Here is a 55,675-nt window from a genome sequence, read left to right on the forward strand (position 1 = left end):
GGTGGTTATTGGTTGATGTTTTCACAGGAAAAATATAATACTTTTCGAATCAATATGAAAATAATAGAAAAATTTCCATTAAACTTTTTTTAAAAGCCTATAAAACATTTCATTGGACTTGATCAAAATTTTTAATTTTAGTGTTATTAATAACGTATAATAACAAAAAATTTTTATAAGGGGTGTTATTTTATGAGTAAGAAAAAATTAACAGCGCTTGGTGCTACCAGGAGAGATCTTTTAAAAGGTACAGGAGCTTTATTGTTAGGGCTTACAGCTGGCAAATTATTATTACCAGAGAGTTCAGCACAGGCCAAAGCTATAACTGAAAAATGGCCGTGGCCTTATGAAAAACTCGATCCCGTTGAAACAGCAGAATTGGCCTATCGTGGATGGTATAAACTCTTTTGTGGTGGTTCGGTAGTATGCAGCATTTTTTCTCAATTACGTAAAAAAGTAGGGGGACCTTATAATCTAATCCCTATAGAAGCTTTCATCTTCGCCGAAGGTGGGGTGGCTGGCTGGGGAACTATTTGTGGTTCTCTTTTAGGAGCCAATGTAGTTACTAATTTTATTTTAGGCCCAAGAATTGCTGGAACTCATCTCGGAGCACTTATGGGAAGTGAAATAATGGAATGGTATTGTGAAGCAGCAATGCCTGTATATGTTCCCAAGAACCCCAAAGTTGATCCTAAAAAAATACCCCATACCGTTAGCGACTCGCCACTATGCCATATTTCTGTTGGTAAATGGATGAAAAAAGCCAATAAATCACTAAAGAGTCCAGAAAGAAGAGACCGTTGTGCTAGAGTAACTGCCAGTGTTGCTTATCATCTTGTAGTATTGCTTAACAAATGGAAAGACGGTAAATATGAACCTGATGCTGAATTTCCTTCTGGTGAATATGGAATTCCTGCTCAGCACAACTGCGAGGCATGCCACGGAGACGATGTTCCTGAAGCGCCAGAATCTTAAACCAGAATTTTAAATTTATTAGAACATATAAAGAGGTAGTTTTGGGTTTATTCCTGAAACTACCTCTTTTCAAATAAAACAGCCCAAAAACCTGCTTTGCTATCTAAACCCTCACGAGGTTTTTCATTTAAAGGTTCATTAGAAGGAAATTGAAAAAGGGTGGAAAAACCTTTTATCATCGAAAATCCATATCTTTCAAAAAGGTTTAAAACCCCTAAGTCCCGGATAAAAAAGAGAGGAAAGGGCACCGAACCTGGGGTATAAAGAGTTTCGGAAAACAAACCAATTCACCCAGGAGGTGCCCATGAGCATTATAACACCAAAAGTGGAAATTGACTTCACCGACGAGCTTCTCACCCCTAAAGGGGGACTCACCTTCCTGGCTCGCTTCGCCGCCTCCCACCGTCTTCCTCAAATCCTTACAGAGAAAATCAAGCTCAAAGTCCGCAACCGTGGTCCCTCCGATGTTCACTACCTTCTTTCCCTCATCTACTCCATTGCCCTTGGTGAGGGGAACCTGTGCGATGTAGACCTTCTCAAAGAGGACCTGGCCCCCAAAGGACTCTGGCGAGGCTTGAGGAAGTCCCTGACAGTAGAAGGGTCTCGGAATATCTCTGCCGTTTTGATGAAGAAGCACTTACCAAGCTTCTCCAGATAGCCGAAGACCTGGCCTCAAAACTCATTGGCTCTATGGTAGAACATGAACTTTTCCACCGTGGCTGGCTTCCCGTCTTTGTGGACGGCACCGCTATTGAGGTCTATGGAAGATATTTTGAGGAGGCCAAAGCACTTTACAATGGCCAAAAGGGCTTCTGGCTTCACGGCGCCTTTGTAGGGAACTTATGGGTGAAACAGAGGCTTTATCCCGGGGATGTTCATCCTTCCGAGGGTTTTGGAGAACTCATCGAGGGGGTGATCAAGCTCTTGCCAGAAGGGGAAAAGGGCTATTTTTTGATGGATGCGGCTTATTACAACAAGGAAGTAGTAGCTTTGCTGAAAGAAGCTGGTCAAGATTACTCCATCAGTGTGACGCACGGGGTGCACAAGAGGCCGCTTTTGGAGCTGGCCCGGAGCCTTCCTGAGGAGGCCTGGGAGAAGATTACAGACGACGGCAGGGAAGAAGCGGCCTTCATTTATTATCAGCCCACAGGGTGGCCTGAGGAGGAGACCTATGTGGTAGTGAGGCAGAAGAGGGATGGGAAGCAGGGAAGACTTTTTCCCAGCTATGTTTTTATTTTGGTGAGCAACGAGGCCTTGGGGCTGAAGGAGCTGGTAAGGAGGCACAGGCAGAAGCAGGGGCAGGAGAACCCGCTGAAAGGGCCGTTAAGGGATTTGGGACTTCATCATCCACCGTGTCAGAGTTTCGTAGCTAACCGGGCCTATTACACGCTGGGGCAGATAGTGCATCTTTTGCTGGTGGGGATGCAGTACCGGTTGTTGCCCGAAGAGGCCAGAAAGAGTCGTGCTGGAAGGATAATCAAGCACTTTTTGAGGGTAGCAGCGAAAGTAGTAAGACATGCCCGGAGACTCAAAGTCTTATTTACGAAGCAGATAGAACACCTTGAGTGGATACATTTTGCCGCGTGCGGGTTAGAAGCGGCAGATTGGTAAGGCCTGAAGGAAGAGGAGGAAGGTTTTAGGTTTGGACGATTTAAGATCGGGAAGGAAGGATTGCGTCCAAAAACAGCCGGGAATCGATACCGGCGCCCCTTCTTTTTGGTCACTAATGTCTAAAGTATAGGAAATTTCCCTTCTCAAGGTCTGGAACCGGAAGGCCTTTAGTATGGATTCGTTATTTCTCACCTCTGCTTTCCCCTTATCCGGGAATTTAGGAAGTAAACCTCATCCGGGGTATTCTTTTCCAAACTGAAATGTGGCCTCTCTGCGTTGTATGCCTTAAGCCACCTTTCGCCTCTTTTACCTCCCTACCACCTCTAAACTCCTCTAATTATACACTCTCATATTTCAACGACCTCCATAACCTCTCTACTATCCGATTGTCTTGCCAAACCCGGGAAAGATTTTTGGACACCTATATGGACACCTGGAGGAGGGGGTCTGGAAAGCTTTGATTTTGGGGTGACCGGTGGGATTTGAACCCACGACCTCCGGGGCCACAACCCGGCGCTCTGACCACCTGAGCTACGGTCACCTCCGCCATACAATTTAACTTATTTTTAGCCTGATTCAAGAGAGCATAAAAAATGGCTGGGGGACTAGGATTCGAACCTAGACCGGCGGGTCCAGAGCCCGCTGTCCTGCCGATTAGACGATCCCCCAGCGTTTAATCAAATGATTATCAAAACTGGGCTTTGTGTCAAGAGAAGAAAAACTATTCAACATATTTTTTAGTTATTGGCATTTACTGCCGAAAAATAGATTAGCAAGAAAAATATTTCCAAAGGAGGTTTAAGTGTCTGGCAAAGAAGTTTTAGAACAACTTCTGGCTATTAACCGGTCTTGTCGGGAGGCTTTAGCCCAAAACGATTTTCAAAAATTACAGGCCATTCTTGATATTAAGAAAGATCTCATGAAACTCCTGAAAAGCAGCCAGTTTTCTAAAGATGACATTTCAGAAATTGAACAAGTTTTACGAGACGAAGAAGAATTGGCAAGATTAGTCCTTTTGAAAAAGAGGTCTTTAGTTGAATTTATGAATGTTTCAAATTTTAACTAGGGGGTAGCCATGCAGGTATCAAATCTTTCTAATCAAAGTTTGGAGCTTTTAGGGCCTTCTCAGAAGTTGGAAGAGAGTTCTTCTCGATCTCCCACCAACAACGTTTTGAAAGAAAAATTAGAAAATAAAACATCTGAAGACCAAAAAAAGCCTGAAAATTATGAAGAGATGGTAAAAACTATCCAAAAAGAACTTGAACAGCTAAATGTAAGACTGGTATTCAGTGTAGATAAAGATACCGATGAATTAGTGGTTAAAGTAATAGATCCTCAAACAGAAGAGGTTATTAGACAAATTCCACCTCAAGAATTATTAGAAATTAGAAAGAAACTTGATGAGTTGGTGGGTATCCTTTTTGACGCACGGGTTTGAAAGTGGAAGCAACTGAAGATGTCATAAGGATTCTTGTAGCCGAAGATGAAAAGGTTTTTCGGATTCTACTTTTTGAGGAGCTGCAAGGCCCAAATCGTATTATAAAAGTAGCTTCAAACGGTATTGAAGCCCTGGAGTTCCTCAAAAGGGAGGATTTTGATCTCCTAATTACCGATTTGAAAATGCCCGGTTTAGAAGGAATTGAACTATTGAAAGAAGCCAAAAAGATAAACCCTCGCATTTTAGTGATAGTAATTACTGGATATGCTTCTTTAGATTCGGCTATTCAGGCTTTAAAAGAAGGTGCTTACGATTACATCCGTAAACCTTTTAGCCTTGAGGAGTTAAAAGTGAGCGTAAATAACGCTTGTACTCTGATATTGCTTGAGCGTGAAAATAAGAGACTTCTTGAAGATTTAAGACAAGTTTATCAGCGGTTTAAGGAAAGCCTTGAAGAACGCACTTCTTCTCCAAACTCTTTGCTGGATGAACTGGAAAGGTTAGCGAGGCTTCACCAGGAAGGTTTTTTGGACGAAGAAGAGTTTGAAGCTATAAAAAAAGTTTTAATTCAAAGGTCAAATTATGAATAAGCCCCGCTATTTAGTTGTAGATGATGAAAACCTCCTGCGAGAAAATTTGGCCTTACTTCTTTCTTCTCAAGAAGATTGTGAAGTCTTTCAAGCAAGAAATGCTTACGAAGCCCTTGATATACTGAAAAAATACCCCATTGACCTGGCCCTTATAGATATAAATATGCCAGGCCTTTCAGGCCTTGAATTGCTCCGGATAATCCGTAAAGACGGTTACCAAATACCTGTCATATTAATGACAGGTTATCCATCTCTAGACCTTACTGTTGAAGCTTTAAGAGAAGGGGCAAATGATTTTCTTATAAAACCTTTTACCTCACAGCAACTTTTGGAGATTATTGCCCGTTTCAAACAAAAAAATAAAACTTCCAAGTCAGAATATGATGATATTCTGGAATTGCTTAAACGAAAAACCCAAGAACAAACGCTACTTTTCACTATTAGTGATCGTCTTATTAAATGTGATAGCCTGTCAACTCTTTACGATGAAATTATAAAATTACAACAGGAGTTTATCCCTTCAGAAGAAATTGTCTTTTATTTATTTGACCAGGAGAAAGGTGTTCTTATTCCCACAAGTTGGGCTGGCTTTAAGGAGAGACCTTCAGAGATTTTGATTGAAGAAGCTAATCCTGTGAGTAAAAGTGTTCGTGAAAGGCTCCCTTATTTAATTCCTCAAAAAGATAATGAAAAAGCCACTCTTATTGTGCCCTTCCTCATCAGAGGAGAAATTTTTGGGGCTTTTGTTTTATGTCGTCAAGAAAATTTTTCTAGAGAAGAGCTTTTTTTGGCTAATCTTATAGGAGAAAGAAGTGCCCCTTTAGTAGAAAATTTTATTTTATATGAAAGCATAGTCCTTAATTTACATGATGCCCTAAGGGCATTGGTTAAGGTCCTTGAGGCAAAAGATCCTTATACCAAAGAACATTCAGAGCGGGTCACTCGTTACGCAGTTCTTTTAGCTAGAGAGTTAGGGCTTTCTGATGATGAGATAGAATGTCTCAGGGTAGCAGGCCATCTCCATGATATAGGCAAAGTAGGAATACCTGATGCCATATTACTCAAACCTGGTCGCTTAACTTCAGATGAGTTTGAAATTATAAAAGCCCATCCCCTTATAGGGGCTGAGATAGTAGGGCATATTGGGCTTCTTGCTGAAGAGGCTAAAATTATAAAATATCACCATGAACGCTGGGATGGAAAAGGGTATCCCACTGGTTTGGCAGGTCGGGATATACCTCTTCTTTCAAGAGTTTTAGCGGTAGCCGATGCCTTTGATGCCATGACTAGCAAACGCCCTTACCGTCCGGCTATGAGCTTTATTGATGCCATTCAAGAAATTAAAAAAGGTAAAGGGAGTCAGTTTGACCCTGAAATAGTACAAATTTTTGTTTCCATATTTCAGGATTTAACCAGGGGTGAAGAAGATGAATCAAGAGTTGTTTCGTCAGTTGTTACCTAAGGCAGCTTGTGGCCATTTGGTTCAGGGCTTGATTCATAACTTTAGCGGGCCTTTGCAGATTATTTCCATGCAGCTTGAGATGTTAAAATTTTATCTGGCCAGACAGCCTGAAAATGAAATTTCAAAGACTTTGCTGGAAAAATTTTCTCAAATGGAAGACCAGATTAAAAGGCTTAAGGACCTCCTAGACGCCGCTAATATCATAACTCAAGAAACGCCATCTCCTCTTAATCTAAATGAAATTCTTGAAAAGATGCTTATTTTTTGGGAAGCAGACTTGAAATTTAAGCATGATATTACCAAAATTGCTGATTTTGCAGAAGAAATTTCCGTTGTAGCTCCGCCAGCAAAGATTTATCGGGGCTTTTGTGCCCTTTTTTGGGCTTTAGTTCCCTTTGCGGTTAAGAATAAAACTGCCTTTAAAATTAGGACTTTTAATCAAAATACACCTGTAGTTGAAATTGAACTTGATGGCGCTGAAAATCTCCCTGAAGATGATATGTTCTTTACTTTTGCCAAGGAAATTCTTTCACCCTTTTTTGTTTTTGACTCTTCAGGGAACAAGTTGAAGCTTGTTTTTAACCCTTCATAATGTCCTCTGAGGTTCTACTCTGGTCTCTGGCTTTATGGTTGGTTCCCCAAATGGGGCCGCGGCGTTTTTTTAAGCTTTTGGGCCAAGCTGGAGAGCTGGAAGGGGTATTCTCTCTTTCTAAAGCTCAGGTAAGAAAAATTGGTCTTGACCTTCCTTCCAAAGACGAAGCCCTTGTTAGGGCCCAAAAAGAGCTTGAACGTGTCCAGAAGCTAGGAGGAAAAATAGTAAGTATTTTTGACGAGGAATATCCTTCGCTTTTAAAGGAAATACCCGACCCGCCTCCTATCCTTTATGTTCAAGGAAATATGCCAGATAAAGCAGGACTAGCCGTAGTAGGGGCAAGAAAAGCTACTTCCTATGGCCGGGAAGTCTGCCGCAGGTGGGTTTCTATTTTTACCGAAGCGAGACTTCCCATTGTAAGCGGGCTGGCTTTAGGCATAGACACCTGTGCTCATGAAGCCGCGGTTAGAAAAGGTGCTCCTACTTATGCTATTTTGGGTTGTGGACTTGATGTAAATTATCCTGCCAGTAATACCTGGCTCCGCCAAGAAATAGTGGCCAAAGGCGGGGGGTTGATTACCGAGTTTCCTTTGGGTACCAAACCAAAGCCAGGCAATTTCCCCATTAGAAATCGCCTGATAAGTGGCTTAAGCGCCGCGGTGCTGGTGGTGGAAGCTGACTTGAAAAGTGGCTCTTTAATTACCGCGAGACTGGCGGGTGAACAGGGGCGGGAAGTGCTTGCTGTTCCAGGGCCTATCTATTCTCCAATGAGCCGGGGAACTCACGCTTTAATTCGTGAGGGTGCTCTTCTGGTGGACCATCCTGAACAAGTATTAGAGATTTTTGACCTTTCTTCTTTAAATGAAAGACAGGAGTTGACACTTACTCAAGAAGAGGCCAAAGTTTTAAGTTGTTTCGAGGGAGAACCCCTTGAATTTGATGAGTTAATTTTAAAAACGGGCTTGGAAGTCGATAAACTGTTACAGATTCTTACTAACCTAGAGTTAGAAGGATTGATAGCCAAGCAACCCGGAAACACATATTTGAAGGTGTCGTTATGAAAAAGGGTTTAATAATCGTTGAATCTCCCACTAAAGTGCGGACTATAAAAAAAATTGTAGGCAAAAATTTTGAAGTTGCGGCCTCAGTTGGGCATATCAAAGATCTACCTAAAAGCCGCTTGGGTGTAAAAGTAGAAAACGGCTTTGAGCCGGAATACGTAACCATTCGTGGTAAAAAAGAAGTTATCAAAAAACTAAAAAGTGCTGCTAAAAAGGCCGAAGAGATTTATCTTGGGCCAGACCCAGACCGTGAAGGTGAGGCCATTGCCTGGCATATTGCTGAAGAGCTAAAAAGCCTTAAAAAACCTATAAAGCGTCTTTTGCTTTACGAACTTACGGAAAAAGGTATAAAAGAGGCCCTTGCCCGCCCAGGTGAGCTTGATCCTAACAAGTTTGAATCGCAAAAGGCCCGGCGTATCCTTGACCGCCTGGTAGGCTATAATCTTTCTCCCCTCCTCTGGGAAAAGGTAAAGCGGGGGCTCTCCGCAGGAAGAGTCCAGTCTGTGGCCTTACGCCTCATTTGCGAGCGTGAGCGTGAAAGAGAAGCCTTTGAGCCTGAAGAATACTGGACTATAGAGCTCATTTTTGAAACCGAAGAAGGCCCTCTTCGGGCTAAACTCAAGCGCTATAAAGGTAAATCGGTAAAACCCAAAAGTGAGGCCGAAGCCAAAGCCATAGTGGAGGACCTTTTAAAACAAGACTTTTTGGTTTCAAAGGTTGAAAAGAAGGAAGTAAAGCGCAAACCCCCAGCGCCTTTTATTACCAGCACCCTTCAACAAGAGGCCTGGAGACGTTTTAGGTTTTCTGCTAAAAAGACCATGCTCCTTGCCCAGCGTCTTTACGAAGGTGTGGAGCTTGGAGAAGAAGGCGCGGTAGGTCTTATTACATACATGAGGACAGATTCTGTTCGTATAGCCAAAGAAGCCCAGGAAGAGGCTCGGGCTTTTATCAAGCAAAACTTTGGCCCTGACTTTTTGCCGAAAAAGCCCCATAGCTTTAAAAGCCGTAAAAGTGCCCAGGAGGCTCATGAAGCTATAAGGCCCACTTCTCTTATGAGAACGCCTGAAAGTCTTAAGCCTTATCTTTCCCGTGAGGAGCTTGCCCTTTATGACTTAATTTTCAGGCGATTTGTGGCCTCTCAAATGGCCGAAGCCCGTTTTGAGCGTACAGAGATTTACATTGCCGGCGGGGACTATGAGCTTCTGGCAAGCGGCCAGCGGTTGGTACACCCGGGATTCCTTGTTCTTTACCGCACCGATGAGGAAGAAGAAGCCAATTTGCCTAAAGTTGAAGAAGGAAATCAGCTCAAGTTAAAAGAAGTTGATCCGAAGCAACACTTTACCCAGCCGCCACCGCGCTATACCGAGGCAAGCCTTATCAGGACATTAGAAGAAAAAGGCATTGGACGGCCTTCCACTTATGCCCAGATTGTCTCCACCATAAAAGACCGTGGCTATGTGGAGCAGGAAAAGGGCTATCTTAAGCCTACTGAGCTAGGGCTCCTGGTGAATGATCTTCTGGTGGCCCATTTTCCTGACATTATTGAAACTGGCTTTACCGCCCGTCTTGAAGAAGCCCTTGATGAGATAGAAGAAGGGAAGAGAGAACGTGTAGAGCTATTACGTTCTTTTTACAAGACCTTTGAAGAGGTTTTAAAAAGGGCCGAAAAAGAAATGGCCTCTCTTAAAGCAGGGGTTCCTTCTGGTATAAAATGCCCTGCCTGTGGCGAAGAAATGATTATTCGCGTAGGGCGGGCAGGGGCTTTTCTTGCCTGTAGCCGTTATCCAGAATGTAAAGAGACAAGAGACTATACGCGCGACGAAAAAGGAATTATCAAGATTGTAGAGAAAAATCGTGAGACCGGTGAAGTCTGCGAAAAGTGTGGTCGGCCTATGGTGATAAAAAGGGGCCGCTTTGGTGAATTTATGGCCTGTTCAGGTTACCCGGAATGTAAAAATACCAAGCCCATAAGCACAGGTATTCCCTGCCCGGAAGAGGGCTGCAAAGGGACGCTAATAAAAAGGCGGGCTCGTACCGGAAAGATTTATTATCGCTGCAGCGAAAAGGAATGTGAATTTATCCTTTGGCAGGAGCCTATAAAAGAAGAATGCCCTGAATGCGGAGCCCCTTTTATGGTGCGCAAAAAAGAACGCCGCAATGAATATAAACTTTGTCCAAAATGCAAATATAAAGAGGTTTTAGATGAGTGATAAGACAGAGCCGGAACTTAACTGTTGTTATTGTGGTGGGCCGGCTATCATCGTTGGTAATTGAGCCCGAGCGCGGGTGAGGTGCCTCGCCTGTGGTATAGAAAGGCCAGCCAAAGAATACGCTGATGAGATAGAAGCCTTTAAAGAAAGGCTTTGCGAAATAGCGGCAGAAGAAGGGGCCAAAAAGGTAGATTAAATATTATCTTTCAGATATGATTAAAAAGTAGTTTTAGGGAGTTTAACGGTGAAAAAGCTTTTCTCGTTTTTCCTTATATTCTGGTTTTTGTTAGCTTCTCTGGCCTGGGCAGGTGATGGCTTTACCCAGGAAGACCGGGAAAGGCTCATACGTCTTGAGACCACCCTTAAGGTTTTTATGGAACAAACAAACAAACGTTTTGAAGATTTACGGGCAGATATGAATGCCCATTTTGAACAGATAGACAAACGTTTTGAGCAGACAGACAAGCGTTTTGAGGAACTTCGTAAAGATATGAATGCCCGTTTTGAGCAGATAGACAAGCGTTTTGAGCAAATAGACAAACGTATTGAGGAACTCCGCCAAGACATGAATGCTCGTTTTGAGCAAATGATGACCTTTTTATGGATACTTACGGGGATTTTTACTACACTGGTAGCCGTTGTTATTGGCTTTGCTTACTGGGATAGAAGGACAATAATAAGAAAGGCCAGAGAAGAAACCATAGAGCATTTAGAAAGAGAGGGTAAGCTCAAGGACTTGCTGGATGCATTAAGGGAGCTGGCCAAGAAGAATCCCGAATTAGCTAAAGTTTTACGCGATTATAAGTTACTTTAGTGTTTAAGCCCAAGCCTAAAATTAAAGCTCCCCCTTCAGTTGTTCTGGCTTTTACCAGGCCTGATTGTGAACTTTTAAAAAAAGAACTTTCTCTTAAACGAGTTTCTTCTTTTTTCCTTACAAATTTTTGGCGTAAGGGAGACCTTGCTCTTTGCGGTCCAGTGTTAGGGGCTCCTCAGGCGGCCATTGTGCTTGAGTATTTAAAAGCGGCTGGAGCTCAAAAAATATTGGCTTATGGTTGGGCTGGGGCCCTGAGTTCTCAAGTTCCTTTAGGTTCTTTATTCTTGCCTGAAGAGGCCTTATCCCTTGAAGGCACTTCCCGTTTTTATGGAGATTATTTTTTGCCCTCAAGAGATTTGTTCTGGTGGCTTTATCATGAACTTACCCTTCAGGGGCTTGCCTTTCAGGAAGGCAAAGTAGTTTCAACTGATGCCCTTTTTAGAGAGACCAAAGAATTTTGCCAGGAATACGCCATGAAGGCTCAGGTGGTTGACATGGAGACTTCAACTATTTTTAGTGTGGGCAGAGCTCTAGGGCTTTCGGTTGTTTCTTTGCTTCTGGTTTCAGACCAGGTTTGGCCTTCTTATCGTAAGCTTTCATTGAAGCAGTTGCTCAGTGTTACCCAAAACTTAATCCCTATTTTTAGGAAGTTTTTTTGCTGATTTCTTTTGACTTGCGAAAATTTCACTGTCAGGATAGGTTCAAGATACTGATGCATAGGAGGCAATTATGTTTGGACTGGGATTGCCAGAACTTATAATTATTTTTCTTATAATTGTTGTTCTTTTTGGAGCTAGTCGTCTTCCTCAAATTGGAGAAGGCCTGGGGAAAGGGATTAAAAACTTTCGTAAGGCTATGAGCGAAGAAGAACAGGAAAAACTAGAAAAGGAAGAAAGAGAAAAAAATGTTTAAAAATAAATTTATAAATTTTCTTGCTTCTTTAAAGCTGGCTATTTTTATTCTTTTAACTCTGGCCGCCACTTCTATTATTGGTACAGTTCTTCCTCAAGGGCAGCCTATAGCTTTTTATTTTCAGCGTTACGGAGAGGCAGCTGGCCAGATTATAAAGTTCTTACAGCTTTATGATGTCTATCATTCCTGGTGGTTTGTAGTCCTCCTGGTGATATTCAGTATAAATTTGATACTTTGTTCTCTTAAACGCCTGCCCTTTTCTTTAGAGCTTTATCGTCGGGATCCCCTTGCCGTTGACCCGAAGAAATTAACTAGAATGCCTGCGGCCAAAGAAGTTTCCCTAAAAGAAGATTATTCCTTAGCTAAAGGCAAAATAAAAGAAATAATCACCAAGAAACTTGGTAGCGTTAAAGAAGTTGAGTTTGAAGATGGCATATTGTTTTTAAAAGATAAATTTCGTTTTAGTTACTTTTCTGTCTATTTAGTCCATTTTTCTATATTGGTGGTGATAATTGGTGCCATTATAGGTGCTATCTGGGGTTTTAGAGGGAATATGACCCTTCTTGAAGGAGAAAGTTCCAACCAGGTTATTTTGTTTGGCCTTGAACGCCGAACACAGCCTCTTGATTTTTCAGTTCGCTGCGACAAGTTTGAAATAGAATTCTATCCCAATGGTATGCCTAAAGAGTATCGTTCAGAGGTCACCATCCTTGAAAATGGTAAAGAAGTTTTAAAGGCGCCGATAGAAGTGAATGCCCCTCTAACCTATAAAGGAATAACCTTTTACCAGGCCAGTTATAACACCTTTGCCGAAGTAACTCTAAGGGTCTTAAAAGGTCCTAGACAAAAAGTTTTAATTATAAAACCATTTAGTCAGTCTGAGTGGGCTGAGGAGGCCCTAAGAATAGGGCTTTTAGGTGTTCAAGAAGCTCATGGTTTAATAGCGGTTCAGCTCTGGGTTAGTGAAAAGGAATCGCCTCCAGTTTCCTTCTGGGTGCTTGAGCGCCATCCCAGACGCATAGAACTCCCCAGTGGTCAGGCTATTATAATTGAATTAAGTGATATAAAACCTGTTTACGCTACTGGTTTACAGGTTAAAAAAGACCCAGGCGTTTGGATTGTCTGGGCGGGTTTTTTGGGCATTATTTTAGGGATATTTGCGGCCTTTTTCTTTGCTCATCAGCGGTACTGGGTAGCTGTTATACCTGATAAAAACTCAACTAAAGTAATTTTAGCTGGCTTTTCGCCCAAAGCGCGTCATAAAGTGGCTGAAACTATAGAAGAGTTGGCTAAAGAAGTCGGCAATCTTAACAACGCTTCTTGACAAAGAAATTGAAGATTGTTAGAAATTTCAACAAAAGGAAAGGCGCGTAGCTCAGTGGGAGAGCGCTTGCTTGACGCGCAAGAGGTCGGCGGTTCGATCCCGCCCGCGCCTACCACGCTAAGAAAGGCATCTTTTGGGGTTATCCCAAAGATGCCTTTTCTTTATGTTTTAGAAGGGGCAGCAAAGTGGACATAAAAGTAGTTTTGCCAGACGGCGCAGAAAAATTGATAGGAAAAGGTACAAAGGTAAAAGAAGTTCTTAAAGATTTTCTCAAAAAAGACACATTGGGAGCCAGGTTCAACGAAAAAATAGTTGATCTGGAGACCCCGATCTCAGAAGAGGGCACTTTTGGAAAACTCCTTACCCCTGAAGACCCTGAGTCTCTTGAACTTTTGCGCCACACAGCTGCCCATGTTATGGCCCAGGCGGTAAAAGAACTTTTCCCTGAAGTCAAACTTGGTATTGGTCCTACCATAGAAAATGGTTTTTATTATGACTTTGACTACGAGCGCTCTTTCACCCCTGATGACCTAAAACAAATAGAAAAACGCATGAAAAAAATTATTAAAAAGCGTTATCCCCTGGTGCGGGAAGAAATTTCTAAAGAGGAAGCCAGAAAGCTTTTTACCGAATTAAACGAGCCATACAAGCTGGAATTAATAGAAGAAATACCTGGAGATACTGTAAGTATTTATCGGCAGGGCGATTTTGTTGACCTTTGTGCAGGCCCTCATCTTCCGCATACTGGCTGGGTCAAGGCCTTTAAGCTTCTTTCCGTGGCAGGTGCCTATTGGCGTGGTGACGAAAATAATCCTATGCTCTGGCGCATTTATGGCACTGCCTTCTTTAACAGGGAAGAGCTTGAGGCCTATCTTAAAAAGCTTGAAGAAGCCAAAAGGCGTGACCACCGTCGCCTAGGCAAAGAACTTGAGCTCTTTAGCATTGAAGAAGAAGTAGGTCCTGGGCTTATCCTTTGGCACCCTAAAGGGGCTTTGGTACGCAAAATTATTGAAGACTTCTGGAAAGAAGAGCATTTGAAGAGGGGCTACGAGTTGGTAGTAACACCGCATATTGCCAGGCGGCATCTTTGGCAAATTTCAGGCCACCTTGATTTTTATGCGGAAAACATGTTTGCCCCCATGAAGATAGACGAAGTTGAATACCAGCTTAAGCCCATGAATTGCCCCTTTCACATTTTGATTTATAAAAGCCGCCGCCGCAGTTATCGGGAGCTTCCCATAAGATGGTGTGAGCTTGGCACCGTTTATCGCTACGAAAGAAGCGGTGTGCTTCACGGGCTTATGCGGGTGAGAGGCTTTACCCAGGACGATGCCCACATCTTTTGCCGTGAAGATCAGCTTGAAGAAGAAATATTTAAGTGCCTTGATTTAACGGTTTATTTCTTGAGTACTTTTGGTTTTAAAGAGTATCAGATTTTTCTTTCCACCAGGCCGGAAAAGTATGTGGGAGACGAAGCCATCTGGGAAAAGGCCGAAGGGGCCCTGCGTAAAGCCCTTGAAGACAAAGGCCTTGCTTATGAGATAGACCCGGGTGAGGGAGTTTTTTATGGTCCAAAAATAGACATCAAAATCAAAGACATCCTTGGCCGTTTCTGGCAATGTTCAACCATTCAGGTGGACTTTAATATTCCTGAGCGTTTTAATTTGACTTATATCGGTGAAGATAACCAGCGCCATCGGCCTATTATGATTCACCGGGCGCTTCTCGGTTCTCTTGAACGCTTTTTCGGGGTGCTTATTGAGCATTATGCCGGGGCTTTTCCCGTATGGCTGGCCCCTGTCCAGGCTATTATCATAACAGTGGCAGACCGCCATATTCCCTTTGCAGAGCGGATCTTTGAAAGGCTTAAAGGGGCAGGCATTAGAGTTAAGCCCGACTTTCGTAATGAAAAACTTGGCTTCAAGATTCGCGAGGCTCAGCTGCAAAAGATTCCTTATATGATTATCATAGGCGATAAAGAACTTGAGAATGAGGCCTTGACTATCAGGACCAGAAAAGGTGAAAATTTACCTTTAATGAGTGTGGAAGACTTTATAGCTAGAATAGAAGAAGAAGTCTCTGCTAAAACTTTTAATTAGGAGAAAAGGTGGCCAAAGTAGATAAGAAGAAATACAGGGTTAACGAAAGAATTAGAGCTCCAAAAGTTAGACTTATTGACGCTGACGGCAAACAGGTAGGTATCGTGTCCCGGGAGGAGGCCTTAAGGCTTGCTGAAGAACAGGGGTTAGACCTGGTGGAAATTGCCCCGCAGGCTGATCCTCCTGTCTGCCGTATTATGGACTACGGCCAGTTTCTTTATCAGCAGGCCAAAAAGGCCAAAGAGGCCAAAAAGAAACAGGCCGTGGTAGAGGTGAAAGAAATAAAAGTCAGACCTAAAACTGATACCCATGACCTGGAAACCAAAATAAGGCACATAAAACGCTTTTTAAAAGACAAAAATAAGGTTAAAATTCGGGTTTTCTTCAGGGGGCGTGAGATAACTAAACCTGAACTTGGCATGGAAGTGCTTAAGAAGATTCTTGAGGCGGTGGAAAACGAAGCCCAGGTGGAGATGAAACCGCGTATGGAAGGCCGCCAGATGATAATGATTTTAGGCCCTAAAAAGAATTAAAACATAAGATAAATATCCAAGGAAGGTGAAAACATGGGAAAGGTTAAAATGAAGACCAATCGTTCGGCAGCTAAGCGCTTTAAGGTTACCGGAAAGGGGAAGGTGCTACACTTTAAGGCTGGGAAAAGCCATCTTTTGCGTAAGAAAACCCGTAAGCGTAAGCGGCACCTTAAAAAGCCTACTATTCTTTCGCCAGCCAACCTTTCAGCGGTAAAGCGCTTAATTCCTTACAAGTTCTAAAGGAGGAGACCTAAAATGCCTAGAGCCAAAGGTGGACCGAAGACCAGGAGAAGACACAAAAAATATATAAAAATGGCCAAGGGTTACTGGGGCCAGCGGAAAAATTGTTTTCGTCGGGTGCGTGAGACGGTAGAACGGGCCTTGGTTTATGCCTATCGTGACCGTCGTCAGCGCAAACGCGATTTCAGGAGACTCTGGCAGGTTAGAATAAACGCTGCGGCGCGGCTTCACGGTATGAATTACAGCCGTTTTATGGGCGGCCTTAAGAAGGCGGGCGTTGAGCTTGACCGCAAGGTTCTGGCTAACCTGGCCGTTACTGAGCCAGAGGATTTCAAAAAGCTAGTTGAGCTTGCGGCTTCTAAGTGGCAATAACCATGGATGAAAAAGAGCTAAAGAGCTTACGCGATAAGGCTTTAGCTGAAATTAAAAGTGCAAAAGATGAAAGGGCCCTTGAGGCCGCGAGGGTTAAGTTTCTGGGGCGCAAAGGGGAGCTGACCCAGGTCTTGAAATCTATTGCGAAGCTCCCCCCGGAGCTTAAACCGGTTATAGGTAAGCTTGCCAACCAGATTAAGAAAGAACTTGAAGAGGCCTTAAAAGAGGCCCAAGAAGCCCTAAAAGCCCGTAAAGAAAAGGTCCTTCCAGGGGTTGATTTGACTCTTCCTGGAAGGCCTTATCTCCTTGGTAAGCTTCATCCCATAACTCAGGTAATGGAAGAACTTTGTGAGATATTTTTACGCATGGGCTTTTCCATTGCTACTGGGCCTGAAGTTGAGCTTGATTATTATAACTTTGAGGCCTTAAACATCCCTGAAGACCATCCGGCGCGAGACATGCAGGCCACTTTTTATCTGGAAAATGGCCTTCTTTTACGCACGCATACTTCTCCCATTCAAATCCGCACCATGGAGAGGGAAAAACCGCCTTTGCGGATAATTGCTCCCGGGAAGGTCTATCGCTGTGACTCCGATGTTACCCATACGCCTATGTTCCACCAGATAGAAGGCCTTATGGTGGATAAAGACGTCTCTTTTGCGGATTTGAAAGGCATATTGACGATTTTTGCTCAAGAGACTTTCGGTGAGGAGACACGCGTTAGATTTCGGCCGAGTTATTTTCCCTTTACTGAGCCCAGCGTGGAGATGGACATTAGCTGTGTTATTTGTGGGGGTGACGGCTGTCGGGTATGCGGGCAAACAGGCTGGCTTGAGATTCTCGGGGCGGGAATGGTTCACCCCAATGTTTTCCGGGCGGTGGGTTATGACCCTGATGAATGGGTGGGCTTTGCCTTTGGCCTGGGAGTGGAACGCATTGCCATGCTCAAATTTGGCATAAACGACATCCGTCTTTTCTACGAAAATCACCTCCGTTTTCTGGAGCAGTTCTGATGCTACATCCTGTTTTTCTACCCTTTAGTGAAGAACAACTATTATTACATTTCGCTGATGTTAACATAAATGGTAAATGTCAGAAGAATATTAAGCACCTGGAATACTATAAACGCAGTATCAAAAGATATGACGAATTTTTAAAGAAAGATATTGATAGAAAGGGAAAGCCGTTAAATGAAATAAAACTTCCCTGTCAGATAGAAAAAGATGAAAGGTTTTGGATTGCAAATTGCATGATGAATATTTTTTACAGTAATACAAGAAGTCAAGAGCTTATAAGTCTTTTCAGTAAAGCTTATGGGGAAATACCTCCCTTTAAAGAAGAAAATACCTGGGAAGAATGTTTTGAGGGTGAGCTTTACCTGTTTTTTGAAGTTAATTTACCCTCTCCCCCGGCCTACAAAAAGTGGCTTAAAGAAAACTTAGAACAAAGACAAATTATTACTTATATTCTTGATAGTGCGGTAGGCAAAAAAAATCTTGAAGGGGCGACTAATATAGATGCTATGATTTTAAATGCTAATAATGGTTTTGCTGTCATTATTGAAGCAAAAGTATTATCTGATATATCTTGTCAGACTACTTTTGATGCTTTACGTAACCAGATTGCTAGAATTATTGATGTTATGTTAGAAAAAAATGATAATCTATGTTGTCCCTTAAACAAAAGAAATCCTAAAAAGACATTATTTTTACTTATTACCCCCAAAATTTTCAAAAATAATCCTACTAGCCGTTTATACGGCTACAAATTAACTGAGTACAAAAACAGATTAGATACTTTGTTAAATGAGTTTCCATATAGAGATAGCCAAGAGATAAAAAAACTACCTGATAAACTTGGCTGGCTTACCTGGGAAGACTTTAATGAAGTAAACCAAAATTGTTGTCCTTGGCTAAATTAGCATTTTATGCTTCTCTTTAGAAAGAATTGTTTTTTTAAGAGATTTGTGCAAGAGATTTCTATAAAAGAATTAACTCATTGGAGCAGTTCTGATGCTGGTACCATATAACTGGCTCAAAGAATGGGTAAAGGTATCTCTTTCTCCGAAAGAACTGGCTGAGCGCCTTACGTTGACTGGCCTTGAGGTTGAAGGTGTTTATAACGCCTATGAAGACCTTGAGGATGTAAAAATAGTAAAGATTGTAGCGGTAAAGCCTCATCCTCAGGCGGATAAGCTTGCCGTCTGTCAGGTTTCTGATGGTGCGCAGGAATATCAGGTGGTTTGTGGGGCGCCCAATGTAAGGGTAGGGCTTAAGACGGCTTTTGCCCCGCCAGGAGTTATACTTTTTACTGGTAATAAGGTTTCACCAGCAGAAATTAGAGGTGTGTCTTCTCAAGGCGTGCTTTGTTCAGCTTACGAATTAGGTATAAGTGGTGACCATTCCGGGATAATAGAGCTGGCGGAAGATGCTCCCCTGGGCCAGTCAGTGGTAAAGTTTTTAGGTTTAGATGAACCGATACTTGAAGTAGCTGTCACTCCTAACAGGGGAGATTGTCTTTCCATCCTGGGTCTTGCGCGCGAAGTGGCTGCTCTTTGTGAGACCACTTTTAAAAAGCCTGAACTTCCCAGGCTTCCTTTAGGAGAGGAAATTTTTTTAGAAACAAATGTTATCATAGAGGTTCCTGAGCTTTGCTATCGCTATGCAGGCCGCCTTATTAAAAATGTAGAAGTTAAAGAAAGCCCTTTTGAGATCCAGAAAAAGCTCTGGCTCTGTGGCCTGCGCCCTATCAACAATGTGGTTGATGTTACCAACTACGTTCTTCTTGAGCGTGGCCAGCCCCTTCACGCCTTTGACTTTGACCTGCTTGAAGGCCGAAGAATAATCGTGCGTCTGGCCCGCGAGGGAGAAAAAATTCTTACTCTTGATGGCGTAGAGCGCAAGCTTGACTCTAAGACCATGGTGATAGCCGATGCGGTAAGGCCGGTTGCCATTGCTGGTATTATGGGAGGCGAAGAAACAGCAGTTACGGAAAAGACGAAAAACGTTTTCCTTGAGGCTGCCTGGTTTAATCCCTCAAGCATAAGGCTTACCAGCCAGCGCTTAAGGCTTTCTTCTGATAGCTCTTATCGTTTTGAAAGAGGCATTGACCCTGAAGGTGTTATTCCTGGGCTTGAACAGGCCGCCCAGATGATAAAAGAATTTACCGGAGGAGAGATAATCTCTGGGCGGATAGACGAATATCCCAAACCTTATGTACCTAGAGAAATCAGTCTTTCTCAAAAGAAGCTAAGCCTTTACTTAAAAATAGACCTTGAGCCCGAAAAAGTAACTCATATCCTTGAAAGAGTGCAGGTTAAGGTTGAAAAGGGTATAGACGGCTTTATTTGCACACCACCTTCCTATCGGCATGATATAGCGCTTCCTGAAGACCTTATTGAAGAAGTGGCAAGACTTTACGGTTATGACCGTCTGCCGGTAAGTGTGCCCAAAGCTGAAATTGCCGGGAAGCCCCCCAGTAAATTTGAAAAGGTGGCTGCCAAGACCCGCTATTTTATGACAGCTTTAGGGCTTTATGAAGTGATAAACTATAGTTTTATTTCGCCAAAATTTTTAGAACTTCTTGGCTTTTCTTCTGAAGACCCACGGGCTAATCCCCTGAAGTTGGCCAATCCCCTTTCAGAAGAGCAGTCTGTGATGAGAACCACTCTGGTTCCAGGCCTCTTGCAAACAGCCCAAACAAATATTTTTAGGGAGCACCCTACGGTAAAAGTGTTTGAGCTTGGGCGGGTATTTTTCCCTAAAGAAGGCTCTTCTTTACCAGATGAAAAGTATCGCCTGGCGGGAGTGCTAACAGGAGAAGCATCACCTCTTTCCTGCTTTCGCTCTGAGAGGAAGTTTGACATTTTTGATGTGAAAGGGATTCTTGAAACTTTCTTTAATGAGCTGGGGCTAAAGGGAGTGTCTTTTAAGCCAGGGAGTGAAGAACCTTTTCTTTGGCCAGCCCTTAGTCTTACGGTTAAACTCTCCGATAAGAACATCGGCTTTTTAGGGGCCTTGCGTCCTGGCATTCTTGAGAAGCTAGATATCTCTCAAGAGATTTTTCTCTTTGAGCTTGACTTTGATGTGCTTATTGAGAAGGCCTCTTTTGAGAAAAAGTTTGTCCCTCTACCCAAGTTTCCCGCTACCAGCCGGGACCTGGCCTTACTTTTGCCTGACGGAGTCCCGGTAGCCGAGATTCTTGCTTTTGTGGCTGATAAGGAGATCCCCTATCTTGAAAAGGTCTCCGTGATAGACGTTTACAAGGGTAAAGGCATTCCTGAGGGGAAAAAGAGCCTCACCCTTCGTTTTGTTTACAGGGCCTCATCGCGCACCCTTACCGATGAGGAAGTAAACGAAATTCAGGAAAAAGTCACTCAAGATATTTTAAAACAGTTTCAGGCAACTCTAAGATGACAGTTACCAAGAAAGACCTGGCTTTATACCTGCACGAAAACCTTGGTTTTTCTGTTCGCAGTATGGGGCAGGTGGTGGATAAATTATTTGAAGAAATGAAACTTGCCCTTGAACGCGGAGAAAAAGTAAAAATAGTAAAATTTGGCCAGTTTACGCCTTACAAACGGCCTACGCGTAAGGGAGTAAACCCTAAAGACGGAGCACCCATACTGATTGAAGGGAAAAAGACGGTAGTTTTTTACCCCAGCAGCACCCTTAAAAAACTCATAAATGAAGAATGAAAAGGCAGTTAAAGGTAAGCGTTACTATACCATTGGCGAGGTAGCCCGCCTTTTAGACCTTGAGCCCCATGTCTTGCGCTTCTGGGAAAAAGAATTCAAACGCTATATAAAACCTTTTCGTTTAGCTGGCCGCAGGCTTTACCCTCCAGAGCAGGTAGAGGTTTTTAAGAAAATAAAAACTTTGCTTTACGATGAAGGTTATACTATCGCGGGAGCTAAAAAAAGGCTTTCTTCTAAAAAAGACTCTAACGAAGAGCTCAGGAAAGTTTTAGCTGAAGTTAGAAATGAGTTGATTTGTTTATATAAACTTTTAGACAAATCCTGACCTTACGCTTGTCCTTTTTAAAAAGGTGTTTATTTTCTTCAAAAAATAGAAAGGAGTCCGGAAATGAAAGTCATATTTGCTATTGGGAGACCTATTCGCTTGTCTGCCGGTTTTTTGGAGCCAGAGGAAAAAGGCGAACTTCTTATGAAAGAAGAAGTTGACCTTGATGAAGGGGTTTCAGGAAAAAGCCTTTTTGATTTTAACGATTATTTTGAAGAATTTGGTATTGACTTTGATTCTTTAGAAGATTTTGAGGGAAAAGGTATTCTGGGGTTAGATATTGATATCTTGAAAAGACAGGCTGTTTATCTCCCTTTCAGGCTCCCTAAAAAAGGAGATTTATTGTTATTTAAGCGTTTTTTGATAAGTGACGAAGAATTTGGAGCCAAATTTATTTTCCCTTACGAGGACGTGGAAACTTCTAGATTGATTCCTCTGGTTTTTGATTTTGGAGATTTCTGCGGAGCAGAGAGCTTATTGGTGGGTTTTTTCTATGTTAAAGATGGGGAAAACCTCGATAGCGTACGTGAGTTTTTAAATGTAGAACTTAAAAAAGTTCCTAGAGGTAAAGAGCCTTTGTTTTTAAAAGAGTTAGAAGCAGCTTTAACTGAAGGGAGGATTCCATTTGGCTCAAAGATTCCGGGTAGCTTATCTTTTCACCCCGCGGTTCCTCTTGAAGCAGAATTTGAAGAACACTATGAAGCCTTGATTGTGGAAAACAGAAGAGAAGAGATTGAATGCTATTCTCTTGAAATTAAGACTGAAAGAGAAATCATAGAAGTTTAATTGTTTTTTATGAGACCTTTTGCAAATTCTAAAACATCATATTGAGAACGCCACGGCGAACGTGACGGCTCGCAAGAGAGTTTGCTTCGCTTAACCTGAGATTGCTTCGGCCTTTGACGGGGCCTTGCAATGACAGGGTAAAAGAAGAGGCTCGCATGATAAGCTCATTTGTCACTGCGAGGAGATCCCTCGTTTCACATTTCGTTAAAAATTAAAAAATTTTAAAAAAAGCCGAAAATTAATTCTTTAAGGAGCTAATTATATTAAATTAATATAGATTTTTCTTGACTATAAAATATTTCTGGATATATCCTACCAAAAAAGTATAAAGGGAGGGAGAAAATGAAAATTTGGCTTTTCTGTTTTGTTCTTTTATGGACTTTTCCGATTTGGGCGTCAGAAGAGGAACTTCGCTTTCCATCTAAGCCTATAGACGACTTACAAACTTTTATTAAAACTTACAGTTCTGAACGATGTGCTGACTGTCACGAAGATGTTTATAAGCAGTGGAAAGAATCTTATCATTCGCGTTCAATGGTTTCTTCTATCAAAGGTATAACAAATTTTTTTCTGGTAGGTGTCCCCAAAGAGTGGGAAAAAGAGCTTACAAAAAAAGAGATTTTGAAATGTCTGGATTGTCATTTGCCTCAGATTAAGTATGCCACCGAGAGGCTGGCAATAGAAATAGCTGAACTTATGATTACAGCTAGAAAGGCCAAAGGGGCTGAAAAAGAAAAGGCCATAGCTACCTTATCCAAACTGAATCTTTCGTGTTACGGATGTCATAATATTAAAGTAGCCAGTTCTGCTCCAGGGATTACAGGAGAAATAGACCCTAATGTTATTTATACCGCTAACGAAGATGTAGAGGCTGAACATGAAACTGATTATCATCCAGCGCTTAAACGGTCAGTTTTTTGTATGCAGTGTCACGGTGTTTACCATGCCCCTGATGGTGAAAGTATTTATTGTAATACCCTTTCCAGAAGCTATGCTGACAACTATTTAGGCCAGGGTGGTCGTAAAAGTTGTCAAGAGTGTCATATGTATCAAAAGAATCGTGGGCACCGCATGCCAGGTGGTCATGACTTGGAAATCGTAAAAGAGGGTATAGAGCTTCAAGCAGAGATACAGGGTTTCCGCTACGGTGTTGGTAAATGGGTGCCAGCTGTTAACGTAGAGGCCTTCTTAACCAACAAAGCCGGCCATCGTGTTCCTGATGGCTGACTCTGGTCTGGCAAGGTGGTCCTGGAAGTGATCGCCAAAGATATGGATTCTGGCAAAGTTCTTCACCAGGAAAAACGTAACTATTTTGAAATAGGCTTAGATTTAGACGGCTTTATGAGATATGGTGCCTGGCAAATAAAAGAAATCATAGACTTGACTCTTCAACCCCTAAAAACTCAACATGAAAGATTCTTCTTTACACTGGATAAAGGTGTTAACAAAGCAGAGATAGAGGTAAATGTTTATTATTATATCAGTGGAAAAAAGGGAGACCTTATCCATCAAGCAAAGAAAGTGATTGTTTTCCCAGAGTTAGAATAAATGAAAGGCGGCAGGCTTTGAGCCTGCCGCTTTGTTTACTGGCGCAAACGTTCGGCAATTAGCTGGGCTACCCGTTCTCCTGAAAGGAGCATTCCCCCAAAGATAGGCCCCATGCGATAGGCACCAAAGGTTGCGTTAGCGGCCATCCCTGCCACAAAAACGCCAGGATAAACTTCTCGCGTATAATCAACCGTTAGGTTCTCAGCCACCTCTGCCCACATGGATTTTTCTCCCATGACTTTGCCTGTCTCCGTATTTAACTTGGCCCCAAGTTTTTTCTGCATTACCTGGAGGACGGCAGTTTCGTGCCCGGTGGCCTCTACCACGTATTTGGCTTTTACTGCCAGAGGGTCAACGTGGAGGCCGGCAATCTCTGTAGCGCTCCAGTTAAGCACCAGACCAACTACCCGATTATCTCTTACCATTACATCTTCAACCATGATGAGGTTGAAGATTTTGGCTCCGGCCTGAACGCTCTTGGCGGCCAGGATACAGGCCACTTCCACCGCATCGGCAGTATAATATTCACCACCGTTCCAGGGTTCCGTTCGCACGCCTATTTCTTTCAAAAGACGGGCTCCTTCTTCCTGTACTACGATTTCGTTGAACATCATGCCACCGCCCCAGATGCCACCGCCGATGCTTAAGCGCCTTTCAAAAACCGCCACCTTAAACCCCTCGCTAGCCAGCTTGTAAGCAGCCATAAGCCCAGAGGGGCCAGCTCCGACAACCGCAACGTCCATTTCTAAATAGTCAGTAAGTTTCTTGAAATAACGTTCAATAATTGCTCGGCTGATTTTGATTTCATCAAGAGCCATCTATGTTCCTCCTATTCTATAGTTTTTAAGTAGGATTACTTTAATAAAAAAATGGCGTCTATCAAGAAAATACTTCCACAATTTTTAGATTTAAATCTACTGCTGGGGCAGAATGAGTGAGTCTTCCAATTGAAATTATATCTACTCCGGTTTCAGCGATTTGGCGAACATTTTCGAGCCTTACTCCCCCTGAAGCCTCAAGTATAACTGAAGGATTTAGGCTGCGGGCCAATTTTACTGCTTCTTTAAGGGTTTTGAGATCCATATTATCAAGAAGCAGGGCCTGGGCCCCGGCTCCAATGGCTTCTTTAATTTCATTTAGATTGCTCACTTCCACTTCTATAAGGTAAACATGAGGCAAATATTCTTTGGCCCGTTTTATGGCCTCTTTTACTGAACCGCAGGCCTTTATATGGTTGTCTTTTATTAAAACCCCGTCCGAAAGGCCAAAGCGGTGGTTTCGGCCACCGCCACAGAGAACTGCATACTTTTCAAGGACTCTAAAGCCAGGAAGAGTTTTTCTGGTGTCCACAATTTTTACCGGAAGCCCTTTTACTTTTTCCACAAATTTTTGGGTATAAGTGGCAATACCCGAGAGATGCTGGATAAAATTGAGGCAAACTCGTTCTCCTTTAAGGATAGAGGTAATTTTACCCCGGACTTCAGCAACAATTTCACCCTTTTTAACTTTTTCTCCATCCCGTTTTAAGGGAATAAAGACAAGGCCTGGGTCAACTTCTTCAAATACGAGCCTAGCCACAGGGAGGCCACAAATTATTAGCTCTTCTTTAGCCCGCACCCATCCTTTTCCCCTCTTACGTGGAGGAATAAGGGTGTCAGTGGTGACATCACCGTGCCCAAGGTCTTCTATAAGGGCATTTTTTATAAAATCTCTATAAAGCAAAGGATGAGGTGGCACAGGAAACATTTTACCCCCGTCAAATTTATGACAGAAAAAAATTGACACTACTTACCTTTCAAAGTTATTTTGTTTGAGAAGTTATGCAAGTCCAAAGAGGGGTTTTTTATGAGGGAATCTATTTTAGTGGTTGATGATAACCAGTTAGAAGCAGATCTTTTAGCAGAGTTTTTACAGCAGGAAGGCTTTCAAGTAGATGTAGCCTATAATGGTGAAGAGGGTATTGCTCGTTTAGGAGAGGTTTTTTATGACGTGGTGATTACTGACCTTGCCATGCCTAAAATAACAGGCCTTGAAGTGCTTGAATATATTGTAGAGCATTCCCCTGAAACTATCTGCATTATCCTTACTGGCCAGGGAAGTATTAAAAGTGCCGTAGAGGCCATTAAAAAGGGAGCTTATGAATATCTCACCAAACCTGTTGCTTTTGACGAACTTTCTTTGACCTTAGAAAAGGCCCTTGAGACCAGGCGTCTCAGGCGTGAAAATGAATACTTGCGGCGCAAACTCTGGCAGGAAAGTGGCTATGGGGAAATTATAGGAAAGAGCAAATCCATGCGCCAGGTTTTTGCTCTTATTGAAAAAGTAGCGGATACTGACGCCACGGTTTTAGTTCTTGGAGAATCTGGTACGGGTAAAGAACTGGTAGCCAGAGCCATTCACGCTGCCAGTAGCCGGCGAGAAGGGCCTTTTATACCAGTAAACTGCGGGGCTATTCCTGAAGAGTTGCTTGAGTCTGAGCTATTTGGCCACGAAAAAGGGGCTTTCACTGGTGCCATAAAGACTCGCATTGGCCGTTTTGAGCTGGCCCATGGTGGGACTATTTTTCTTGATGAGATTGCTGAAATGAGCCCTAAACTCCAGGTGAAACTTTTGCGCGTGCTCCAGGAAAGGGCCTTTGAAAGGGTGGGAGGTACCCGTTCTATAAAAGTGGACATAAGAGTTATAGCGGCCACTAATAAAGACCTACAAAAGGAAGTAAGAGAAGGCCGTTTCAGAGAAGACCTATACTATCGTCTAAACGTAATACCTATAGAACTTCCTCCTTTAAGGGAAAGAAAAGAAGATATTCCTCTTTTAATAGAGCATTTTTTAGCGCGCTTTAATCGGCAAAAAAAGCGCAATATCAGAGGCCTTTCCAAGGAAGCTATGGAATGCCTGATGAAATATCACTGGCCAGGAAACGTGCGAGAGCTTGAAAACGTTATTGAAAGAATGGTTATTCTTGCCAACGGAGAACAGTTAACCTTAGAAGATGTCCCCGAATATATCCTTGAACAGTCACAGTTTAGTTGTAGTTCCAATGTTCAAGATTTTGACATCCCTGAAGAAGGTATTCACCTGCCTGAACTGGTGGCAGAATTTGAGAAAAAACTTATTATAAAGGCCCTTGAAAAAACAGGCTGGGTCAAAAATAGGGCAGCTAAACTTCTTCATATCAACCGCACCACTTTGATTGAAAAGATGAAAAAGCAAAAAATTACCCGCCCCACCGCACACTAGTGTCAAATTTTTGGCAAGGTATCTTAGGGTATATCTAGATTTTTGCCCTTCTAGTAAGGCTCCTGGCTTCTTCTTTTTATAAAACTTTTCGGCACAAGCTTTGCAAAAGTTTAAAGCGATGAGATTTTTGCTTTTATGCGTATGCTGGGGATTCTTTATCACTCAGGCCATAGCGGCCCAGGAGGCCCTTTTGTGGTATCAGCAGGCCAAAACTTTATATCAGGAAGGCAATAGCCAGGGGGCCCTTGCCCTTCTAGAAGAGCTTGAGCGCCGTTTCCCTAAAGAACGAGTTGTTATAGCCAGGGGCAGGATTCTTGCGGCAGAAATTTATGCATCTCAGGGAAAATATCAGAAAGTTATAGAGCTTCTCACACCTCTGCTTAAAGAGACAGATCTAACTCCAAGGGCCTACCTTTTGCTGGCCAGGAGCGCAGAGGCCCTAGGATTAAACAGTGAAGCACTGCTTTATGTACGCCTTCTTAAGACCAAATTCCCTGAGGCCCAAGAGATTTGCGGTGGCGACATCGTAGCGGCCAAGGTCTTTTACAAACGAAAACTTTATGACAGGGCTGAACGCCTGGCTGAAAGAGTTTTAACCACTGAGAATTGTTCTATTGATACCAAAGCCGAGGCTTCATTTTTGTTGTTCAGGCTTAATAAGCCTGATAAGGTGGTGACTTTTTTAGAAAAAAACCCCAGGGCTAAGGCCTTTTTACCTGAAGTTTTAAAAGAACTTGCCCTATATCATTTGAAACAAGGTAAATTTAAACAAGCGGAAGAGGAAATCTATGATTATCTAAATTTTTCTGGTCGCGAAAAAGAGGCCCCCCCGCTCCTTTGGGCCCTGGCTGAGGCCTTATTTAAACAAAAGAAATACAAAGAAGCGCGGCGTATTTACGAATTGATTTTGACTTCCTGGCCCTCGGCCAAGCAAGCCCTTTTTGCTAAATTCAGGCTTTATGAGATGCGCTATCTCTTTGAAGAGAAAATAGGCCATGTTAACCCCCAAACCAGAAATATTCTATTGAATGTAATTTTGGTCCTTAAAAGGGATTATCCAGAGGCCCCTTTAACTGAAGAAGCTCATGCCTTAGAAATAAAGCTCCTTTTAGAAGCAAAGAAAATTTCTCAGGCTTTAGAAAGCGCCTGGGCGTTTCTTAAAAAATATCCCGAATCTCCCTATTTATCCCGGGTGTTTCCTGTTTTATGTAAGGCCTCTTCTCTTTTTGAACAAAATCTCCTGGGGAAAAAGGACTATCAGGGCCTTATTTTATTTTTTAACGAACATAAACAGGAGCTTGAAAAGGCCAGCTGTGGTTTGAGCTTTTACTGGGCTGCTCAGGCTTATCTTTCCCTTAATTTAGAAACCGAAGCCCGTTTGACCTTATTAAAGGGAGTATTACTGTCTCTTCCCGATGTCTGGGAAAAGGATTTTAAACTCACCCTGGTGGATTTGCTCTTAAAAGATGAAGAATACGAGCTTTCCCTTAAATTTTTAAAAGAGCTCGGGGAAAAGTATAAAGAAATCAACCAAAATCCCTACTATCTCTATCTCTTGGGGCGGCTTAATAAAGAGACCGGCAAACTGATTGAAGCTTTAGAGTTTTTAAAAAGGGCCTATAAGCTTGCCGTCACCCCTGAAATAAAAGCAAAAATCCAGAAAGACTATCTTGAAAATCTTATCATTCTCGGGCGTTATGAAAAGGCCTTTAGCCTTTTGCAGGAAGCTTCAAAAGTTGACCTTGAGCTTGCCAAGGCCCTTGTTACCCGAACTCTAAAAGAAGAAAAGTATTTGATTGCGCAAAAAGTCCTTTCTTTTCTCCGTAAAAAATTTCCTGAAGATAGAGAACTTTTGTGGCTTGAAGGGCTTCTCTGGGAGCGCTTAGGTGAGCCAGAAAAGGCTTTTGGTATCTGGCAAAAACTGGCCAAAGGGAATGATGTTTATGCTCAGCTGGCCTCATCCCTGCTTAAGGAAGAAAAACTTATAGAAGAAGCGCGAAAAGAGATTTACTGATGCCTGAGGCGGTTTTGCTACTGGATAAAAAAGAAGAAGATTTAAGGCCTCTTAGCGAGCGGCTGATGGAAAGGGGGCTTATTCCCTATTGGGCCTATACACCCGATGAGGCTTTTTATATCCTGGAAGAAAAAGATATTGCTGCAGTGGTGATAAACCTTGAAAACGAAGATTTTGGCCGTTTAAAGATATTGAAAGAATTAACTTCTTTGGCTCCGTTGGTTCCAGTTATTCTTCTGGCCTCTGAAGCCAACCTTGAAGAAGCCGTGCAGGCTATCAAGCAAGGAGCAGCTGATTATCGGCTTCTTTCAACGGACCCCGACCTTTTAACTGAGATTGTCTTAAAAATAAGACGCGCTTATGAAATCCCTGAAGGAAGTTTTATTACTGCTAATCAGCGGCTCAAGTTGCTTTTGGCTCGTTTAAAAGAAGTGGCCAAAAGTAAGGCCACCGTGCTTATCACGGGTGAGTCGGGTACTGGCAAAGAGGTTCTCGCAAGGTTTATTCACGAAAATAGCGATAGAGCCAGAGGGCCTTTCATTGCCATTAATTGTGCTGCTTTACCGGAACATCTCCTGGAATCAGAACTATTCGGCTATGAAAAAGGGGCTTTCTCCGGGGCCTTTACCAGAAAACTTGGCAAGTTTGAGCTGGCAAACGGCGGGACCATCCTTCTTGACGAAGTAACAGAGATGCCTCTTGCGCTTCAGGCCAAGCTTTTGCGGGTGCTCCAGGAAGGGGAGGTGGATCGTCTTGGTGGAGCTTACCCTGTAAAAATAGACGTGAGGGTTATAGCCACCACTAACCGTGATGTGCAGGCCTTAATCAACCAGGGCCGATTTAGAGAAGACCTTTATTTTCGCCTTAACGTTATACCGGTAGAAATTCCCCCTTTGCGTGAACGTCCTGAAGACGTAAGGCTTCTTGCCCAGAAATTTTGCGAAGAATTTGCCAAAAAGTATAACCGTCCGGTTAAGGGTTTTGCCGAAGGGGTCATTGAAAAATTAGGTCAGTATTCCTGGCCTGGCAACGTGCGAGAGCTTAGGAACCTAGTTGAACGGGCGGTGCTTCTGGCCCAGGGGCCATGGATAACGATTCAAGATGTATTTCCTCAACCCTTGGGGAGCAAAAAAGAAGGTTTGCCTTTAAAGCCGCTACGAGAGGTAGAACGGGAAATGATTATGAAGGCCTTACGTGCCGCTAATGGAAACCGGACAAGGGCGGCAGAGATGCTCGGTATAAGCGTGCGCACCCTTCGCAATAAACTCCAAATTTATCGTGAAGCAGGGCTTATTTAGGAGGCACTATGATTGGGGTAAAACTTTTCGGTAAGACCTGGCAGGTGGTTTCAGAGGCCCTAAAATTAAGGCTTACGCGGCATGAGGTCATTTCAGCCAATATTGCCAACGTGGATACCCCTGGTTACAGGCGTAAGGACGTTCCTTTTGAAAAGGTTATGGCTGCTTACCTTAAAGGTTCGCCACCCTTAAAAGTTACCAACCCCAGGCATATTAAACCGGGTCTTGCTCCTGACGGTGGTGTCCCCTTGATAGAAGAAGAGCCTCCAGTTGAAGGCACGCCCAATAACGTGTCACTTGAGCAGGAAATGGCCAAGCTTTCAGAGAACAATCTTATGTATCAGGCCACTGTTCAGGCTTTGATGAAAGAAATTGAGCTTTTGCGAGAAGCCATAACCGAAGGAGGTAAGAGATAATGAAGTTATTAACCGCTTTGCGTCTGGCTTCAAGTGGCCTTTCGGTTCAGAGCTTACGTTTAAATGTTTCAGCCATGAATCTTGCCAATGCTGAGGTCACTCGCACCCTTACCGGAGAACCCTATAGAGCCCAAAACGTGGTGCTAACAGCTGCGAATCTACCTGAAAAAATCAGTGGAAGCCTGGATGAGATAGACCTTAAGCTAGCTATTCCAAAGGTTACAGCCATTGTGGAAGACCAGAGTCCTTTTAGAGAAGTGTATGACCCCTCTCACCCTGATGCCGACGAAAAAGGGATAGTACGTTATCCCAACGTAGATGTATTGACTGAGATGATAGAACTCCTTTCAGCTTCAAGGGCTTATGAAGCCAATCTCTCGGTGGTTTCGGTTACTAAATCCATGGCCTTAAAAACCCTTGAGGTACTCAAATAGGGGAGGGCGCTATGAAAATTAACGGCTTGGGAAACCCTTACGGCCTGAAAAATTTACCTGTCCAAAAGGAGCCTGCTACCAAGGGGAATTTCATGGAACTCCTTAAGCAGGAGGTAGCCTCAGTTGATGCCGCGCAAAAGGTGGCGGCGGAAAATCTCAGGGCCTTTGCCGCTGGAGAAAACCCTGACCTTATGGCCTTAACCCTTTCTCTTACCAAGGCAGACCTATCTTTTCGGTTCTTGCTCCAGGTGCGCAACAAAGTGCTTCAGGCCTATGAAGAAGTTATGCGAATGCAACTTTAACGGAGGATAAAAATGGCTTTTCCTGCCCCGAGAGAAGTTTTAAATCAGCTTAAGGAACTCTGGCAGGGACTTTCCCGTGAGCAACGTCTGGCCGCCATAGGGACGGTGTTACTGGTAACCCTTGGCCTGTTAGGTATGATTTATTACGCCAATCGCACTGATTGGGGCCTTCTCTACAGAGGTCTTCCTGAGGACCGGGCGGCCCAGGTTATAGAGTTTCTTAAACAGGAGAAGATTCCCTATAAGGTAGAAGGAAACGGGGCCATAAAAGTGCCTAAAGACAAAGTGCCAGAGGTCCGCATGGCCCTTGCCAGTCATGGGATATTGACTCCGGATGTAACGGGCTTTGAAATATTTGACAAGAATCAACTGGGAGCTACGGATTTTCTGCAAAGAGTAAATTACCAGAGGGCCCTTGAGGGCGAACTTGCCCGCACTATCATGAGCCTTTCCGAAGTGGAGGTTGCCAGAGTCCATCTGGCTTTACCTAAAGAAAGTGTTTTTATTGAAGACGAAAAACCTCCTAAGGCCTCAGTTTTCCTGAAATTGAAAAACGGCCAGCACTTGAACAAACGAGAAGTAGAGGGAATTGTTAATCTGGTAGCCAGCGCAGTGCCAGGCCTTACCCCTGAACACATCACCGTGGTGGATACCAAAGGTCGGGTACTTTATAGACCGGAGTCTCCTGAGGAGCGCCTTGACGCTGATCAGATTGCCTACCGCAAAAAGCTGGAAGAGATCTATCAGGAAAAAATAGAATCTCTTCTGGCGCAGGCCCTGGGGCCAGGGCACGCCATTGCCCAGGTCTCTGTGGATGTGGACTTTACCAAAGAGGTCAGAAAAGAAGAAACTTACGATCCTGAAGGTATCGCCATAAGAAGTGAATTAAGTGAAGAAAGTCAGAAAGAGGGCGGAAGTGAAGGAGGAATACCGGGGGTTAAAGGAGCACTGGCTAACAAAGTAGAAGGAAATACGCAGAGTTTTTCGCAAACCCAGCGAGAACTTAAAAAAAGCCTTACCAGGAATTACGAAGTAAGTAAGGTGGTGCGTCAGCAAGAGTTTGTTCCTGGGAGTATTAAAAAGATATCAGTGGCTGTTTTGCTTGACGAAGCTGTCCTGAAAAAGGGATCTCCCAAAGGTGAGGCCCAGGCTGCTACCAGTTTGACAGAAGAACGCCTGGCCCAGGTAGAGAAACTGGTTAAAGGGGCCATTGGCTATGACCCTGACCGGGGAGACAAGGTAGAAGTGAGCGTCCTTCCCTTTGAGGGACTGGAAGAAATAAAACCAGAGTCTGCCTGGCTTTCTTACGCAGATAAATTTGCCAGACCTTTGATTGAATTCCTTGTTATACTTCTTTTCTTGCTCCTGGTTATACGGCCGGTGCTCAAGACTTTTCTCAAGCGTCTTGAACCCGAGCCAGAGCCTCTACCAGAAGAAGCCTTACCAGAAGGTGAAGAAGAAGCCCTGCCCGAAGAGGAACCCACTCCTCTGCCTCAGGAGATTGCCCTTAACATTATTCACAATCAGCCCGAGCGGGCAGCGGTGCTGGTCAAACGCTGGCTAGCAGAAGAATCAGAGGAAGAACGGCAAAAAGTCTTAAAGGAGGCTGAAGCCAATGCCCACTAAAATAGACCCTGACAATTTAACCGGTCCACAAAAGGCGGCTATTTTTCTCCTAACCATGGGAGAGGAGTTTACCGCCGAGGTCTATAAATATCTTTCAGAAGAAGAGATAAAGCGCATAGGTATAGAAATGGCAAGACTTGATTATATTCCTTCTGAGGCGGTTAAGAGGGTGCTTGATGAGGCCAACATGGAAAGCCGCGAATTACTGGCCGACCTTACCGTTTCTCCAGACGAGTTTTTACAGCAAAGTTTAGTTAAGGCTTACGGTGAAAAGGGCAAAGAGATATACGAAGAGATCCGCCAGGAGCTTGGGCCAAAAGTTTTTGAAAAGCTCCGTCGGCTGGACCCAAGAACTATTGCCAACTTTTTACGCAATGAGCATCCCCAGACTATAGCCATTATTTTGGTTCATCTTGATGCTGATTTAGCCGGCCAGGTGCTGGCTTATCTTCCAGAAAAACTGCGCAGTGAAGTGGTTTTCCGTATTGCCGAGCTTGATAAAGTTGATCCGGAAATCATTCAGGAGATAAGTACAGCACTAGAAGAAGAACTTGAAGCTGTAGGCGGTACTTTTAGCAAAAAACTTGGTGGGGTAGAAAGGGCTGCCGAAATTCTTTCCCACGTAAGTCGTGACCTTGAAGAGGAAATCCTTTCAGAAGTGGAAGAAGAAAATCCCAACCTGGCTGAAGAGGTACGCAAATATCTCTTTACCTTTGAAGACCTCCTCAAGGTGGATGATACTGCTATCCAGGCCATACTAAAAGAAATTTCTACCGAGGACTTAAAGTTGGCCTTAAAGACGGCCTCAGAAGAACTGCGTGAAAAATTCTTTAGCAATATGAGTGCCCGGGCAGCCCAGCTCCTTAAAGAGGACCTTGAAATTATGGGGCCAGTTAGAGTGGCTGATGTAGAGGCTGCTCAGCAAAATATCATCAAGGTGGCTAAACGCTTAGAACAGGAAGGAAAAATAGTCTTGGCTGTAGGGGAGGACGAGTTTGTCTAAGATAATAAAAGGCGAGAGAGTAAAAATTTTTAAGTTTTTTATGCCTGAATCCCAGGAAGAAAGCTTTAATTCTTTTGCTGAACTTTTGCCTGAAGAGGCCTGGGAGGAGATAGAAAAGACCCGTAAAGAACAAAGAGAAAAAGAAGAAGTTGAAGGACCTCCTTTAGCCAATGAAGCTGAGGCTAAGCCTGCTGGCGAGGATTTATTAGAAGAACCAGAACAAGACCCGGAGCCCTTTGATATTTCTCAGCTTTCCCTGGAAGAACTTTTAAAACATCCTGAAATTTCTAAAAAGATTGCTCATTTGGAGCAGGAGGCCTATGAAAAAGGTTTTGCCCAGGGGCAGAAAGATGGGGCGGCTCTCGGTAAAAAGCAGTACGAAACCCTTACCCATCGTCTTTCAGCCTTGCTTTCAAGCATTGAAAGAGAGATTGAAGGGCATGTTCTTGCCCTTGAACCACAGCTATTTTTAATGGTTAAGACTATAGTTTCTGAAATTATTCGCCACGAAGTAAGCCTTAATCCAGAGGTAATAAAAACTTCCTTGAGAGAGGCCCTTTCACACGTGGTTGACCAAACCCGGGTAAAAATCCATTTAAACCCTGATGATATGGAATTTATAGAAGACATAATGTTCTCGGTAAAAGAGGAATTTTCCCGTCTTAAAGATTTTGAAATTGTTCCTGATACCAATGTGGGGCGAGGGGGTTGTATTCTTGAGACAGATTTTGGCTTGATTGATGCCACCCTTGAGCGCCGCTTTAGAGAAGTTTTTGCGAGATTAAGCGATGAGGGCACCAGATCTTAGCCAATTTTTAAACCTGGTTAAAGATATAGAACCCGTCTCAGTTTGTGGCCAGGTCAAAAGGGTAGTGGGCCTGGTAGTAGAGGCTCAGGGGCCTAATGTAAGTGTAGGGGGACTTTGTGAAATAGAAGTCTCAAACGGCAAAAACATACTGGCAGAGGTGGTTGGTTTTAAAGATGAACGAGTCTTACTTATTCCTTTTGCTGACCCAAGGGGAATAGAGCCAGGTAGTAAGGTTTACTGGCGTCGTGAAAGCGGAGTAAGGGTGGGAGAAGCCCTTTTAGGACGAGTTATTGACGCTTTAGGTGAGCCTCTTGATGAGAAAAAGTTACCTCCTTTGAAACACATTTATCCCATTCATGCCGAGCCTTTAAAACCCTTTGAAAGGGCACGTATTGAAGAGCCCCTTGACGTGGGGGTTCGGGCTATAAATGCTCTTTTAACCGTAGGAAAAGGCCAGCGGATAGCCATAATGGCTGGTTCTGGGGTAGGGAAATCTACCCTTCTTGGCATGATGGCGCGCCATACCAAAGCTGACGTAAATGTTATTGCCCTTATTGGTGAACGTGGTCGTGAAGTGCGGGAGTTTCTGGAAAGAGACCTGGGAGAAGAGGGATTAAAGCGCTCAGTGGTGGTAGTAGCCACTTCTGACCAGCCCCCACCTTTAAGATTAAGGGGGGCTTATCTGGCCATGGCGGTGGCGGAATTTTTTAGAGACCAAGGAGCTGATGTGCTTCTCATGATGGATTCTTTAACCAGGTTTTGTATGGCTGGCCGTGAGGTAGGGCTTGCCATAGGAGAGCCGCCAACAGCCAGGGGATATACCCCTTCAGTTTTTGCCGCTCTACCAAGGCTCCTTGAAAGACCTGGTCCAAAGGCCGGAGGAGGAAGTATTACCGGCATATTTACCGTGCTGGTAGAAGGAGATGATTTTAACGAGCCAGTAGCTGATGCCGTGCGGTCTATTGTAGATGGCCATATTTGTTTAACCAGAGAGCTGGCTCATCAAGGGCATTATCCAGCCATTGATATTTTACAAAGTATCAGCCGGGTAATGAAGGACATTGTTTCTAAAGAACAAATAGAAGCCGCCAAGGAGCTAGTCAATATTCTCGCTATTTACCGCAAGGCAGAAGATTTAATCAATATTGGCGCCTATGTTAAAGGTAGTAATCCTCAGATAGATAGAGCCCTTAACAAAATAGAGGCTATAAACCGCTTTTTACGTCAGGGAGTAGATGAAAAAGCTGATTTTGAAACCAGCGTCAAGATGCTTAAAGAGGTGGCTAAATGAAAAAACCGACCAAGGCTCTAAAGACTCTCCTCTGGGTTAGGGAGCTCAAGGAGACCCAGGCCCAGCAGGAATTTCAAAGGGCGCAACAAGCTCTTATGGAGCTTAAAGAAATGTTAAAAGATATTACCGAAAAACCTAAAGAAATTTTTCATAAAATGGAGGGAAAAACCCTAAGTGGGGCTGACGTACAGTTATTTTATCACTATGTAGAGCAACTTTTGGAAGAAAAAGAGAGAATTGAAGGGATTCTTAGTCGTAAAAGCAAAGACGTGGAAGAACTGAGAAAAAAGGCCCTTAAAGCCTATCAGAAGCGGCGGGTGGCGGAAGTCCTATGGAACAGAGCTAAAGAAAAATATCTTAAAGAACTTCTGGAAAGTGAAATGAAGACAGTAGAAGATATTGTCATAGTGAGGAGAAGGCACCATGAAAACTTCTAAACTGATGTCTCTTGTTTTAATCCTCGCCTTCATAAAATTTATCTTGGCGGGAACGTATTTCTTTTTATTTCATCAAGGAAAATTTTCACTGGGGCTATCTGAAGCCAAAGCTGAGGCCAAGGCCAAAGTTGAAAAGGAAGATATTTTTTCCTGTCCCAAAGCCCTTTATGAAGCTTTAAGGATAGAGAAGGAACGTTTAGCCAAAGAAAAGGAGGTTTTATCACAAAAAAAAGAAAAACTTGCCCTTATGGAGAAACAAATTCAGAGGAGATTGGCGGCCCTTGAAAGTTTGAACGAAGAAGTAGAGCAGAAACTAAATGAACTGAAAACCATTAAAACTAAACGTTTTAAGCTTCTTGTAGGGGCCTATGGTAACATGAAACCATCTAAAGCCGCTAAACTATTAGAAGCAATGGAACCAGATATGGCTATAAAGATTCTTTCTGCCCTTAAGACCGAACAGGTAGCCCGTATCCTTTCAGCCATGCCACCTGAGAAAGCGGCTTCTCTGGCGGAATCTCTTTCGGGCCTTCCTCCTCGTGAGATGTAATCAAGGTGGTGACTAAAGAGGACTAGAAGGTGTCATTGTGAGGCCTTGAAAAAGGCCAAAGCAATCCCTGGCAAACTTTACTGGTATCCTTAGGTAACTTCATTATAAGGGCTTACGAAGGGACCAAACTTATTAAAGATGGTTATTTTTTAAATTCGCACTTTTATTAAAATCTCGCGGGCATTTTCTGTCATCTTAAGGCGGCTAATAAAACCTTCTATAACACCAGCCAAGGTTTCTCGGACGTATCTTTTTAAAGGAATGCGTCTCCCATTTACAAAAAGTACCGCACTAATATCTTTTCTGGTGGTTTTTATTAAATGTTCTTCAATGAAGCTCGCTATTTCTTTTATGTTTTCAAGAGAAAAGTTTTTACCATTAATTACTGGATAATCAGAAATAGAAGCAAGAAGTCCTGATACCTTTCCTTTGAGACTTTTTTCATAAAGGCCCTTTTTTAATACCTCAAGTTTGGGCAAACGGTCAATGTGGGCAAAACCATCAGCTATCACTAAATCATAGCCATCAAAAATGCGGTTTATCAAAAAGTCAAAATTTTCATTATCTACCTCTTGTTCTAAGAATAATCTTCCAAAAGAAAGGCGGGCCACCGCCGAAACCTCAAGAGGCGTCAACGGCTCCTCAGGAAGTTTTTCTTCTTTTAAGAGGCCTATTTTGTAGCCACGCCTCTTGAGTTCGGCGGTTATATCGGCAATAAGCTCCTGTCTTTCTTCACAGCCAATGAAAGCAATGGCCGGGACCATTATTAAGCCTTTTTCTTTAGTTTTTCATAATATTTGCTGTGCAGTATGGAAACTTCATCGGCAGATTTATAACCGGTGATCATACTCCAGAGAGCACCCTTAATCGCTATCATGGACATGTAAATGTGAGTGAAGAAAAGGGCTACAATGGCTATGCCCAATAACATGTGGAGCAAAGTATAAAGCCGAAGGGTTTCAAGAGAAGTGTTAAAGAGATAGATGTAAAACCCAGTAAAAAGCATGAAGCCCCCGCCCAAGGTAGCCAGCCAGAACCACATCTTTTGCCCAGCGTTATATTTTCCCGCAGGTATAGGACGTTTCTTTTTACTTAGATAACCCCCCAGGATAAGAAACCATTTGATGTCATAAGGGGCAGGAAGCATGTCTTTTAACCACATGAGAAACATGGGCACAACAGTTATTCCAAAACCAAAGGCAGAGATAAGGTGGACATAACGGCAGAATTTGACAAAGCTACCGCCTCCAAAAACATTAGCAAATATTATGATAAGTCCAGTGAATACCAGGAGAGAGAAAAAGAGAGCAGCTAACCAGTGAATAATTCTGGCAAAAACATCGTAATAAAGAATTTGTTCCCCTTCATGGGAAAACTTTTTAGGACCTATGATGAGATAATGCAGGAGAAAAACAGACGGCACTCCTATCACAACCAGCAAATATACAGGCTTCATTTTTGTGACATACTCAATGAATAAAGGAGCATTTTTAGCCCAATCTCCCACAATGGCGTTATAGAATCCATACCAGATGTCAATAAGATAGGCTTTGGCCGGGGCTGTTTGGGCAAAGGCAGTGTCAGCCAGAGCGCCTATTATGAACAATAACCCTAAAAAAATTTTTTTATTCATAACCTAACCCTCCTCAAAAAATTGGGGGCTTTTTAAAGCCCCCAATTCTATAAATTTCTTTTAAATTTGCTTAAAATTACAAATTAGCAGCACCACGCTTGGCTACCCTTTGGGTATATATTTCAGAAATGACTTCAGAATCTCCAGCAAGCAAGGCCTTGGTTGAACACATACCTGCGCAAAGAGGAACTTTACCTTCAGCAATACGGTTTTGACCGTAAAGCTGTTTTTCCTGTTCGCTGAAGGTGGGAGCTGGTCCGCCAGCACAAAAAGTGCATTTATCCATTACGCCGCGAGCACCAAAAGGACCGGACTTGGGAAACTGAGGAGCACCAAACGGACAGGCCATAAGGCAATAGCCGCAACCAATGCACTTGGTTTTATCATGAAGCACTATACCGTCTTCTCGTTTGTAAATGCACTTTGTAGGGCAGACAGCCATACATGGTGCGTCAGAGCAGTGCATACAAGCAATGGAAATACTTTTTTCGCCAGGTTTCCCTTCATTTACAATTACCACCCGGCGGCGGTTTACTCCTATAGGAAGATGGTGGCCTTCTTTACAAGCTACCACACAACCATAACAAGCGATGCAGCGTTCTGTATCGCAAATGAATTTCATCGCCATAATATTGCCTCCTTTTTAAAGGTTAAAAGGGCAGGGAAACCCTGCCCCTTTTCTTTTAGGCTTTCTTAATTCTACACAAGCACTCTTTTGTTCCCTGAATCTGTGTCTTTATGTCATAGCCGTAGTTGGTAACTATGTTGGCAGGCTCTCCAATAGCGTAAGGTTCAAAGCCCTGCGGATAATTGCTGAGCATGGAGCGTCCCATAAACATGCCGGAAAAACTATAAGGGATAAAGATGGTCTTGTCATCAACGCGCTCAGTCACCTTGACCTTTATTTTTATGCGTCCGCCCTCTGGAGATTCAATCCAGACCATCTCTCCGTCACGCAGGCCATAGTCATTGGCAAGACGCGGATTGATTTCCGCATAAACTTCAGGCATGAGTTCAGCTAAATACTTATTACTTCTGGTTTCGTCTCCACCACCCATGTGTTCAACCACACGACCGGTGATAAGCACAATGGGAAACTCCTTAGCCAGTTCTGGCTTTTGTTCACTTTTGTAACGAGTGTAAACCCGGTAGTGGTCAGGTTTATCCGGATAAGTGGGGTATTTTTTAATAAGGTCTGGACGTGGTGAGTGTAGCGGTTCGCGGTGCTTGGGTACGGGGTCAGGGAAGTTCCAGCAGTAACAACGGGCTCTGGCATTTCCAAAAGGAGCCATGCCGCGTTTGATGGCTTCTTTAATGACGTTTTTATCCGTCTTCCAGCCTGGAAATTCAGGGTAACCACCCATAATCTCACTGCCGGGGTTGGCTACCCCCTCAGCGGCCAGGAGGTTTTCTTTGCGGCCATCGGGATAGGTGTACTCCGTGCCAAAGCGGGCCCTGAAGGGGAGACCACCTTTGGCCACTGGTTTGGAGATATCGTAAAGAATAGGTGTGCCAGGATGATCTTCCGTCCAGCAGGGCCAGGGTAAGCCGTAGTATTCACCATCACAGGGGCCACCTTTGGCCTGTAAGGTGTCAATGTCAAAGGTGTGCCAGTTGTCGGTATGCTTCTTGATGCGTTCTGGTAACCAGCCACAAAGCCCGATAGTTAGACAGCCGTTGGCAATTTCACGGGTAATGTCTTCAGGGATTTTCTTAATGTTTTTATAGAATTTATCCGCAAAGCCAAAGCGCTTTACGAATTCTTCCATGATTTCATAATCAGTTTTGCTGTCATAAACGGGGTTGACTACCTTGTAGCGCCACTGGGCCTGACGGCAGCTGCTGGTAACAGAGCCTTCAGTTTCATACTGTGAGGTTGAAGGCAATACATAAACATTATCTTTTTCGCACATAGCGGCCGTAGTATTAAAAAATGGGTCTATTACTACTACCAGGTCAAGCTGTTCAAAGGCCTTTTTGACTTTGTGATACTGAGAGATTGACTGTGAAGAAATTCCCCAGAAAACAACGGCTTTTATAGGCGTATATTGGGTGATTTTATCTTCCTGAATTACTCCTTGATACCAGCGGGCTAAGGTAAATCCAGGTTTATTCATATATTTTTTGTTGTAAAAGCGGGACTTTATCCACTCGTAATCTACTCCCCAGACTTTGCACCAGTGTTTCCAGGCCTTATCAGAAAGGCCGTAGTATCCCGGAAGAGAGTGGGATAGTACACACATATCTGTAGCGCCCTGGACGTTATCGTGGCCACGGAAGATGTTGGTTCCGCCACCAGATTTACCCATGTTACCGAGCATTAACTGGAGGATACAGCAGGCACGGGTGTTGGAACTGCCAATGTGATGCTGGGTTATACCCATACACCATATTACCGTTCCAGGACGGTTATCAGCCAGGAGCTTGGCAATGCGTACTACTTCTTTAGCCGGCACTCCGGTAATGTCTTCTACCACTTCAGGGGTATAGTGAGAGGCTTCTTTTTTGAGCTCTTCAAAACCAGCCACCCTGGTGCGCACAAATTCTTTATCGTACCAATCATTTTGAATTAATTGATTAATTAACCCCATAAGAAAGGCCGTATCTGTTCCCGGGCGAATGCGCACGTAGTCTGTGGCTTTAGCGGCAAGTTTGGTAAAGCGAGGGTCAACCACTATTACCGGCGCGTTGTTTACCTCTTTGGCGTAAAGTATATACTGCATGGCCACTGGATGGGCCTCAGCAGCATTTGAACCTATAAAGAAAAGGAGTTTGGAATGACGAATGTCATTAAAATGATTGGTCATAGCCCCGTATCCCCACGTGTTGGCCACCCCGGCCACTGTGGTGGAGTGTCATATACGGGCCTGGTGATCTATGTTGTTGGTGCCCCAGAAGGCGGCTAATTTGCGCTGTAGATAGGCCATCTCAGTGGAAACTTTGGCACTTCCATTCCAGTGGACAGCGTCAGGGCCGTATTTTTTACGAATATCAAGTAGTTTGCTACAAATCTCATCCATGGCCTGTTCCCAGGAGATTTTAACCCAGCGTCCGTTCTGCCTTTTCAGAGGGTACTTAAGACGCTTTTCACTATTAACCATGTCAATAGCACCTGCTCCCTTACAGCAATGGCCACCACGAGAAACCGGATGATCCTGAGCGATTTCCTGCCTTACCCAGACGTCGTTTTCTACTTCGGCGTAAATCCCACAGCCTACGGAACAGTAAGTGCAGATGGTGCGGACAATTTTGGACTGGCTGTAAGGCGATTTTTTGGCCTTGGCTTCAGCCTCTTTGGTTAAACGGCCACTTAAAGCCAGGCCAGTTAAAGCTGTAACTGCCGCGGCGATCTTCATAAAAGAACGCCGGGCAACCTTGGGGTTTAAAGTAAACTTTCTTCCAGACGGGGCCTTCCTGGAGATTATTTTTCTGGCCGCCATGAAAACACCTCCTAGTTTTTTATCTTCTTAGAGTTTCGTAATACTTACGAAAAGCCTCGGTTTCACGATAAAGGACTTCATTTTGAGAACTGCTCTTGACCTTTTGGGCCCGGGTTTTACTTGACCCCAAAGCCAAGGCCGCTCCCGCCATAACCATTACTTTTTTGATAAACGAACGCTTACCATCATCTACTTTTGGCATAAAAACCTCCTTACCTTTTTAATAGCCTTCGTGCCCACAAAGGGCACAATCAAAAGTATAAAAATTCTCTCTTCTGCCCCTCCGAAAGGAGGGGAAAACATACCTTCATTTTAGAAATTTATTTTTCAACTAGAAATCTCTTTTCGAGCTCTAAATAATACTTCAACACCTTGGCACATTTTTGATAAAAATAGGCTTTTTCTTCAGAAGTGAGTCTTTCATACGCCCCTTCCGCACAAGGTAATAGAAAATCTTCAAAAATAGTTTCTAACCATTTTGGGTATATATTACTTGTAGAAGAATTTTCAATTAAAGTTGTCATTAAATCAAGTAAAAAAATCAGGGAATCTTCTGGTTCTTTAAAGTTTTCTGTTCTTGTTATTCCTATTTCGTTTAAAATTTTACGTAATTTAGCTAAAGTAGGGCCAATGGCTTTTCCATCTATAATATAAGAAGCCGTTAGAACCAGAGGTTTTTCCCTGGCAGGGTTCACAAAGAGTTCATAATATTCATCTTGTAACTCTTTGGGAGAAGTTTCTCTTAGAAATTCTTTTAAATCTAACAACGCTTCGTCTAGTGGTTCAAAGTCAGTTTGACCGGCTATTTTTTCAAGTACTTTGAGCCAGGTCTCTCTCTTTTCAGGAGTGGGTTCCTCCCAAAACAGAGATTTCAAAAAATCAAACATGAATACACGAGCGCGGTCTATTTCTGAAAGTGTCATTTAAACTCCTTTTTCAAGCATTTTTATAGCCCGGCAGTCTTCACAGAGGTCAAGCATTTCTTCTATTTCTTTAAAACGTCCTTGGGCTTTTAAGAGTTCTTTTACTTTTTCCACACTCTTTTTCGTGGCAAAAACTTTGCCACATTCAGGGCAGCGGGCGGGTTCACTCTGGGCAAGAGTTTTGGCCTCAAGAAAACTTTTTTCTAAACGTAAGCCTTTAGTTAAGGTGAGCACTTTTTCAGGGCAGGTTTCCACACAGGCGCCGCAAGCTATACACTCAACAGGAGTGAACAGCAGGGCAAAGTTTTCTTCATCTGCCGCCAGAGCCTCTATACGGCATACGTTTAAACAAGCTCCACAAAGTGTACAGCCCTCTTTACAGTTTATTTCACCGAAATATGCATGTTCTATAACTATGGGAGTTTTTTCTTCTAAAGAAAGGAAAAAAGCCAGGAGTTCTTTGAAAACCCCTCGCCTATTTTTTATTCCTTCGGGCAAAGAGAATATTCTAGTCACAGGATTTTTAGAAGGGCTTTTAAGGTCAATTTTTTTGAATTCTTCAGGTGAAATTATTCTAAACGGTTTTTCTCCGCTGAAATGACAAGCAAGTTCATTGGCCAGGGCTAATTCTTTATCAATGGCCTTGTTTTTTTCGCCAACCAAATATACTTCACTTGCTCCCCTGGCCCAGAGGTATAAAAGATGTGCGCTATTTAAGGCACCAGGTATTCCGTATTCAATAAAAATGTTTTGAGGGAACTTTTCCTGGTTACGAAACCACCAGAAATTTCTAAGGTCTTCTTCTTGAGCTAGAATAATTCTCTGATCTTTGATGGGGAGTTCTGCAAAGTATTCAAAAAAACTCTGGTCTTCAAAAGGAGAAAAAACCAGAGCCCCCGTAGGGCAAATGCTTATACAGGTTCCACAGCCAATACATTTGAAGTGGTCTATCTGTATGCCGTCTTCTATTTCTTTTATAGCTTCTTCTGGGCAGGCATCAAGGCAAAGGATACAACCTGTCTTTAGATAACTTATGTGCTGACAATTTTTGGGAATTAATTTGACCAGTTCAACTATTTCGTGTTCACCCTGAAGGGCTAGAAGTTTGTCAAAATTTTCAAAGAAAAAGATGCCTTCTTGATTTTGAGGGGGTTCTATTGGGGTTTCTTCTAAAAAGAGCAAATAGGGTGCTTCAAGTTCTACGCTTTCAAAGCGGTTAAAGTCTATAGCCTCTTTAGGGCAGATTTTTACGCATTCAAGGCAAAGGTCACAGCGGGTGAAATCTATTTCAAGGTCAGGAAGTAAGGCCTCTTTCGGGCAACCTGGCCCACAAGCCCCGCAATAATCGCATTTTTCTTCGTCAATGGGAAGTCGCCTGATGAATTCAACTAGGTATTTTCCTTTCTCTTCAGAGATCTTTATTTCCTGGGCTACAGGATGAATAAGTGAAGGTGTTCCCAGAGAAATGGTAAAAATGTCTAAAAGTCCACCGTATATATGCTCAAAACGGGTTAGTTTTTCAGGATCTTTGGAAAAAACTATAATTTTGCCTTTCTTATTTACGGTGTAAGATTTGACCCAATTTTCTTCAAAGCGCTTTTTTTCTAGTAAAGCCAGCGTTTCGAGAAAGCCTTTATCAAAGGAGCCTAGAGAGGCATTAACTTTAAGAGAAGGGGAAAAGAGGTGGGTTTCATCAGGGATTTCATTTGAAAAAGCTCCGACCAGTAGATAATCAGAAGGCGTATCTTCTGTTTCTGTTAAAGTTAACGAATTTTTCTCTTTTTTCAGGAAAAATTTTTTCATAGTTTATAGGTTAAATAATACCCCTTTTTATTTTGTCAATGAGCATAATAGAGCTTATTTATCAATCTAGTAAATTTTTTTTCGAAAAATAAGTGGATACTTTTTGGTCCGTAATCCTTTTTGAGCCTTTGCAAAAGTATTTAATTGACTCCTTAATCTCTCCTTAAGACTTCCTGAGGCTGCTTCGTCGCGCCTACGCGCTCCTCGCAGTGACAAAAGAAAAAAAGCTCTTCGCAGTGATAAAGTGGGAGTGCTTCTCGTGGTAACAATAGTAAGATGTCATTGCGGATCCTTTCTCTTACCCGTCATTGCGAGCCATTCACCATCCCCGTCATTGCGAGCCATTCACCACCCCCGTCATTGCGAGCCACGAAGTGGCGAAGCAATCCTTCTCGCAAGGCGACACGTTCGCCGTGGCGATCTTGATTTGATGTTTTAGAATTTGACAAAGGTCTCTTTTTAGTCCGGGCGTCTTGTTGACGCTTTTAGCGGAATTACTATGTTTTATAAATCTTAAAAATTTAAGGAGGGCCTATGGGAGATGAAATAAAAAGTGCCTTGGAAATAGCCCTTGAAAAGGCGGAAAAAATAGGCAAGGCTTCAAAGGAAGAACTTCGCCAGGAAAAACTTGAAAAAGAAGGTCGCCGCCTGGCGGCTCGTTTTTTACAAGAAAAAGACTTCAATCTTTTAAAAGCACTAGCTGAAGTTCCCTCAGAAGACAAGCCTGTTGTTTTACGCGCAGCGGTTGATACCCTGGTGCGCAATATTGTTTTTCCACGAGACGAGTTGACTTTAAAAGAAATAGAAAAGGCTCTAAAAGGGCTTGAAACCATTTTTATTGATTTTCCTCAGGTGAGAGAACTTTCTGCAGAGATAAAAAAGTTACTTACACTTTATTTACAGCAACAGAAACAATTGTTTGAGCAATTTAAAATGCAATTCCAGAGTCAGATGGGAGAGATTGAAGAGGCCCTTAAACAGCAGTATGGCCAGGCTGTTAAGATTGAGCCAGAAATGCTTCCGCAGTTTCAGGAAGAGTGGGGAAAGGTTAAAGGGCAACTTGATGCTCAGTATCAGCGCCAGCTTGATTACCTGAAAAATCTTTTTTACAAAATGCTTCCCTGATGAGAGATAAACTCCGGAAAATTCTTGAAAACTTTGCCAAGGGCAAAATCAGCCTTGAAGAAGCTGAAGAGGCCTTAGCCCTGGCTCCCTTTGAAGATCTAGGTTTTGCAAGGCTTGACCATCACCGAGGGGTTCGCAAACATTTTCCTGAAGTTATTTACGGCCCTGGTAAAACCGTAGAAGAACTTACAAAAATCTGTGCGTCATTTTTAGAAAAGAAACTTCCTCTTCTTGTTACCAGGGTAGAGCCTTCAAGGGCCGAAATATTACTCCAAAAATTTCCCAGGCTTTCCTATTCACCAAGAGCTAGGCTTATCTATTTCCTGCCAGAAAAAACCGAAGCGAAGGGCTTTATTCTTATCGCCTGTGGTGGTACAGCTGATCTTCCAGTAGTTGAAGAGGCTCGCATTTGTGCCGAGGCCTTTGGCAACAAAGTGGAAGTTATCGTTGATGTAGGCGTGGCTGGCGTGCACCGCCTGGTGCCAGAGCTTCCCAAATTGCGCCGGGCCCGGGTTATTATCTGTGTGGCTGGCATGGAAGGAGCTCTTCCCAGTTTACTGGCAGGGCTGGTTGATACGCCGATAATAGCTGTGCCCACCAGTGCCGGGTATGGGGCCAATTTTCAGGGGGTTGCTCCTCTCCTTACCATGCTAAATTCCTGTGCGGCAGGAGTAGCGGTGGTGAATATAGACAATGGCTTTGGCGCAGCTTACCTGGCAAGCCTTATAAATCAGCTTCCTGAAAGGGTCTTTTCCCGTGCGTAAAATGGCCATAATGAATCGCATCTGGTTCTACCTCATTTTGTTGGCTGTTTTGGCGGCAGCTTATAACCAATCTATGGAGGCCGTTACCAAAGTTTCTTTTGATGCCGCTAAAACGGCGGTAAATCTTGCTATTGGCCTCATCGGAGCTATGACTTTGTGGCTTGGCATTATGAAAGTGGCTGAAGAGGCTGGCCTTTTGGAAATTATTTCCCGCAAAATAAGGCGTATTTTAGTAAAGCTTTTTCCGAATGTCCCGCCTACTCATCCGGCTATGAGTGCCATGGTGATGAATATCTCTGCTAATATGCTGGGCCTGGGGAACGCCGCTACTCCTCTGGGTATAAAAGCCATGATGGAACTCCAGAAGCTTAATCCCCATCCTGAACGGGCCACCCATGCTATGTGTCTATTCCTGGCTATCAATACCTCAAACGTTACCCTTCTTCCCCTAGGGGTTATTGCCGTGCGGGCAGCGGCCGGGGCATCTGAACCTGCCTCTATTATTTTCCCTACTATTTTTGCGACAAGTTGCTCAACTTTAGCCGCCATATTAGCAGCTAAACTTCTGGCCAGGGTAAGTGGCCCTGAGCCCCTTCCTAAAATTGACCTTGAAGAAAAAGAAGAAGACCAGAAAAACCATTCTTCAAAGGAATTAGCTTTTATTCCCAAAGGTGAGAAGTATTTTTTGCTCTTTGTCATGTTGGCCTTTTTGGGGCTTCTATTTTATCGTATCTGGCAGTCTCCTACACCAGATACTTTACGGGAGATTATTTCCTTCTGGATTGTGCCGGTTTTAATGCTAGGCTTGCTCCTTTTTGGCTATTGGCGCGGAGTCCCAGTATATGAAAAGGCCTGTGAGGGCGGCAAAGAAGGCTTTCAGGTAGCGGTAAGAATTATTCCTTTTCTGGTGATGATTCTTGTAGCTATTGCCATGTTTAGATCTTCAGGGGCCTTTAATTATTTGGCCCAGCTTTTAAAACCCATTACTGGTCCCTTGGGTTTTCCGGCAGAGGTTTTACCAGTGGCGATTCTTCGTCCCCTTTCAGGTTCTGGGGCCTTTGGCCTCATGAGTGAGATTGTGGCTCGAGCCCCTGATAGCTTTGCTGCCTATCTGGCTTCAACTATCCAGGGCTCTACTGAGACGACTTTTTACGTCTTGGCCGTCTATTTTGGAGCCATAGGCATAAAAGACCCTCGTTATGCGGTCTGGGCAGCTCTTTTTGCCGACTTTGTCGGTGTGGCCGCCGCCTTTTTTATCTGCAAGCTCACTTATTAAGACCTTTGCAAAATATTTTAATGACAGTTTTTTATTTCTAAGCCTGCTTCGCTTGTTCCGAGCAGAGAGAGGGTATCTTCACAATGACTGGCCCACTTTGTCACTTGCGAGGCCTGGTTAGAGGCCGAAGCCATCTCAACTCTACAATGTCAGAGACTGCTTCGCTCGCTGACAAAAAAGGATGTCATACGTTTGCCGCGAGTAAGTAGGCTCCAGACAATATTTTGTCATTTTAAAATACAGATTAATGATGACAAAGTGATTATAGGTTCTAATAATTTTCTTTATGGCGCGTTATTTACTTTTGGGACATTTAACCCGTGACCTTTACCCTGGTTATTTTCTTTACGGCGGGGCAGTTCTTTATGGTGGGCTTTTAGCCAGAAGATTTGGTTTTGAGACCTGGATAGTTACCGCTTCGGCGGAAGAAGATTTAAAACATATCTTTCCTGAACTTAAGTTCTATAACTTTAAGGCCAGAGAAACTACTATTTTTGAAAACATTGAAACCCCTTCAGGGCGACGTCAAAAGGTATATGCCAGGGCACCAGCTATCCCTTTAAAAAAGGTTCCTAGGGCGTTGCGCCGGGCTGAAATCGTACACGTGGCCCCTATTATTGATGAAGTTAATCCTGCTGAACTCAGCCTGTTTGAGACGAAATTTTTGGTCTCTAATCCTCAGGGGTGGTTTAGAGAAGTTTTGCCTTCAGGAGAGGTTAGACCCAAAAGGCCGGAGGTGCACTTCTGGCCTTATTTCAAGGCGCTGGTAGTTAGTGAAGAGGATCTTAAAGCCTGCCAGGATATTCTGCCTTTGATTCGTAAAAAAACCGAAAATCTCGTAGTTACTATGGGTAAAGCTGGAGCTAAGCTTTATACTGAAAATGAAGAATACTTTTCAAAAGCGCCTTTTGTTCCCAAAGTGGTTGATACTACCGGGGCAGGAGATGTTTTTGCTACAGCCTTTTTTGCTATGCTTTATGTTAGCGGAAAACCCAAAGTAGCCCTTGAGTTTGCCATGTGTTTAGCGGCTATTTCCGTTACCCGGAGAGGCCTTGCCAGTGTGCCCACTTTAACAGAGATAAGCCGGTGTTTGGAAAAGCCCTAAAAATTTAAAGACAGATTTTTTTATCTGTGTTATCTAAACTGCTAAATCAGTAAGCTTAAGGAGGCCGGACATGAAAATTTATTACGATCAGGATGCTGATCTTTCTTATCTTGAAAATCAAACTATTTGTATCCTGGGTTATGGTAGCCAGGGGCATGCCCACGCCCTAAACCTGCGTGATAGTGGCTTGAAAGTTATTGTTGGGCTTCGCAAAGGTGGGGCAAGCTACGAGAAGGCCAAGGCCGATGGCTTTGAGCCTCTAGAGCCAGCTGAGGCCTGCGCCCAGGCAGATGTCATCATGATGCTTGTGCCTGATCAGGTTCAGCCTGAAATTTACGAGAAGGCCGTTAAGCCTAATCTAACGGCGGGCAAGATGCTTATGTTTGCCCACGGTTTTAACATTCATTTTGGCCAGATTGTTCCCCCGGCGGATGTTGATGTGACCATGGTAGCTCCCAAAGGGCCGGGGCATCTGGTGCGCCGTGAATACGAAAGGGGTGCAGGGGTCCCTTGCCTGATTGCAGTTGAGCAGGATGCCACTGGGAAGGCCTTTAAAAGGGCCCTGGCTTACGCCAAAGGCATAGGCGGCGCCAGAGCTGGCGTTCTTGAAACTACCTTTCGTGAAGAGACTGAGACTGACCTTTTCGGTGAGCAGTGCGTGCTCTGTGGCGGAGTCACGGCTCTTATTAAAGCCGGCTTTGAAACTCTGGTTGAGGCAGGTTACCAGCCAGAGATTGCCTACTTTGAGTGCTTACACGAGCTAAAACTTATTGTTGACCTTATTTACGAAGGCGGCTTATCTTACATGCGTTATTCCATCAGTGATACAGCGGAGTACGGTGACCTTACCCGCGGCCCGCGGATTATCACCGAAGATGTCAAAAAAGAAATGAAGCGCGTGCTAGAAGAGATTCAATCTGGCCGCTTTGCCAGAGAGTGGATTCTTGAAAACCAGGCTAACCGCCCGGTGTTAAATGCCCTTAGACGCCGTGAGGCCGAACACCAGATTGAAGAAGTTGGAGCCAAACTCAGGGCCATGATGCCCTGGCTTAAAAAATAAATTTTAAAGGCCTTCCCGTTCGGGAAGGCCTTTAAAGTAAGTTGAAGCGCCTTAATATTTCTGTCAGCTCAGAGTCAGTTTTTGACTTTTCCCTTAATACTTCAATAAGAGTTTTTAGCTTTCCCTCTCTTTCAAGGTATTCTAAGGTTTCTTCTCTCGCTTTTCTAATAATAGTTCTTCTATCCCAATAGGCAAAACCTATTACCGCTACCGTAATAGTAGTAAATATGGCAGTAATTATCCATAAAAAAGTCATTATCTGTTCAAACCTGGCGTTCATATCAGCACATAACTCATCTATACGCTTGTTAATGTCATCAAAACGTCTATTAATGTCTTCAAAGCGTTTGTTAATGTCTTCAAAACGTTTATTAAAATCTTCAAAAACGTTTATTGGTAGATTTTTTAAACTCTTTAAATTCTGCTTCCAAAACGGCTTGTCTTTTTTCAATGTCCAATAATTTTTTATAGATCATTTCATTGGTTACTTTGAACCCGTCCTCAGCGGAAGCGACTCCATTAAGAAAGAATAAAAATAAGAAGAAAATAAAAAATCTCTTCATCTTAAAGTTCCCACACTTTTTTATAGAAATACAATATAAACTAAATTTTGGCAAAAATTCTGGATATTTTAAGCTACTATGGCAAAGGCTTCTCTTGCCGCTTCAATAGTGTGGTCAATTTCTTCTTCAGTATGAGCTAGCGATACAAAAGCAGCTTCAAACTGAGAAGGTGCCAGATACACTCCACGGGCAAGCATCTCCCGCCAGAATTTTCCGTAACGCTCAGTGTCAGAGCCTGCAGCGTCAGCAAAGTTTTTAACTTTTCCTTCACGGAAAAAGCAGGTCATCATGGAGCCAACGCGGTTAAAAGTAACCTTGGCTCCGGCTTCTTTAGCTGCTTCAGCAAGACCCTGAGCAAGTCTCTGAGAAAGGGCTTCCAGGTATTCGTAAACACCAGGCCGCATAAGAACCTTAAGCGTAGTAATGCCTGCGGCTACGGCAATAGGGTTCCCTGAAAGGGTGCCTGCCTGGTAAACCGGACCTTCAGGGGCAATGTGAGCCATGATTTCAGCTTTACCGCCGTAAGCTCCTACTGGAAGCCCCCCGCCAATAATTTTTCCTAGGCAGGTAAGATCAGGTTCTACGCCGTAAAGTCCCTGGGCTCCCGCCAGGCTTACCCTGAAACCGGTTATAACCTCGTCAAAAATGAGCAAGGCCTCATATTTTTGGGTAAGTTCTCTTAACCCTTCTAGAAAGCCTGGTTCTGGCGGGACAACGCCCATATTGCCGGCAATGGGCTCAACTATTACACAGGCAATTTCTTCGCCCATTTTTTCAAAGGTTTCTTTTACAGCGTCAAGGTCATTGTAAGGCAGAGAAATGGTGTTTTGGACAATCTCTTCTGGCACGCCTGGGCTTCCAGGAATACCCAAAGTGGCAACTCCTGAGCCAGCCTTTACCAGGAAGGAATCAGCGTGGCCGTGGTAGCAGCCATCAAACTTTACGATTTTTTTGCGGTTGGTAACCCCGCGCGCCAGGCGCACAGCGCTCATGGTGGCCTCTGTGCCAGAGTTTACCAGCCTTACTTTTTCTATAGAGGGAAATATCTCGCAAATGAGTTCGGCAAGTTCTACCTCTCCCCAGGTGGGGGCCCCAAAGCTTGTGCCGTTTTCCGCCGCAGCTTGAACTGCAGAGACCACTTCTGGGTGTGCGTGCCCGAGAATAAGTGGCCCCCAGGAAGCCACATAGTCTATATATTCCCTACCGTCAGCGTCAATCAAGAAAGGCCCGGTGCCAGCGCTGAAAAACACCGGGTCTGCCCCTACAGACTTGCAGGCCCTAACCGGAGAATTAACCCCTCCAGGAATTACCTCTTTGGCCTTTTCAAAAAACTTTTGAGACAATATACCAGCCATTTTTACCCCCTTTAAATTTCTTCAGAAAAATAACGCCGCATGCGGCGCACTATCTCTTTTTTGGTAAAAAGAAGTTCGTAGTCTTTAAGGGCAAGCTCTTCTGTCAGTTTTTTGACCAGGTTCAGGCATTCATCTTCGCTTTTGGCGTGAATCATGGTGTAAAAGTTATAAGGCCAATCAGGCGCGGTTTCCCGTACGTAACAATGGGTTATAAAAGGAAAGCCTGCACATTTTTGGCCTACTTCATTTAAGCGCTCTTGAGGCACTATCCAGGCCACCATTACATTTCCTTTAATACCAGCCTGGTCATGCCGAATGGTGCCTCCCAGGCGCCTTATGATTCCTTTTTCTTTGAGTTTTTTAATTCGTGAAAAGAGCTCTTCTTCAGAAATTCCAAGTTCATCGGCTAAGGCCTGATAGGGTCTTAAGGTAAGGGGGAGGCCTTCACTTAAGGCGGCTATTATTTTTTTGTCTTTATTATCAAGCATGAAAAATTTTATAGCAGAATTTCAGGGACAGGCCAATCAATAATGAACGCCTTAAAGCCATAATGTGCTATAATTGTCAAAAAAGGAGGTGCTTATGGCATATCCTGCTTCTAAAAAAGATGGTTTTACTTATCAGGATTATCTTTCCTGGCCTGATGACGAACGCTGGGAAATTATTGACGGTAGGGCTTATAACATGAGCCCGGCTCCATCACTTAAACACCAGAATATTGTCAGTAACTTACATATCAAACTTAAAACCCATCCCGAAAATCCATGTTACACGGGTATTGCGCCTACAGACGTGGTTTTTGACGAAAGAAATGTAGTTCAGCCAGATGTCTTTGTGGTCTGTGACCAGAGCAAATTAAAAGAAACCCATGTAGCTGGTGCCCCTGACCTGGTTATTGAAGTGATTTCTCCTTACACCGAGATAAAAGACCGCCGTGAAAAGCTAAAGCTTTATGAGAGCTTTGGTGTAAGAGAGTATGTAATTGTTTATCCTGACCGTGAATATGCCGAAGTTTATCGCCTGAAAAATGGCAAATATCCTGCTCCTGAAATTATAAATTGGGATGAATTGCTGGAGTTAGAAACTATAAATCTGAAAATCCCTCTATGGGAAATTTTTGAAAAGACTCCACCTGAAAAATCCAGGGAAGAAGCAAGCTAACAAGTATTTTCTAACTGTGAAATAGAATTGGGAAATTCTTTTAAAAAGTCAATAAATATTTGTGCAAGTGGGGCTAAAGTCTTTCTAGAGGGATAAATCAGGTAAAAGTGTCTTTTGATAGCTAAGTCTTCAATATTTATCTTTCTTAGAACTCCTCTTTCAAGGTCTTCTTGCACAGCTCTTTCTGAAATAAAAGAAGCCCCCAGCCCAGCTTTAACGGCCTGGCGCACGGCTTCTGTTGAGCCAAGCTCAGCTACGATATTTAAGCGCTGGGGAGAAATGCCTAGCTTTTTAAGCATGTTCTGAGTGGTAATCCAGGTGCCAGAACCTTTTTCTCTTGTGATAAGCGGGATACTTGGAATTTCTTCTACAGTAATTTGTTTTTTTTGAGCTACCTCGTGCGGATAGTCTTTATGGATAACGAAGATTATTTCATCCTGACAGATGGGTTTAAAATGTAGTTGGTGAGGCATTACTTTAGCCCCGATTATACCTAACTCTAGCTCTCCCTTTACCACCCCTTCGGCTATGACTTTAGTGTCTGCAATTTGAAGATTTATCTTAATCCTGGGAAATTTCTGGTTAAAACGGTAGAGAACAAAGGGTAATATGTATTGACCGGGAATAGTGCTTCCACCAATTCTTAGTTTCCCTTTTTGCCCGCCTTTGTAGGAATGTATTTCCCTTTCAAACTCTTCCCACAAACGCAAAATGTGTTTGGCATATCTATGAAGAAGGAGCCCTGCAGGAGTGGGTTTTATCTCTCGGGTATGGCGGTCTATAAGGGGAACTTCGTAATATTCTTCTAGCTGTTTGATGTGGCCTGATACCGTGGGTTGCGTGAGATAGCAGAGTTCGGCAGCTTTGGAAAAGCTCCCTGTCTCAATTACTTTGACGAAAACTTCAAGTTTTTTAAGGTCAAACACGATTAAATCCCTCTCTTTCAATCTATTTAAATAACATAAAGAAAATTGGCAATACTATCAGGTTTGCCTGTCCCTCTTTAATTTAGTTGTTATGGATTCCTTCTATGAAGAAGCCAAGATTTATGGGAAATTCCAATTTGTATTATTGGCTAATTTTAATATCATTTTCGTCAATATAATTTTTAGAGCTTGTTTTCAAAGGGGGCGTTATGAAAAGAAATATCTTTGCCACTACTTTAGGGATTGTTTCAGTGGGAGTAATTATTGGCATCCTTGCACCTCTTCTTCAAAAGTTGGGGAACCCCGGGAACATGGGTATTTGTGTGGCTTGTTTTATAAGAGACATTGCCGGCTCTCTTGGGCTTCATCGTGCGGCTGTAGTTCAATACCTGCGTCCAGAAATCCCCTCTTTTGTTTTGGGTTCCTTTTTAGCGGCTATGATATTTAAAGAGTTCAGGCCGCGGGGAGGCTCTGCCCCTATTATCAGATTTTTTCTCGGCTTTTTTGCTATAATAGGTGCTCTTGTTTTCCTTGGTTGCCCATGGAGAATGTTTTTACGGCTTGCTGGTGGTGACTTAAACGCCATTTTTGGCCTTATAGGGCTAGTCACAGGAATTTCCATAGGGGTGTTCTTTTTTAAACGGGGTTTTGACCTGGGACGAACTCAGCGTTTGGGCTGGGGGGCTGGTTTGGTGTTTCCTGTGGCTATGGCTGCTCTTCTGCTTTTAAGGCTCGTTTTTCCACCTATTCCCGGTGAACCTAAAAGCGGGGTGCTCTTTTATAGCATCAAAGGCCCTGGAACCATGTTTGCCCCTGTATTTATTTCTATAGGAGCAGGTCTTTTAATAGGAATTATCGCCCAGAGGAGCCGATTTTGTACCATGGGTGCTTTTAGGGATTTAATTCTTTTCAGGCAGGGGCATCTTTTTTATGGTGTTTTAGCTTTGCTATGTACGGCATTCGTTGTGAACTTGATTTTAGGCCAGTTTCATCCTGGCTTTCCTGGCCAGCCAGCCGCTCATACCCAGGCCTTCTGGAACTTTGCCGGTATGATGCTGGCAGGTCTGGCCTTTGCCTTAGCTGGTGGCTGTCCTGGCAGGCAGCTTTTCCTTTCAGGTGAGGGAGATACAGACGCTGCTATCTTTGCCCTGGGCATGCTTGTGGGGGCGGCTTTTGCCCATAATTTCGCCATGGCCGCTACTCCTAAAGGTATTGCTCCTCACAGTATGGCAGGGGTTATCATTGGTTTAGTCTTTTGCGTAACTGTTGGTCTAACTATGAGAAGAAAGTAGAGGAGGGTGTATATGAACACTGTAGACGCAAGAGGGCTTTCTTGTCCTCAACCCGTCTTACTAACCCTTGAAGCTATTGAAAAGTTGAAGGAAGGGGAACTGGTAGTTCTGGTAGATACCGAAGCTGCCAGAGAAAATGTAAGCCGGGCTGTAACTTCTAAAGGTTGGCAGGTTAAAGAAATAATTGAAGAAAACGGTGAATATAAACTTATAACATAGTGTTTCGTCAACTGTGTCCGCAG

At 43.4% G+C, this 55,675-nt stretch carries 57 protein-coding genes and 3 tRNA genes; 45 read left to right on the forward strand and 15 right to left on the reverse strand.

Annotation, left to right across the window (positions count from 1 at the left end):
* Positions 1-192 precede the first annotated feature (192 nt).
* Complete coding sequence (locus tag TH606_RS03000; protein WP_068541224.1) at positions 193-975, forward strand: C-GCAxxG-C-C family protein; 783 nt, start codon at positions 193-195, stop codon at positions 973-975.
* Between the two features lie 519 nt (positions 976-1,494).
* On the forward strand, positions 1,495-2,586 hold the full coding sequence (locus TH606_RS03015) for a transposase (RefSeq protein WP_082863486.1): 1,092 nt from the start codon (positions 1,495-1,497) through the stop codon (positions 2,584-2,586).
* A 464-nt stretch (positions 2,587-3,050) separates the two neighbouring features.
* Here TH606_RS03015 and TH606_RS03020 read toward each other — a convergent pair.
* A tRNA-His gene (locus TH606_RS03020) sits at positions 3,051-3,127 on the reverse strand.
* 53 nt (positions 3,128-3,180) lie between these two features.
* A tRNA-Gln gene (locus tag TH606_RS03025) sits at positions 3,181-3,255 on the reverse strand.
* A 133-nt stretch (positions 3,256-3,388) separates the two neighbouring features.
* On the opposite strand from TH606_RS03025, the gene TH606_RS03030 reads away from it, so the two are divergent.
* The 23 genes from TH606_RS03030 (at position 3,389) to extKL (ending at position 23,588) form a co-directional block, all read left to right on the forward strand.
* Positions 3,389-3,652 (forward strand): hypothetical protein, encoded by a 264-nt coding sequence (locus TH606_RS03030; RefSeq protein ID WP_068541228.1) that lies wholly within the window; start codon positions 3,389-3,391, stop codon positions 3,650-3,652.
* Positions 3,653-3,661: 9 nt separating this feature from the next.
* Entirely contained in the window at positions 3,662-4,024 is a 363-nt protein-coding gene (locus TH606_RS03035) for a flagellar protein FlaG (protein ID WP_068541229.1), read from the forward strand.
* 2 nt (positions 4,025-4,026) lie between these two features.
* Positions 4,027-4,614: a response regulator gene (locus TH606_RS03040; RefSeq protein ID WP_197460498.1), complete on the forward strand. Its 588-nt coding sequence runs from the start codon at positions 4,027-4,029 to the stop codon at positions 4,612-4,614.
* The gene (locus tag TH606_RS03045; protein WP_068541231.1) at positions 4,607-6,076 is read left to right on the forward strand and encodes an HD domain-containing phosphohydrolase; all 1,470 of its coding nucleotides are present in this window, start codon (positions 4,607-4,609) and stop codon (positions 6,074-6,076) included. Before TH606_RS03040 ends, TH606_RS03045 begins: the two co-directional genes overlap by 8 nt.
* Complete coding sequence (locus tag TH606_RS03050; RefSeq protein WP_157627849.1) at positions 6,042-6,668, forward strand: histidine kinase; 627 nt, start codon at positions 6,042-6,044, stop codon at positions 6,666-6,668. Before TH606_RS03045 ends, TH606_RS03050 begins: the two co-directional genes overlap by 35 nt.
* Positions 6,668-7,729 carry a DNA-processing protein DprA gene (gene dprA / locus TH606_RS03055; protein ID WP_068541233.1) on the forward strand — a complete coding sequence of 354 codons (1,062 nt, stop codon included), beginning with the start codon at positions 6,668-6,670 and terminating at the stop codon, positions 7,727-7,729. The genes TH606_RS03050 and dprA overlap by 1 nt, the downstream gene beginning before the upstream one ends.
* A complete protein-coding gene (gene topA, locus TH606_RS03060) occupies positions 7,726-9,939 on the forward strand; it encodes a type I DNA topoisomerase (protein ID WP_068541234.1) in 2,214 nt (737 codons plus the stop codon). The genes dprA and topA overlap by 4 nt, the downstream gene beginning before the upstream one ends.
* 244 nt (positions 9,940-10,183) lie before the next feature.
* Positions 10,184-10,753: a coiled-coil domain-containing protein gene (locus tag TH606_RS03065; protein ID WP_068541235.1), complete on the forward strand. Its 570-nt coding sequence runs from the start codon at positions 10,184-10,186 to the stop codon at positions 10,751-10,753.
* Positions 10,753-11,415 carry a phosphorylase family protein gene (locus TH606_RS03070; RefSeq protein ID WP_068541236.1) on the forward strand — a complete coding sequence of 221 codons (663 nt, stop codon included), beginning with the start codon at positions 10,753-10,755 and terminating at the stop codon, positions 11,413-11,415. The genes TH606_RS03065 and TH606_RS03070 overlap by 1 nt, the downstream gene beginning before the upstream one ends.
* A gap of 67 nt (positions 11,416-11,482) precedes the next feature.
* Positions 11,483-11,665: a twin-arginine translocase TatA/TatE family subunit gene (tatA, locus tag TH606_RS03075; RefSeq protein WP_068541237.1), complete on the forward strand. Its 183-nt coding sequence runs from the start codon at positions 11,483-11,485 to the stop codon at positions 11,663-11,665.
* Complete coding sequence (gene resB / locus TH606_RS03080) at positions 11,658-12,989, forward strand: cytochrome c biogenesis protein ResB (protein ID WP_068541238.1); 1,332 nt, start codon at positions 11,658-11,660, stop codon at positions 12,987-12,989. The genes tatA and resB overlap by 8 nt, the downstream gene beginning before the upstream one ends.
* Positions 12,990-13,029: 40 nt before the next feature.
* Positions 13,030-13,104: transfer RNA gene (locus tag TH606_RS03085), tRNA-Val, on the forward strand.
* A 70-nt stretch (positions 13,105-13,174) separates the two neighbouring features.
* Positions 13,175-15,088: a threonine--tRNA ligase gene (gene thrS / locus TH606_RS03090; protein ID WP_068541239.1), complete on the forward strand. Its 1,914-nt coding sequence runs from the start codon at positions 13,175-13,177 to the stop codon at positions 15,086-15,088.
* An 8-nt stretch (positions 15,089-15,096) separates the two neighbouring features.
* A complete protein-coding gene (gene infC / locus TH606_RS03095) occupies positions 15,097-15,621 on the forward strand; it encodes a translation initiation factor IF-3 (protein ID WP_068541240.1) in 525 nt (174 codons plus the stop codon).
* Between the two features lie 33 nt (positions 15,622-15,654).
* Entirely contained in the window at positions 15,655-15,861 is a 207-nt protein-coding gene (rpmI, locus tag TH606_RS03100; RefSeq protein ID WP_068541241.1) for a 50S ribosomal protein L35, read from the forward strand.
* Positions 15,862-15,876: 15 nt separating this feature from the next.
* Entirely contained in the window at positions 15,877-16,233 is a 357-nt protein-coding gene (gene rplT, locus TH606_RS03105) for a 50S ribosomal protein L20 (RefSeq protein ID WP_068541242.1), read from the forward strand.
* A gap of 2 nt (positions 16,234-16,235) precedes the next feature.
* Positions 16,236-17,246, forward strand: coding sequence for a phenylalanine--tRNA ligase subunit alpha (gene pheS, locus TH606_RS03110; RefSeq protein ID WP_068541243.1), 1,011 nt, complete (start codon positions 16,236-16,238; stop codon positions 17,244-17,246).
* The gene (locus TH606_RS03115; protein WP_068541244.1) at positions 17,246-18,154 is read left to right on the forward strand and encodes a hypothetical protein; all 909 of its coding nucleotides are present in this window, start codon (positions 17,246-17,248) and stop codon (positions 18,152-18,154) included. The genes pheS and TH606_RS03115 overlap by 1 nt, the downstream gene beginning before the upstream one ends.
* Before the next feature lie 91 nt (positions 18,155-18,245).
* Positions 18,246-20,648: a phenylalanine--tRNA ligase subunit beta gene (gene pheT, locus TH606_RS03120; RefSeq protein ID WP_068541245.1), complete on the forward strand. Its 2,403-nt coding sequence runs from the start codon at positions 18,246-18,248 to the stop codon at positions 20,646-20,648.
* Entirely contained in the window at positions 20,645-20,929 is a 285-nt protein-coding gene (locus TH606_RS03125; RefSeq protein WP_068541246.1) for an integration host factor subunit alpha, read from the forward strand. The genes pheT and TH606_RS03125 overlap by 4 nt, the downstream gene beginning before the upstream one ends.
* Positions 20,919-21,254 (forward strand): MerR family transcriptional regulator, encoded by a 336-nt coding sequence (locus TH606_RS03130; protein WP_068541247.1) that lies wholly within the window; start codon positions 20,919-20,921, stop codon positions 21,252-21,254. Before TH606_RS03125 ends, TH606_RS03130 begins: the two co-directional genes overlap by 11 nt.
* A gap of 63 nt (positions 21,255-21,317) precedes the next feature.
* Entirely contained in the window at positions 21,318-22,040 is a 723-nt protein-coding gene (locus tag TH606_RS03135; protein WP_068541248.1) for a hypothetical protein, read from the forward strand.
* 342 nt (positions 22,041-22,382) lie between these two features.
* Entirely contained in the window at positions 22,383-23,588 is a 1,206-nt protein-coding gene (gene extKL / locus TH606_RS03140; RefSeq protein ID WP_248595815.1) for a multiheme c-type cytochrome (seleno)protein ExtKL, read from the forward strand.
* Positions 23,589-23,623: 35 nt separating this feature from the next.
* Here extKL and TH606_RS03150 read toward each other — a convergent pair whose 3' ends face one another.
* On the reverse strand, positions 23,624-24,406 hold the full coding sequence (locus TH606_RS03150; protein ID WP_068541251.1) for a sulfide-dependent adenosine diphosphate thiazole synthase: 783 nt from the start codon (positions 24,404-24,406) through the stop codon (positions 23,624-23,626).
* A 61-nt stretch (positions 24,407-24,467) separates the two neighbouring features.
* The gene (gene nadC / locus TH606_RS03155) at positions 24,468-25,334 is read right to left on the reverse strand and encodes a carboxylating nicotinate-nucleotide diphosphorylase (protein WP_068541252.1); all 867 of its coding nucleotides are present in this window, start codon (positions 25,332-25,334) and stop codon (positions 24,468-24,470) included.
* Between the two features lie 99 nt (positions 25,335-25,433).
* Between nadC and TH606_RS03160 the strand changes: the two genes are divergently transcribed.
* The 12 genes from TH606_RS03160 to TH606_RS03215 all read left to right on the forward strand — a co-directional run bounded on the left by TH606_RS03160 (position 25,434) and on the right by TH606_RS03215 (position 37,007).
* Positions 25,434-26,828: a sigma-54-dependent transcriptional regulator gene (locus tag TH606_RS03160; protein WP_068541253.1), complete on the forward strand. Its 1,395-nt coding sequence runs from the start codon at positions 25,434-25,436 to the stop codon at positions 26,826-26,828.
* Positions 26,829-26,946: 118 nt separating this feature from the next.
* A complete protein-coding gene (locus TH606_RS03165; RefSeq protein WP_068541254.1) occupies positions 26,947-28,842 on the forward strand; it encodes a tetratricopeptide repeat protein in 1,896 nt (631 codons plus the stop codon).
* The gene (locus TH606_RS03170; RefSeq protein ID WP_068541255.1) at positions 28,842-30,140 is read left to right on the forward strand and encodes a sigma-54-dependent transcriptional regulator; all 1,299 of its coding nucleotides are present in this window, start codon (positions 28,842-28,844) and stop codon (positions 30,138-30,140) included. Before TH606_RS03165 ends, TH606_RS03170 begins: the two co-directional genes overlap by 1 nt.
* A gap of 8 nt (positions 30,141-30,148) precedes the next feature.
* Positions 30,149-30,556: a flagellar basal body rod protein FlgB gene (gene flgB, locus TH606_RS03175; RefSeq protein WP_068541256.1), complete on the forward strand. Its 408-nt coding sequence runs from the start codon at positions 30,149-30,151 to the stop codon at positions 30,554-30,556.
* Positions 30,556-30,990, forward strand: coding sequence for a flagellar basal body rod protein FlgC (flgC, locus tag TH606_RS03180; protein WP_068541257.1), 435 nt, complete (start codon positions 30,556-30,558; stop codon positions 30,988-30,990). Before flgB ends, flgC begins: the two co-directional genes overlap by 1 nt.
* Before the next feature lie 11 nt (positions 30,991-31,001).
* The gene (fliE, locus tag TH606_RS03185; RefSeq protein ID WP_068541258.1) at positions 31,002-31,292 is read left to right on the forward strand and encodes a flagellar hook-basal body complex protein FliE; all 291 of its coding nucleotides are present in this window, start codon (positions 31,002-31,004) and stop codon (positions 31,290-31,292) included.
* Positions 31,293-31,304: 12 nt separating this feature from the next.
* A complete protein-coding gene (gene fliF / locus TH606_RS03190) occupies positions 31,305-32,918 on the forward strand; it encodes a flagellar basal-body MS-ring/collar protein FliF (protein ID WP_068541259.1) in 1,614 nt (537 codons plus the stop codon).
* The gene (gene fliG, locus TH606_RS03195) at positions 32,908-33,921 is read left to right on the forward strand and encodes a flagellar motor switch protein FliG (RefSeq protein ID WP_068541260.1); all 1,014 of its coding nucleotides are present in this window, start codon (positions 32,908-32,910) and stop codon (positions 33,919-33,921) included. Before fliF ends, fliG begins: the two co-directional genes overlap by 11 nt.
* Positions 33,914-34,729: a FliH/SctL family protein gene (locus tag TH606_RS03200; RefSeq protein WP_068541261.1), complete on the forward strand. Its 816-nt coding sequence runs from the start codon at positions 33,914-33,916 to the stop codon at positions 34,727-34,729. The genes fliG and TH606_RS03200 overlap by 8 nt, the downstream gene beginning before the upstream one ends.
* Complete coding sequence (gene fliI / locus TH606_RS03205; RefSeq protein ID WP_068541262.1) at positions 34,710-36,020, forward strand: flagellar protein export ATPase FliI; 1,311 nt, start codon at positions 34,710-34,712, stop codon at positions 36,018-36,020. The genes TH606_RS03200 and fliI overlap by 20 nt, the downstream gene beginning before the upstream one ends.
* Positions 36,017-36,457: a flagellar export protein FliJ gene (locus TH606_RS03210; protein ID WP_068541263.1), complete on the forward strand. Its 441-nt coding sequence runs from the start codon at positions 36,017-36,019 to the stop codon at positions 36,455-36,457. The genes fliI and TH606_RS03210 overlap by 4 nt, the downstream gene beginning before the upstream one ends.
* Positions 36,444-37,007: a MotE family protein gene (locus tag TH606_RS03215; RefSeq protein ID WP_068541264.1), complete on the forward strand. Its 564-nt coding sequence runs from the start codon at positions 36,444-36,446 to the stop codon at positions 37,005-37,007. Before TH606_RS03210 ends, TH606_RS03215 begins: the two co-directional genes overlap by 14 nt.
* Before the next feature lie 149 nt (positions 37,008-37,156).
* On the opposite strand, the gene TH606_RS03220 is transcribed toward TH606_RS03215, so the two are convergent.
* The 7 genes from TH606_RS03220 to TH606_RS03255 form a co-directional block, all read right to left on the reverse strand.
* Positions 37,157-37,771: a molybdopterin-guanine dinucleotide biosynthesis protein B gene (locus TH606_RS03220; RefSeq protein ID WP_068541265.1), complete on the reverse strand. Its 615-nt coding sequence runs from the start codon at positions 37,769-37,771 to the stop codon at positions 37,157-37,159.
* Positions 37,772-37,773: 2 nt separating this feature from the next.
* Entirely contained in the window at positions 37,774-38,640 is an 867-nt protein-coding gene (locus TH606_RS03225) for a formate dehydrogenase subunit gamma (RefSeq protein ID WP_068541266.1), read from the reverse strand.
* A gap of 76 nt (positions 38,641-38,716) precedes the next feature.
* On the reverse strand, positions 38,717-39,268 hold the full coding sequence (gene fdh3B / locus TH606_RS03230; RefSeq protein WP_068541267.1) for a formate dehydrogenase FDH3 subunit beta: 552 nt from the start codon (positions 39,266-39,268) through the stop codon (positions 38,717-38,719).
* Between the two features lie 55 nt (positions 39,269-39,323).
* Positions 39,324-42,080 carry a formate dehydrogenase subunit alpha gene (locus TH606_RS03235; protein ID WP_082863487.1) on the reverse strand — a complete coding sequence of 919 codons (2,757 nt, stop codon included), beginning with the start codon at positions 42,078-42,080 and terminating at the stop codon, positions 39,324-39,326.
* A gap of 19 nt (positions 42,081-42,099) precedes the next feature.
* A complete protein-coding gene (locus tag TH606_RS03245) occupies positions 42,100-42,282 on the reverse strand; it encodes a hypothetical protein (RefSeq protein ID WP_068541270.1) in 183 nt (60 codons plus the stop codon).
* A gap of 118 nt (positions 42,283-42,400) precedes the next feature.
* Positions 42,401-43,003 carry a TorD/DmsD family molecular chaperone gene (locus tag TH606_RS03250; RefSeq protein ID WP_068541271.1) on the reverse strand — a complete coding sequence of 201 codons (603 nt, stop codon included), beginning with the start codon at positions 43,001-43,003 and terminating at the stop codon, positions 42,401-42,403.
* Positions 43,004-44,806: a 4Fe-4S binding protein gene (locus TH606_RS03255; protein ID WP_068541272.1), complete on the reverse strand. Its 1,803-nt coding sequence runs from the start codon at positions 44,804-44,806 to the stop codon at positions 43,004-43,006. It lies immediately after the preceding gene.
* Between the two features lie 534 nt (positions 44,807-45,340).
* On the opposite strand from TH606_RS03255, the gene TH606_RS03260 reads away from it, so the two are divergent.
* The 5 genes from TH606_RS03260 (at position 45,341) to ilvC (ending at position 50,136) form a co-directional block, all read left to right on the forward strand.
* Positions 45,341-45,931, forward strand: coding sequence for a DUF6657 family protein (locus TH606_RS03260; RefSeq protein WP_068541273.1), 591 nt, complete (start codon positions 45,341-45,343; stop codon positions 45,929-45,931).
* Positions 45,928-46,695, forward strand: coding sequence for a nickel pincer cofactor biosynthesis protein LarB (gene larB, locus TH606_RS03265; protein ID WP_157627850.1), 768 nt, complete (start codon positions 45,928-45,930; stop codon positions 46,693-46,695). The genes TH606_RS03260 and larB overlap by 4 nt, the downstream gene beginning before the upstream one ends.
* Before the next feature lies 1 nt (position 46,696).
* Complete coding sequence (locus tag TH606_RS03270) at positions 46,697-47,971, forward strand: nucleoside recognition domain-containing protein (protein WP_068541275.1); 1,275 nt, start codon at positions 46,697-46,699, stop codon at positions 47,969-47,971.
* A gap of 286 nt (positions 47,972-48,257) precedes the next feature.
* Positions 48,258-49,076 carry a PfkB family carbohydrate kinase gene (locus TH606_RS03275; RefSeq protein WP_068541276.1) on the forward strand — a complete coding sequence of 273 codons (819 nt, stop codon included), beginning with the start codon at positions 48,258-48,260 and terminating at the stop codon, positions 49,074-49,076.
* A 70-nt stretch (positions 49,077-49,146) separates the two neighbouring features.
* A complete protein-coding gene (gene ilvC / locus TH606_RS03280) occupies positions 49,147-50,136 on the forward strand; it encodes a ketol-acid reductoisomerase (RefSeq protein ID WP_068541277.1) in 990 nt (329 codons plus the stop codon).
* A gap of 31 nt (positions 50,137-50,167) precedes the next feature.
* Here ilvC and TH606_RS11475 read toward each other — a convergent pair whose 3' ends face one another.
* From TH606_RS11475 to ahbB, 3 genes are all read right to left on the reverse strand, one after another.
* A complete protein-coding gene (locus TH606_RS11475) occupies positions 50,168-50,587 on the reverse strand; it encodes a hypothetical protein (RefSeq protein ID WP_157627851.1) in 420 nt (139 codons plus the stop codon).
* A 180-nt stretch (positions 50,588-50,767) separates the two neighbouring features.
* On the reverse strand, positions 50,768-52,054 hold the full coding sequence (gene hemL, locus TH606_RS03295; RefSeq protein ID WP_068541280.1) for a glutamate-1-semialdehyde 2,1-aminomutase: 1,287 nt from the start codon (positions 52,052-52,054) through the stop codon (positions 50,768-50,770).
* An 11-nt stretch (positions 52,055-52,065) separates the two neighbouring features.
* Positions 52,066-52,542 carry a siroheme decarboxylase subunit beta gene (gene ahbB / locus TH606_RS03300; protein ID WP_068541281.1) on the reverse strand — a complete coding sequence of 159 codons (477 nt, stop codon included), beginning with the start codon at positions 52,540-52,542 and terminating at the stop codon, positions 52,066-52,068.
* A gap of 94 nt (positions 52,543-52,636) precedes the next feature.
* Between ahbB and TH606_RS03305 the strand changes: the two genes are divergently transcribed.
* Entirely contained in the window at positions 52,637-53,215 is a 579-nt protein-coding gene (locus TH606_RS03305; protein ID WP_068541282.1) for a Uma2 family endonuclease, read from the forward strand.
* Here the strand turns inward: TH606_RS03305 and TH606_RS03310 are convergent.
* Positions 53,212-54,141 (reverse strand): selenium metabolism-associated LysR family transcriptional regulator, encoded by a 930-nt coding sequence (locus TH606_RS03310; RefSeq protein ID WP_068541283.1) that lies wholly within the window; start codon positions 54,139-54,141, stop codon positions 53,212-53,214. The genes TH606_RS03305 and TH606_RS03310 overlap by 4 nt on opposite strands.
* A gap of 209 nt (positions 54,142-54,350) precedes the next feature.
* Here TH606_RS03310 and yedE point away from each other — a divergent pair, with 209 nt between their 5' ends.
* Entirely contained in the window at positions 54,351-55,433 is a 1,083-nt protein-coding gene (gene yedE / locus TH606_RS03315) for a YedE family putative selenium transporter (RefSeq protein ID WP_068541284.1), read from the forward strand.
* A gap of 12 nt (positions 55,434-55,445) precedes the next feature.
* Positions 55,446-55,652: a sulfurtransferase TusA family protein gene (locus TH606_RS03320; protein WP_068541285.1), complete on the forward strand. Its 207-nt coding sequence runs from the start codon at positions 55,446-55,448 to the stop codon at positions 55,650-55,652.
* The last annotated feature ends 23 nt before the right edge of the window (positions 55,653-55,675 follow it).

Origin of the sequence: Thermodesulfatator autotrophicus (assembly GCF_001642325.1) — a bacterium.
Lineage (GTDB): Bacteria > Desulfobacterota > Thermodesulfobacteria > Thermodesulfobacteriales > Thermodesulfatatoraceae > Thermodesulfatator > Thermodesulfatator autotrophicus.

What these genes read in the sequence shown, in the direction of transcription:
- TH606_RS03320 (WP_068541285.1), top strand. Translation starts at nt 55,446, where the DNA reads ATGAACACTGTAGACGCAAGAGGGCTTTCTTGTCCTCAACCCGTCTTA.
- TH606_RS03220 (WP_068541265.1), bottom strand. Translation starts at nt 37,771, where the DNA reads ATGGTCCCGGCCATTGCTTTCATTGGCTGTGAAGAAAGACAGGAGCTT.
- dprA (WP_068541233.1), top strand. Translation starts at nt 6,668, where the DNA reads ATGTCCTCTGAGGTTCTACTCTGGTCTCTGGCTTTATGGTTGGTTCCC.
- pheS (WP_068541243.1), top strand. Translation starts at nt 16,236, where the DNA reads ATGGATGAAAAAGAGCTAAAGAGCTTACGCGATAAGGCTTTAGCTGAA.
- TH606_RS03305 (WP_068541282.1), top strand. Translation starts at nt 52,637, where the DNA reads ATGGCATATCCTGCTTCTAAAAAAGATGGTTTTACTTATCAGGATTAT.
- ilvC (WP_068541277.1), top strand. Translation starts at nt 49,147, where the DNA reads ATGAAAATTTATTACGATCAGGATGCTGATCTTTCTTATCTTGAAAAT.
- TH606_RS03125 (WP_068541246.1), top strand. Translation starts at nt 20,645, where the DNA reads ATGACAGTTACCAAGAAAGACCTGGCTTTATACCTGCACGAAAACCTT.
- TH606_RS03215 (WP_068541264.1), top strand. Translation starts at nt 36,444, where the DNA reads ATGAAAACTTCTAAACTGATGTCTCTTGTTTTAATCCTCGCCTTCATA.
- TH606_RS03035 (WP_068541229.1), top strand. Translation starts at nt 3,662, where the DNA reads ATGCAGGTATCAAATCTTTCTAATCAAAGTTTGGAGCTTTTAGGGCCT.
- TH606_RS03260 (WP_068541273.1), top strand. Translation starts at nt 45,341, where the DNA reads ATGGGAGATGAAATAAAAAGTGCCTTGGAAATAGCCCTTGAAAAGGCG.
- TH606_RS03275 (WP_068541276.1), top strand. Translation starts at nt 48,258, where the DNA reads ATGGCGCGTTATTTACTTTTGGGACATTTAACCCGTGACCTTTACCCT.
- yedE (WP_068541284.1), top strand. Translation starts at nt 54,351, where the DNA reads ATGAAAAGAAATATCTTTGCCACTACTTTAGGGATTGTTTCAGTGGGA.
- TH606_RS03225 (WP_068541266.1), bottom strand. Translation starts at nt 38,640, where the DNA reads ATGAATAAAAAAATTTTTTTAGGGTTATTGTTCATAATAGGCGCTCTG.
- rpmI (WP_068541241.1), top strand. Translation starts at nt 15,655, where the DNA reads ATGGGAAAGGTTAAAATGAAGACCAATCGTTCGGCAGCTAAGCGCTTT.
- fliI (WP_068541262.1), top strand. Translation starts at nt 34,710, where the DNA reads ATGAGGGCACCAGATCTTAGCCAATTTTTAAACCTGGTTAAAGATATA.
- ahbB (WP_068541281.1), bottom strand. Translation starts at nt 52,542, where the DNA reads ATGCTTGATAATAAAGACAAAAAAATAATAGCCGCCTTAAGTGAAGGC.
- rplT (WP_068541242.1), top strand. Translation starts at nt 15,877, where the DNA reads ATGCCTAGAGCCAAAGGTGGACCGAAGACCAGGAGAAGACACAAAAAA.
- TH606_RS03160 (WP_068541253.1), top strand. Translation starts at nt 25,434, where the DNA reads ATGAGGGAATCTATTTTAGTGGTTGATGATAACCAGTTAGAAGCAGAT.
- fliE (WP_068541258.1), top strand. Translation starts at nt 31,002, where the DNA reads ATGAAAATTAACGGCTTGGGAAACCCTTACGGCCTGAAAAATTTACCT.
- TH606_RS03250 (WP_068541271.1), bottom strand. Translation starts at nt 43,003, where the DNA reads ATGACACTTTCAGAAATAGACCGCGCTCGTGTATTCATGTTTGATTTT.
- resB (WP_068541238.1), top strand. Translation starts at nt 11,658, where the DNA reads ATGTTTAAAAATAAATTTATAAATTTTCTTGCTTCTTTAAAGCTGGCT.
- TH606_RS03245 (WP_068541270.1), bottom strand. Translation starts at nt 42,282, where the DNA reads ATGCCAAAAGTAGATGATGGTAAGCGTTCGTTTATCAAAAAAGTAATG.
- fdh3B (WP_068541267.1), bottom strand. Translation starts at nt 39,268, where the DNA reads ATGGCGATGAAATTCATTTGCGATACAGAACGCTGCATCGCTTGTTAT.
- TH606_RS03050 (WP_157627849.1), top strand. Translation starts at nt 6,042, where the DNA reads ATGAATCAAGAGTTGTTTCGTCAGTTGTTACCTAAGGCAGCTTGTGGC.
- topA (WP_068541234.1), top strand. Translation starts at nt 7,726, where the DNA reads ATGAAAAAGGGTTTAATAATCGTTGAATCTCCCACTAAAGTGCGGACT.
- fliG (WP_068541260.1), top strand. Translation starts at nt 32,908, where the DNA reads ATGCCCACTAAAATAGACCCTGACAATTTAACCGGTCCACAAAAGGCG.
- TH606_RS03130 (WP_068541247.1), top strand. Translation starts at nt 20,919, where the DNA reads ATGAAGAATGAAAAGGCAGTTAAAGGTAAGCGTTACTATACCATTGGC.
- hemL (WP_068541280.1), bottom strand. Translation starts at nt 52,054, where the DNA reads ATGGCTGGTATATTGTCTCAAAAGTTTTTTGAAAAGGCCAAAGAGGTA.
- TH606_RS03000 (WP_068541224.1), top strand. Translation starts at nt 193, where the DNA reads ATGAGTAAGAAAAAATTAACAGCGCTTGGTGCTACCAGGAGAGATCTT.
- flgB (WP_068541256.1), top strand. Translation starts at nt 30,149, where the DNA reads ATGATTGGGGTAAAACTTTTCGGTAAGACCTGGCAGGTGGTTTCAGAG.
- fliF (WP_068541259.1), top strand. Translation starts at nt 31,305, where the DNA reads ATGGCTTTTCCTGCCCCGAGAGAAGTTTTAAATCAGCTTAAGGAACTC.
- tatA (WP_068541237.1), top strand. Translation starts at nt 11,483, where the DNA reads ATGTTTGGACTGGGATTGCCAGAACTTATAATTATTTTTCTTATAATT.
- pheT (WP_068541245.1), top strand. Translation starts at nt 18,246, where the DNA reads ATGCTGGTACCATATAACTGGCTCAAAGAATGGGTAAAGGTATCTCTT.
- TH606_RS03150 (WP_068541251.1), bottom strand. Translation starts at nt 24,406, where the DNA reads ATGGCTCTTGATGAAATCAAAATCAGCCGAGCAATTATTGAACGTTAT.
- TH606_RS03115 (WP_068541244.1), top strand. Translation starts at nt 17,246, where the DNA reads ATGCTACATCCTGTTTTTCTACCCTTTAGTGAAGAACAACTATTATTA.
- TH606_RS03045 (WP_068541231.1), top strand. Translation starts at nt 4,607, where the DNA reads ATGAATAAGCCCCGCTATTTAGTTGTAGATGATGAAAACCTCCTGCGA.
- TH606_RS03165 (WP_068541254.1), top strand. Translation starts at nt 26,947, where the DNA reads ATGAGATTTTTGCTTTTATGCGTATGCTGGGGATTCTTTATCACTCAG.
- TH606_RS03170 (WP_068541255.1), top strand. Translation starts at nt 28,842, where the DNA reads ATGCCTGAGGCGGTTTTGCTACTGGATAAAAAAGAAGAAGATTTAAGG.
- flgC (WP_068541257.1), top strand. Translation starts at nt 30,556, where the DNA reads ATGAAGTTATTAACCGCTTTGCGTCTGGCTTCAAGTGGCCTTTCGGTT.
- TH606_RS03210 (WP_068541263.1), top strand. Translation starts at nt 36,017, where the DNA reads ATGAAAAAACCGACCAAGGCTCTAAAGACTCTCCTCTGGGTTAGGGAG.
- TH606_RS03135 (WP_068541248.1), top strand. Translation starts at nt 21,318, where the DNA reads ATGAAAGTCATATTTGCTATTGGGAGACCTATTCGCTTGTCTGCCGGT.
- TH606_RS03270 (WP_068541275.1), top strand. Translation starts at nt 46,697, where the DNA reads ATGGCCATAATGAATCGCATCTGGTTCTACCTCATTTTGTTGGCTGTT.
- TH606_RS03255 (WP_068541272.1), bottom strand. Translation starts at nt 44,806, where the DNA reads ATGAAAAAATTTTTCCTGAAAAAAGAGAAAAATTCGTTAACTTTAACA.
- nadC (WP_068541252.1), bottom strand. Translation starts at nt 25,334, where the DNA reads ATGTTTCCTGTGCCACCTCATCCTTTGCTTTATAGAGATTTTATAAAA.